This window comes from Aminobacter sp. LjRoot7, assembly GCF_964252895.1.
Classification (GTDB): domain Bacteria; phylum Pseudomonadota; class Alphaproteobacteria; order Rhizobiales; family Rhizobiaceae; genus Aminobacter; species Aminobacter aminovorans_B.
The window spans coordinates 341,153-395,220 of record NZ_CAXUPX020000002.1 but is presented as its reverse complement, the minus strand read 5'-3'; the positions used below and the strand labels follow the sequence as shown (position 1 = coordinate 395,220).

Genomic DNA, 54,068 nt, shown 5'->3' with positions numbered 1-54,068 from the left:
AAGGATTTCACCTTCCGCCGCGGGCATGGGCGCCGCTGCCACTGAGGTGGCAAACAGGCCAAGCGCGCAAACCGCTGACATGGCAGGCCGGAATATGGAGCGAAGCGTTTTCATAACAGGATTTCTAATACGCCAGTGCTGAACGTGGAATGAACAATGAATTCATGCAAACACCCGCACTTGCAAGTCTGCTAATTCTTGCCGATCCGCTCCTTTGCCGATACCCGACCGAAGATTGCAATCAGCCCCGAAAGCGCAGTGATTGCCTGCAGGAGAGTGTCGGTCAACGCCGAATTGTCGACGCCGTCGACGGGCACGCCAGCGAGCCCAGCCACCCCCATCAGCATGGTCACGACAGAGGCCCAGATCGTGCGCGAGAGATACCAGGGTTTCAGGTTCAACATGTTTATATCCCTTCGGGTGAAAAGCTTGCCTGAGTTCATGCAAGTGTAAGGCGGCGTGTCGCTGGCACACCCCATCCCGAGGCAACACTGAGCTGGCGCACGGTTATTCCGACTTCCGCCGGCGGCGAGCCGAAGTCGGCGGCGATGTCGGCTGCCGCGTAGGTCCAGGCCGGCACCGAAACTGTCGTTGACCGCACGATGGCGCCGCCGATTGCTGCCACATCGACGCGATATTCTTCGCGGTCCTCGCCAAGCGGAATGTCGCTCGATTGCCAATTGTCAGCGTCGAGACGTCCGCGCCGGATCCACGACAGCAAGAGATCGCCGCCCGCGGTGTGCTTGCCTCGGAGATGCACCGGACTGAGCGCCATCAGAGCTCGCTTGCCGCCAGTCTCCTGATGCGCCGAAAAGCTCGCGCTGGAGAAATCGCCGCCCAGCGGGCCGACACGCCAGTTGAGCAGGAGCCCTGCTTCACCAGCCGACAACCCGGCAGCAACGACGGCCGTGTCGAGCACGACCACATCGGCATCGGCGGTGGCACCGGCAGCGGTAGCGTCTCCTGTTCCGAACAGGCCGCGCAGCAGATTGCTGAGGCGCCAAATTCCAGGCGCCGTTTCCTCTGCCACCTCGAACTGCAATATCTCCCAGGTCCCGACTGCGGACCGCACCGCCACGAGATTTGCGCCATTGAGCAATTGCAGCCGGCTGACGCTTGCCAACTCGCCTTCGTACAGTTCGATGTTCACAACGGTTGCCCGGTCGAGCCTGCCTTCCACGCTTGGCAGGAGCGCTGCCCGGAGCCGCCCCATGTCAGCTCGACGGCCAACCGCCCCCCGCAACACAAAGCCCGTGTCCTCGGGCGAAGCAAACAGCGCCTGGCTTCGCCACGGCACGTGCCTCACGGCCACGCGGAACTGGTCCTGTGGCGACCCCGTGCCCATCATCGGCAGATCGAGGAACACCGCATGTGGCTGGCCGACAACGATCGAGGTCGCCGGTTCGGCACCGGGATTCGAAGACCGCCAAGGTGCGGGCGCCGCCCGCGCGATCTGCTTTGCCGCGACCTTGCGCACCAGGCCCTGTTCAATGCCGGTGACCAGGAATTCGGCGCTGCTGCCAGAAGCCGGCACCTTGATCAACGTTCCCGGCACGATGTGCGCACGCGGCTCGGCCAGGGCAAAACTCAGTTGCTCCCGCTCCTGCCAGGTTCGTCGCATCCAGTCTTCGGCCAGCGCGGTTGCCTGTCCGGCTTCGAGCATACCGGGGAAGGAAATCGTATGCTGCCGGCTGTTGTTGGCGGCAAACCGCGTGCTCCAGGCCGACGCCGACTGATAGTCATTGGCGGGATCGCCAAAGCTGACCAGCGCCTCGGCCGGCAAATCGTGATCGGGCAAACGAACGGTTTCAACGACAGTGCTTTCGCCGTCGAATGCCAGTTCGGTCAGTTCGACGGCCGCGCCTTGCGATGCCACCGCCTGCCGAAAGACAAGCCGATCCGGCTCCTGATGCGCCGAGAGGCCAAACAGATCCATCAGCGGCTCGAGCGCTGCCCTGGCCGAACTCGGATCGCCGACAACATATCCGCTCACCGTTCCTTCGACGCCGGCCACATCTGCCGCCGGCAAGCCGTGATCCTGAAGAATTTCGTTGATCAGATCGGATACCGAAGGCGCGTTCAGGCGTCCGTTCAGCCAATGGCCGCGATGCCAGCCCGCGCTGTCCGACCAGACCTTGGACTGCAGCGGAAAGGCCGGATAGGGCCGTGCATCCCAGGCCCAGACATAGCTGCGGGCGACGTCCACCATGCGCCCGCCATAGACCGGCGAGACCGGATTGCGCGCCTCCTGGAAGCCTGCGGCAGCGGGATCCCAGTGCAATGCATGGGCTTCGAGCAGCCGCCGCGGGGCAATGTCCGACCGGCCTCCGTTCGAAAAGTAAGGTGCCGCGTCCTCGACCGACTTGGCATCCGGAAACATGTTGGGCTGGTTCGGCCCCTTGTCGACCGCCGGGCATCCCAACTCCGTGAACCAGATCGGCTTGCTGCTGGGTACCCAAGCCGTCGGCGAAGCGGCCTCGACGCCGCCTGGCCTGTCGTAGTGCGGGTTGCTCCACCAGCCGACCAGATCCTTGTAGCGGAACACCCATGGTTTGCCGTGAGTGGCATCGGTGATCGGGGTTCGCGTCCGTGCAAGGCGAGCCGCAAAACCGGAATAATACCAGTCGAACCCCTCGCCGGCAGTGACGGAGGCGCGCAAGCCCATCAGATCATATGGCGTGTCAAATCCGTCCGGGTTTCCTCCGGCATAGTCCGCGTCGCGCCAGTCCGACAGCGGCATGTAGTTGTCGATGCCGATCGCATTGATCGCTGGATGCGCCCAAAGCGCGTCGAGGTGAAAATAGACATCGCCGCTGCCATCGCTCGGCTGATGGCCGAAATACTCGCTCCAGTCGGCGCCATAGGTGATGCGGCAGGCAGGCCCGAGCACGACCCGAACGTCGGCGGTCAGCGCGCAGAGCTTTTCAACGAACGGAAAGGCGTTCGCACCATCGCGCAGCGTGGTCAGTCCGCACAACTCGGTTCCGATCAGGAATGCATCGACCCCACCCGCAGCCGCCGCCAGATGCGCGTAATGCAGGATGAACCGCCGATAGCCCCAGTCACTGGAGCTGCCACCAAAATTGACGGTGTCGCCAGCCGCGGCAAATTGCGTCCGCAGCGCCGAACCGCAGAACGCGTCGATCTGGCTTCGCGCGGCCGCCGTCCGGTCGGTTGTGCCAGGCATCTGCGGAGCGGGCATGCAGGTGATACGTCCGCGCCAGGGGTAGCTTGGCTGGCGTGCGGCGCCATAGGGGTCAGGCAGGCTGTTGGCGGCCGGAATGTCCATCATGATGAAGGGATAGAGTGTCACCTTCAGGCCGCGCGCCTTGATCTCGGCGATCGCCTCCCGGACACTGCGATCGGACGGCGTGCCGCCATATGCCGGACCGTTGTCGTAGGTCGAAACGACCCCAGCACTCGAACGCGTCAAACCAGACACCTGCCAGGCCTTCGACAATCCAGCAGTCGAGGCGCCTGTCACCCCCGGTTTCACCAGGCATTGACCGGCGCGCAGATCGTTCCCGAACCAGGCGACGACGAGCGCCACGTTCTCGATGTTGGGGCAGATCATCTGCAACTCGTCGAGCGAAGCTGCGATGTCGGTGCCCGCGAAAAGAACGTGGCGGTTGATCGCCTCAGTCTCGCCGGGCCTTTTCTGGCGGCTGATCAGGCTGGTCGACAGCCCGTATTCCGTCGCACCGGGAATCAGGGAGACGGCACGGATGCGCTTGCGCAGGTCACCGATCGGGCGGATCACCTCGAACTGCATCTGCGGCATGCGGTGGCCATATGGACCAAGGTCGAGGTTCTCAACCACCGCATAGGCGACGCCGCGATAGGCCGGCGCATTGCCGCTGCCCTGCTTGGCCGCGATCAGCGGATCGGCAGCCTGGTTCTCGGTGCCGCGATGAACACGCAGCTCGATTGTCTCGCGATCGATCTCGCGCCCATCCGCCCAGACCCGCCTGATGCCGGCGATCTCGCCTTCGCAAAGCGCAAAGGCCGCGTTGCCGTAATAGGCGTACTCGGTCACCTTCGGACCCATCTTGCCCTGGCGGCGCGTCGAACGCGTTTCCTTGAAGCGCGTCGCCCAGATCAGTGTCCCACCGACACGGGCGGTGCCATAAATCCGCGGCAGGGGGGCACCTTCCTCGGCGGTGAAAGGTCGGGCACCAGTTAATCGTGGGCCGTCGATCCTCCTGGTGCCATTGATCAGCGCGCTATCGATGACGTAGCCGGCCAGTGCACCGGCAGCAGTACCAATGGCAGTGCCGATAGGTCCCAGCATGCCGCCGAGAAATGCCCCGGCAGCCTGCAGCAGGATGGTGGCCATCAATGGTCTCCGAGTTCAGCTCTGGTCAGGTCGGGTTTGGGAAAGCGAAGACCGCGGCAATGCGCCGACGCCACTGCGGCACCAGCCGTGTTAGCGTGACGCCGTGGTCCTGATAGGCGTGCACAAAACAATCCGGTTCGGTCAGGATCGCCGCGTGCTTTGCCGGCAAATGCGGCCGCCAGCGAAAGACAATGAGGTCACCGGCGGCAATGGCGGCAACCGGCTTCTCCGGCATGTGCTTGCGCAATCCGTCGAGCAGGCGTTCTTGCTCGGTGGCTTCGGCCCAGTCGGGCGCATACGGCCCTGGTCGATCCAGCTCACGTCCGTAGATCTCGCGCCAGACGCCGAGCAACAATCCAAGGCAATCGCAGCCGACACCCTTGCGGCTGCCCTGGTGGCGATAGGGTGTGCCGACCCATTCCAGCGCCTCCGCCACGACTGACGCCGCGATATCGTCACCCTTCATGGAACGACAGGCCGGCCATCGAAGACGCCGCCCTCCGTGACATAGGAATACCCCGCGTCGTTGCCGGGAAGATGCGGAAACCCTCTGAAATTCAACGGATTGGCGAACTTCGCCTTGCAGGTGGCAAACCGCTTGTCGCATCCTGCGCGGATGGAAAAAGTAGCGCCAGCTGCGATGGCTGGTCCCGCGCTCGACCCAACAATGATCGTTACCCCAGCACCATCTCGGCGGTGATCGACAATCCGCTCGACACGGCCGTTCCTTGCACCCGAGGTCCAGGTCAACGTGCCATGCGTGAACCAGCCCGGATCGAAGCTGCCCAGTCCCGATACCGACAGTATGTCTGGCGCGGCATGGGCGGTAACGCTTCCACTGCCCTGAAACTGCGGCTGGTTCAGCGCCACGCCACACCTGGCATCGCCGAGTTCGGCATCGCAGGCGCGATTGACGTAGCGCCCGCGCGGCTGGTCCAACGCATGGGTCGCGCTCTCAAGCTCGGCGACGAAACGCTGGTCGCTGCGCGTGATCTTGCCGATCGTCGCAGTTCGCAACAGCGAGAACTGGGCGGGTACCATCCAGTTGACCAGGAAGGTCTCGACCTTCGCATTGTCGTAGAGTCCCGCGGCGATATCTTCGTCGCGAATGCGCTCGGATGACAACGCGCCTTCGACATCGACCGTGTCGACCGCAAGACCAAGCGAACTGCGGGCCTCGCTGGCGGCAAGGCCGGTCTCTGGTTCAAACGTCGTGCCATCAAGGACAAGCGGACGATCGTGATCCGTAAAACCCGTCACCACGCCATCGGCTCGAGTCAGCCGCCAGCAATAGCACACGCTGGTCACGGACCGCCCGAGATGGTCCGCCAAGGCCGGAGGCATAGTCACAGCCGAACCTCCACCAGAGGGATCGATGGAATCTGGCCGGCCTTGAAGGCGGTGACGCGCAGCGAAAGCCGCTCGGCGTCGAAGCGCACTGGCACGTGGAACTCGAACCCCGCCGTCACCTGTGCGCCCATGGCAGGGATCGAACCGGCCGCGAAAACCACGTCGCCAGTCCCATCGTCAAATGAGAATGCCGGCGCTAGCCGCGCCACGCCTGCCACCGCGATCCGCAGGCTGGCAGCCACCGGCTTCACTATCAGTCGCTTGTAGGCGTCGGCTCCAGAGCCATACGTCTTGGTCAGGGAAAATCGCGCTTTGAGACCATCGCCCGCCCCCAACACCTGATCCAGCATGCCGGGAACTTCGCTCGGCCGGCATGACTTCATGTCGAATGGATCGCGGAACCTGAATGCGTGCAGCGAGCCTCGCCGCGCCTCGAAGAAAGCCAGGACATCGTGAAGATCGTCGAGCGACTTCACGCCGGTTCCGGCATCATAGTGATGACGTGACTGGGAGAAGCGCAGATTGCGCTTTTCCCGCCCCGACGTCAGCGACACGATTTCGTTGCGCCGCTCCGGCCCACCCGTTGCGCCGAAGGACACCGCGAGCGGAAAGACCTCGTCATGGAAACTGCTGAACTCCGTCACGCTGCCTCCTCAAAACGTTCGCGCGCCGCGCGAAACCGCGCGCGCCAGCATGCCGGTGATCTGGGCTTCGGATTTGCGGAACGACGATGCGTCCTGTGCTGTCACGTTGAACACGACGTTGACGGCCCCGCCGCCGCCAGGTGCCGCCACGCCGAGGCTGCCATCCGCCCCGCGCCGCAGCGGCAGGATCGCCTCCGCTCCCGCCTCGCCCATCAGGCCGAGTTGCTTGCCATTCGGAAAATAGGTCGGCGATGACACCACGCCGCCGGCGGCAAATGGCGTTACGCCCCCGGTTACGCCGCCATTCGCGAAGGGAAGGATGCCCTGGAGGCCCTGCAGAATGTTCTTGAACAACGACGAGCCCAGCGCCTGAAGCGGCTTGAGGCCGTGCCCCAGTGCCATACCGGCGATGTTCATGCCCAGGCTTCTCAGCACGTCTTCGAGTTCGCGGCCGCCTACCGTCGCCATCTTCAGCGCGCCCGTAAGATGAGCACCGAAACTGTCGGACAGCTTTTCCAGTGACTTCAACGTCGCCACGAACGAACTGGCATCCGCTCCGATCTTGATATCGATATTTTCAGCCAACTCGGTTCTCCATCCGATCCGGAAACCGCTTCATCAGTTCCATGAGTTGCGCCTTGCCAGGTGCTCCGGTTCTGGCCGTACCAAGCACGCTCATCGCGCGCTCCAATTCGCGCGGAGTCATCGCCCAGAATGCTTGTGGCGATAGCCGCAGCAGGCCGAACCCCGTGGCCATCACGCTGTCCCAGGGAAATTCGGCACCGGTGCCCGCTGCGGCGCCTAAGGGTTTCGCGTCTCTTCCGCCTTGGCGGCTGCGCCAAACGTCGTGGTCAACAGATCCGCGACGATGGCAGCGAAACCCGCGACGCCGCCGTCGGCACGCATGCCACCCACCTCGTTGTCGGAAAGCTCGTAGCCGGCACCGCGCAAACCGGCACCGATGACGCGGATCATGTCGGAAGCCGACAGGCGGCCGGAGGAAAAGCGCTCCACCAGCGCCGTCAGGTCGGTGGCGGCATAGCTCGCTTCCAGTTCCGCCAGGGCGCCCAGCGTCAGGCACAGCCGGTGGCTCTTGCCGTCCAGCTCGGCGGCGATCTCGCCGCGTCGTCTGTTTGCGGTCATGGCGTCACCGTAAAGCCAATGACGCCGGCGGATTCGAGCGCCACCTCGAAGGTCACTTCTCCGTCGTGGTTGCCGGTATACTCCAGCGCCGTGATCTGGAACGGCCCGTCGATGACGCCGAAATCGGGCACGGCGAGCTGCCACCTCAGAATCTCGCCGCCAAAGAAGCAGCTGCGGATTCTGGCATCGGATTGTTGGTCCTTGAAGATGCCGGAGCCGCTCACCGCGGCCCGCTGCACCCCGCTTCCGGCCAGAAGCTCGCGCCACCGCCCGGCCGACTCCGCATCGGTGATGTCGACCGTCTCGCTGTTGAAGGCAATGCGCTTCGAGCGCAGCCCCGCGACCGTGACAAAGCTGCCCAGACCGTTGCTGTCGATCTTGAGCAGAAGGTCCTTGCCCTTCTGTGCGACCATGGAGTGGTCTCCTGAATGTCCTGAGGAAATGTTGCCGACCGTCTGGGTCAGGCAGGCGTCGGCTCGGTCACCGCGCGGAAGCGCAGCAAACCGTGATGCAGCGAGAGCCTGTCGTCGAAACGTGCTTCGGAGAATTCAAGCCGCATGCTGACCAAGTGCTGCGTGCCCAGATTGAGCGTCGCATCGTCGAGCACGCCACGCACGATCTCCATGATTTCCAGCGCCTCGCGCTTGCCCTGGGATTTCGACCAGACATGAACTGAAAACAGGTGTTCGCAGCCGCTCTCGGTGTCGGTGCTCCAGTCATAGACGCTAGTCCGGCCAAAGGTCAGATACGGAAAGATGACGTTGGCCGGTGCCTGATCATGGATCTTCGGCCCGCCCAGGCGTGCCACAAGTGCCGAATTGCCGCGAAGTGCGGCAAACACCGCTTTCTGCAATTCAGCGGCCGGGGCGGTCATCATCTCGCTCCCTGATCCTGCGCGGGCTTGCCCGCCTCGGCGGTGCCTCAGCCGAAACACCAACGTCGCCACGGTAATCCTGTTCGATGTCCTCCGCCAGTTCATGCGCTTTCCAGCGCAGCGCCCGTTTCAGGCCGTCCAGCGTCAACCTCATCGTCAGATTCATGCGCCCTGCTCCCTTGCGCGACAAACGAGATAGCGCTGCGTTTCATCGGGATCGTGGACAGTGATAATGTCCAGGATCCGCTGGTTGCGGCGCAGGCGCATGCCGCTTTTCAGGCCCGTCCGCCACCGCATCGTGACGCGATGCGTTACCGTCTCCAGCGACTGGTCGGCGCCGAACACGCTTTGCACGGTGACAGGCTCGACCCGCGCAAACAGCGTTGCCAGCTCAACCCAGCTTTCCGTGTGGCCGCCAAGGTTGTCCGGCGTGGTCGTGCATTCTTCCAGCGCAAACTCGTGGCGCAGCGCGCCCGGGTCGACGAAACTCAACCGCATCAGAGCCTCCGCAAGCGGTAGCCGGCAAGCAGCCGATCGTAGCCGCCTGGATAAGACACCGGCTGGTCATCGGGGCCAAAGCTCGTGCGGAAATCATACCAATGCGCAACGAGCAGAAGCATCGCTCGTTTCAGCAGGTCAGGCACATCCGTGCCCGCCTCGCCAAAGCCGGTGCGAAAATCGATCTCGACGCCATTCATCACGCGGAGCCGCTCCGGCGCGCGATCGAAATGGATGCGTGCGGGGCGCGACAGCGTGTCCAGCTGATAGTCGGCCGGATTGACGATCGACGCTGCGCCTTCGCTGCCGAAAATCGTCACCGAAAGCACCTGCCTGACCGGATGCCGCATCAGCATGACAAAATTATCGGCCGGCCAGCGGTCGAGCACCAGCCGCCAGGTCTGGTCGATCAGCGCCATTCCGGTCGCGCGCTCGACGTCCTCTCGCGCAGCCCGGATCAGGCCGCTTATCAGCCCATCCTCGCTCGAATGCGTGACGCGCAGATGCGCCTTGGCATCGACAAGCGTCACCGGCTCCACCGTCGGCGCGACGGTTCTGATCAGGGTCATTCATCACCTGTGTTGGATGGAAGGGAGCGACCCCGGCGGGGAGGAACCGGGGCCGCAACGGCACTGGGCGGCCAGCGGGCGCAAAGCCCGTTCAGGCCGACTTACGCGGTGCCGTATTTGAGCAGCTTGATCGCGCTGAAATCCTGGACGCCGCCGCCGACGCGCTTGGTCGTGTAGAACAGCACATAGGGCTTGGCGGAGTACGGATCGCGCAGAACCCGCACGCCAGTACGATCGACGACGAGGTAGCCGCGACCAAAGTCGCCAAAGGCGATCGGGGTTGCGTTGGCCGCCGCATCGGGCATCTCCTCGGCCTCGACCAGAGGGAAGCCCATCAACAAGGCGCGCTGGCCAGGTGCCGAAGGCGGCTGCCACAGGTAGTTGCCGTCGGCGTCCTTGAGCTTGCGGATCGACGCCTGGGTCTTGCGGTTCATCACCCAGTTGGCGTTCTGCCGGTAGCCTGCCTTCAGCGTGTAGACGGTGTCGATCAGGATGTCCGACGGGCTCAAGGCCGGCAGGGCGCCAGACACACCGGTCACCACATAGCCGATGTCGCCCCAAGCCCAGCTCGCCTCGGCCACCTTGTTGTAGTCGAGGAAACCCTTGGGTTTGTTGACGCCGTTGCCGTTGACGAAGGCCGTGCCCTCCTGCTCGGCAAATGCCGTCTCCACCTCGGAGGCGATCCACTGGTCGAGGTCGACGATGCTGTCCTCGAGCAGCGAGGCCGTCGCCGCGGGCATGGCGTAAAGTTCCATCGTCGGAAACTGCAGCTCGGCCAGGGTCGGCGTGGCCGTCTGCGGGCGCGCCGCCGTTTCCGCCACCCAACCGACGGCCGGACCGGTGATGGTGAACGGCTTCTTCAGCACTGCCGCCGACACCTGTCTGACAGAGGCGATCGAACGCAGCGGCGACAAGGTCGACAGCCTGCGCCCGATTTCCGTTTCCGTCTCGGGCGGTACCAGATAGCCGCCGTCCTGGCCGGAGCCATATGACATCGCCTTGGTATCGAGCGAGCGCAGCTGACGATCGTCGCCGCTGCGCATATAGGCCTCGAAGGCGTCCTTGTGCTCGCTCGGCATCGAACGGCCGTCGCGCCCAAGTGCCGGCCGCAGCCGTTTCAGCGACAGGCTGTCGAGTGTCCGCTTCTGCTCGTCGAGGGCGCGCGAGATGCGGTCGACCTTGTCGGTCGTCACCACATCGGCGCCAAGCCTGCCTTCCAGCTGCGCCAGCCGCTCGTCATTGCTGTCCTTGAAGGCCTCGAAGGTGGTCATGAACTCGCCGAAGGCATCCTTCAGGTCGAGTGTATCGCCAGCCGCTCCCTTGATTTCGGGGGCGCGCGGCGTGTGGGTCTCGTTCATGCGCTGCTTCCTTTTTGCTTGATCATGCGCGTCGCCTCGCGGATGCGTTCCACAAGGCCGCTCTCGGATCCCCATGCGGCGTCCCGCTTGCGCACGAGGCTGGCGAAGCCCTCGGCGATGACCGCCCTGGCGTCGCTCCTGGTCAGCCCCGCATCCCGCGTGAGCCAGCCTTCGAATTGTCTCGTCGTCGGCAGCCGCCCACGCCCCTTCACCGTGTCGATGCGCGCTTCGGGCAGCATCGGAAAGGTGACGATCGAAATCTCCCAGAGGTCTGCCTCGAGGATGTGGCGTATGCCGCTCGCCTGCTCCTTGCGCGCCTTCACTGCGCGAAAGCCGATCGACAATCCGTCCAGCGCACCGCCGCGCAAGAGATTGTGCACGTCGCGGGCGCGACCAACGTCCTTGGCCAGCCGGCCGCGAACGAACAGGCCGCGCGCGTCTTCCTTGAGTTCCGTCCAGGTGCCGATCGGTTGATTGGGATCGTGCTGAAACAGCATGCGGATGCCGGCAGCACCGCGTGTCCGCAGCGACTTGGCAAAGGCGCCGCGTTCCACGATGTCCTTGCCGAGATCGACACGGCCGAAGAGGCTGGCATAGCCTGAGAAACTGCCGTCGCCGGCGACCTCGTCGAGCACCAGGTCGACGAACTTCTGCTCGCCTTGCCGCGCCGTTGCTTCATGAATCATGAGCGCCACTCCTCTTGCGTCTTTGATCGATCCAGCGCGCGAGGCGGTTGCCTTCGAAGAAGCGCTTGACGAAGCCAAGGGCCCACCAGGCGCACAGGCTTGCCGCGGCAGCCCCCATCATCGTCATCTCCGTCACGTTGATCAGTTCTTCGATGCCAAGCTCGGCTGCGATCTTCAGGCCGACCGTTCCGCCGAACACCAGCCCGCAGGCGACGCCGACGGCGAAGCGCACCGCGGCCTCGCGCCGGCCTTGCGGCAGGATGTAAGCGAGCGAGATCGCCGAACCGGCGATCGCGCCCGCGCTTTTGGCAAGCCACAGCCAGCCGGGATCGGGCAGGTAGGTCATCGTCATGAGGTTCCGTATTCGATCGTTCAGCCGCGTGGCGGATAGCCGACGGCCTCGCGCTTTTCGTCTTTGCTGAGGAAACTGGCCGCTTCGACCCGGGTCCAAAGCGCGTCGCGCTCGCCGGCAAGCCCTTCGACCTGGTCGGCGTCGTACCAGAGCCGCAAGCCTTCACCGAAAGCCGGCGCCAGCCAGGCGGAAAGCTCCTTCGCCGTCCGCGCCACCAGCGGCAGCACGGTCAAGCGATAGAAGGCGCGGTTCGCCTCCTGGTAATTGGCATATGTGTTGTCACCGGGAATGCCGAGCAGCATTGGCGGTACCCCGAAGGCCAATGCGATATCGCGGCTCGCCGAGTGCTTGGCCTCGATGAAGTCCATGTCCTTTGGCGTCAGACCCATGGCTTTCCAGTCGAGCCCGCCTTCGAGCAGCAGCGGCCGCCCGGCCCGGGTCGTCCCAGAGTAGCCCTCCTCCAGCTCCGCCTTCAGCCGGTCGAACTGCTCGTCGCTCAGATTGCCGCCATCCTTCGGAGCGTAGACCAGCGCCCCGGACGGCCGCGCCGAATTGTCCAGCAAGGCCTTGTTCCACCTTCCTGCTGCATTGTGCGTGTCGAGCGCGATCAGCGCCGCTTCGAGCGGCGGAAACCCGTAGTGGTCGTCGAGCGGATGAAACAGCGTCAGGTGCGCCGCGCCGCCATGTTCGCCCAGGCCAAGGCTGACACGCCGCCGCGCGCTGCCCTCTCGATGCTCCAACGCCACGGGCCAGCCGCTGGCATCTGCGGCCACGGCAACCCGGTCGGGTCGCAAGAGGTGCAACTCACGTGCTCCTCCGCCCGCCTCGACCAACTCAACATAGGCGTTTCCCGACAACAACAGGTGGCCATACAGCATCTCCATGAAACTGCCGCCGGCTTGCCTGTCGTTTGGCCGCTCGAGCAGCCCCAGCAAGGCGTGATCGTCCAGTTCGCTGGCGCCTTCGTAGAGCAGCCAGGGAATGGCCGACGCCGTCTCCGAGATCAGGCGCACCGAGCGATGCACGATCGGGTTGCGCATGAAACCTTCGCGCGCCAGCCCGGCATAGTCGCGCCGCGTCCAGCGCGCTTCGCCTTGTGCATGGAGTGCGACGAAGCCGGTCGGCACGCCACTCTTGCGTTCAGGCACGACGCTACGCTTCCCGGTCAGCCAGGACCAAGGCCAGTTCAAAGCCATATCGTTTCCTGTTCAGAGAAAATCGCGGATTCTGGGTTCGGTCGACCAGTCCGGCATCAGTTCGCCGATGGCCCAAACCAGCGCATCGACCCGGTCGGGGGAACGACCATTCGACAGCCCGTTCGGGCCAAAATCGCACATCTCATCTTCCAGCGCTGGAAAGCGTCCGGCATGCAGCACCCTGCCCTGCGCATAGAGTGCCGCAATAGGCTCGGCGCGCAGCCATTTCGACCGCTTGGCCCGAACCGCCTTCACCGGCACTGCCGGGTCGACAGTGCGGATCACCGCCGTCACCATCTCGCCGCCCTGGTTGGTCTCGGCGATGATGCAATCTGCTTCCAGGCGATGAAACAGCCTCACCGCCGTGCCTGCCCAGTCCTGCGGTTTCGCTGCCTGGACCGTGGCATCGGCCAGCACCACCGCCCTGCCCGCACTGTTCAGCCCGACAGCGACAATCCCACAAGCATCCGATGTCTTGCGCGAGCTCGCCGGCGGGTCGACCGCCACCACGATGCGGCGCAAGTCGCCCGCGTCTGCGACCAAGGCCGCCTCGAGCATACCGCGCGACCACAAGGCATCGTTGCGATCCTCGATCAGTTCGCCGTCCAGCTCCTGCCGCCCCAGCACGCTGCCGCCATAGCGGCTGTGGATCGCGCTCAGAAAGCCCGGCGCCAGGTTGGCGCTGTTTTCATCCGAACGCATGCGCGTCACCACAACCTCCGGATCGGCAAGCAGCCGCTTCAGCAGCGGCACGGGCCGCGGAGTCGTGGTGATGATCTGCCTCGGCCTGTCGCCAAGCCTGAGCCCGAATTGCAGCATGTCGAAACAGGCATCCGCATGTTTCCACTTCGCAAGTTCATCGCACCACGCCGCCTGAAACTGCGGTCCGCGCAGGCTGTCGGGATCTTCGGAGGAGAATATCTGCGCCACAGCACCACTGTCCCAGACCAGCCTCTTGCGGCTCGGCTCGAAACGCGGCCTGTCATGACGCGAAATCGTTGCGATCCCGGACGGCCCCTCGATCATCACCTCGCGGACATCGGCCAAGGTCTCGCCGACCAGGGCGATGGGTGAATGCTTATGGCTGGCAAAGGGAGAAAACCCACGCACCATGCTGTTGACCCATTCTGCCCCGAGCCGGGTCTTGCCGGCCCCGCGCCCACCGACCACCAGCCAAGTCGCGGGCTGAGGCCCAAGCGGGTATTGAGCGATGCGGGCGAAGTGAATCCACTCCCGCGCAGTAAGGTGCCGTTCACGCTCGGTCAGGTTCTCCTGCGCCCAGCACCCGAGCATAATCTCTAGCAAGCTCGATGATGCGTCGGTCGATCCTTGCAAGCACGTCCGCCATTTCTGCATCTCGGTTCGTCTGGCTCACTTTCGCGCGGTCGCCCCCTCGCATCAGTTCGCTGATCTTCTCGACGGTTCTTACGATCGAACCGACCATGTCGACCTGGCCCTTGTCGAAACCGCCCTCGTTTTCTAGGCGCAGCGTTTCGACCTGCCCGACCAGAGAATCGGCCAACCGCGCCAAACGGTCGTCGATGTCATCGCTAACAGGGGAAACCCACCCTTCCCGCAAGATGCGTCGTTCAATCGAGGAGACGGCATAGCCGCTCGCCGCCGACAAAAGCTCGATATCGACAGCGCCGCGTTCAAAAAGCGTGCGCACTGCCTGCCTTCGTTCGTTCGCTTTCGCGACCAACGAAACCTCCATATTCATGATTTCAGGGAGTTGCCTGTCCGTGCGGCACTGCCGGCTACACTTCTTTGACGATAGCCAGATACTATCGAAGCACCGTTACGCTGTCAAGAATATATTCCTACATCAGAGCAAAATTCTAATCGCCGAGATGTGTCCAACTTGCTCTTGTCGCGGCAGCGAAAATCGGGGACAAGTCGAGGCTGGGCCGAGGGACGCGTGCCCTGAATTCGCCAGCAAAAGTGTTTTCGTGTAAGCTGCAGTCACGTGCCGGGCTCGTCTCGAATGGAAAATCCCATCCCACCGCGCAAGAAAAGAGGCCGCATCTCGGCCGGTCTGCTGGCATTTGATGCCTGGCTCGACTCTTCGCTGTATGAACTCCGCTTCCGGGCACAGCAGTTCTGGGAAAATGCGACGATCTTCTTCCGCCGCTTCCGTGTCAAAGGCTGGCGCCGCGGCGTCATCGAGGTCCTGAGCGAATCCTTCACCATGGCTGCCGGCGGCTCGGTGGTGATGCTGGCGCTGGCGATGCCTGCCTTCCAGGAAACCACCGGCAACTGGCGCAACCAGGACGACTTCGCCGTCACCTTCCTCGACCGCTACGGCAACGAGATCGGCCAGCGCGGCATCATCCAGCGCGACTCGGTGCCGGTGGACGAGATGCCGGACCATGTCATCAAGGCCGTACTGGCGACCGAAGACCGGCGCTTCTTCGAACATTACGGCATCGATTTCCTTGGCCTGATCCGCGCCATGTCGGAAAACGTCCGTGCCAACTCCGTTGTCCAGGGCGGCTCGAGCCTGACACAGCAGTTGGCCAAGAACCTGTTCCTCACCAACGAGCGCACCGTCGAGCGCAAGGTCAAGGAAGCGTTCCTGTCGATCTGGCTTGAATCGAACCTGTCGAAGAAAGAGATCCTGCAGCTCTACCTCGACCGCGCCTATATGGGCGGCGGCACGTTCGGTATTGCGGCGGCGGCCGACTTCTATTTCGGCAAGCAGGTCAAGGACCTCAACCTCGCTGAAGCTGCGATGCTCGCCGGCCTGTTCAAGGCACCGACCAAATACGCCCCCCACATCAACCTTCCCGCCGCCCGCGCCCGCGCCAATGTTGTGCTCAGCAATCTGGTGCAGGCTGGGTTCATGACCGAGGGCCAGGTGCTGTCGGCCCGCCTGCATCCCGCCGACATCGTCGACCGAGGCGACCGCAAGAGCCCCGACTACTTCCTCGACTGGGCCTTCGATGAGGTCAAGAAGATCGCGGCGAAGTCCGGCATCCACTCGCTGGTCGCCCGCACCACCATCGACATGAACATCCAGAAGGCCGCCGAAGAGTCGGTCGAGTTCCATCTCCGCCAGTTCGGCAAGGAATATCACGTCACTGAAGGTGCGGTGGTCGTCATCGAGACCAACGGCGCCGTGCGCGCCATCGTCGGCGGCCGTGATTACGGCGCGAGCCAGTTCAACCGCGCCACCCGGGCGCAGCGCCAGACCGGCTCGTCGTTCAAGCCCTATGTTTATGCCACCGCCATGGAAAACGGCTTCACGCCGGAATCGGTCATCTCGGACGGGCCAATCAGCTGGGGTGCTTGGTCGCCGAAGAACTACACAAGAGGCTATTCCGGCCGCATGACGCTTTCGACCGCGCTGATCAAGTCGATCAACACCGTGCCGGTGCGCCTTGCCAAGGACCATCTGTCGATCCCGCCGATCAAGGCGATGGCCGAGGCGATGGGCGTTGAATCTCCTGTCAGCTCGCACAAGACGATGGTGCTCGGCACGTCAGGCCTGACCGTCATGGATCAGGCGACGGGCTACAGCGTACTGGCGCAGGATGGTATCGTCGGCACCCGTCACGGCATTACCCAGCTCGTCACCCATTCCGGCCAGCTCATCTACGATTACAGCAAGGATGCGCCACCGCCACACCGGGTGCTGTCCGAGCAGGCTGTCGCGTCGATGAACTCCATCATGGTGCAGATCCCAGAGGTCGGTACGGCGCGCAAGGCGGCCCTGCCCAACATCCGCTCCGCCGGCAAGACGGGAACCACCCAGTCTTACCGCGACGCCTGGTACATCGGCTACACCGGCAACTACACGGCGGCCGTCTGGCTCGGCAACGACGACTTCTCGACCACCAACAACATGACCGGCGGCTCGCTTCCAGCCATGGTCTGGCAGCGCTTCATGGCCTACGCCCACCAGAACATCGACCTCAAGCCGATCCCCGGCATCAAGGATCCCTATGTCGATCCAGCTGCCATCGCCAAGGCCGAGGAAGCCGCCAAGAACGGACCGCAGCAGGCCGTTGACACCTCGGATCGCCCTCCGGTCCTTTCCAGCACGACGACGCGCGCCCTGCGCGATATCGCCGACGTCTTCCACAAGGCGCCGGCAATCGTCGCGCCACCCGAGCCCGAGACGCTGTCGGCGCTGTGACACCGCAAAGATCGGGGCAAAGATCAGGCCAGCACGCGCTCACCCATCGGTTGCAGCTTCTCCCCGCTTGCCTTCATGCTGAATGGCAGGATATTCCTCCGCCAACTCCATCCTGCGGCGGCTCATGCTGAAACAATCGATCCTGATCGTTCTCGCTCTCGCCGTCGCTGTCGGTGGCGGTGCCGCCAGTGTCGGCATGGTGCTGAACTCGCAGGAGGGCATCGGCGCCGTGTCGGTCGGCCCGTGGACCGCTTTCCCCGATATCGGCACGCCGGAGGCCGATCCCTATTCCAAGGCGCGCGTCGCGCGCGACGGCGTGCTGGCGCTTGGCCGCGCCGAGGGCCTCAGCTTTGTCGCCGATCGCGACTCCGCCGGCGTCACGTTGAAGAGCGAGTGCAGCTACCGAATCGAAGGGTCGCTACCGGTCGCCAGGTTCTGGACGCTTTATGCGACCGACAGGGCGCACATAGCGCTCAAGTCAGGCATCCGCCGCGACGCGATGCTGCATTCACTTGAGGTGCTGCGACAGCCCGACAACTCGATCAGCGTTTCGGTCGGCACACGGCCAGAACCCGGCAACTGGCTCGCCGTCGGCGGCGTTGGCGCGATGAACCTGGTGCTGACCTTCTACGACACACCCATTGCCAGCAGCACCGGCCTGTCCGGCATCGAAATGCCGCGCATCGTCAGGGTCCAGTGCAATGCGTAGGCTTTTTCATGCCCTGGCAATAGGCCTGCTCGGCGCGGGCATCGCCCACATCGTCATACTGCTTCTGGTGCCGAGTTTTTCCGAGCGCGATGCCTGGTCGCGTCTCGCCATGGTCGCCGGGCCCAACAAGGTCGTCCGCCTCGACAAGGAGATCGGCGGCACGCCGGTGGTGAAGGCGCTCGATCCGTCCTTCTATGAAGCCGCCTGCCGCTTCGATCTCAATGAAGGTGTCGTGCGCATCGACAATGCCGGCAAGGTCCCCTACTGGTCGGCGTCGGTCTATGACCGCAGCGGACAGAACATCTACAGCTTCAACGACCGCACGGCGACCGACGGCAACCTCGATTTCGTCGTGCTCACGCCGGCGCAGATGATCGACCTGCGCAAGGAACTGCCGACTGAATTCGAAAAATCGATTTTTGTCGAAACGCCAATCGACGAAGGCATCGTCGTGGTCCGCGTCTTCGTTCCCGACGACAGCTGGAAGCCGACGGTCTCGCGCTTCCTCGACGGCATCAACTGCGACATCCAGTAAAGCCCGCATCAAATCAGGCGCAATGCGTCGCCTAGCAGGCAGTTCGGTCTGTCGCCGTCAGTGACGCGGCAGCGGATCGTTGCGGCGGGGTGCATCGTTTCGCAACTCGCCGGCACTCGAAGCCGGGCCCTTGGTTCGCTCGTAGCGCACGCCAGGAAAGATGATGATGGATGCCGAAGTTTCCGCTGTCCGGGGAGACCGGCGGATGGCCGCACGACGCGGCATGAAAGACACAACGCTGCCCATGGTTCGCGATTTCCCTCTCGGTTCGACCGGAGTAAGCACGCAACGCCTCCGCCTCGATAAGGCCAGCAGAGAGGTTAACAGTCCGTTACTGCCAAAGATTTGATTCAACTCTTGGCTTTCCAACTGCGTCTTTGGCACCTTCTTGATAGCCGATCGCCGTTAGAAGCGCGTGAAAGCAGCAGCATTGCCGATGCCATGGCCGCAACGAGCGCCAGTTTGCCGATGCTCGCTAGAAAATCCTCGTAACCAATTGGTAACAAACGCATTCCTTAACGCCACAGTTAACAGTGCGCTAACAAATCCTCGCTAAGTTTATGTTCACCTTAGGAAGCCATGGCGCGCCAGCGTCGATCCTTCCGGGGCAGTGTCGAGTTTTGTCAGGCGTACCCGTTCGTGTCAGCATCGGACTTCAGGCAAATTGCCATCGGACGCGAAACCGGGAAGCCGGAGCGGCTGTTCCGGGCTGCGGTTTCAGCTTTCTGCGCCCTGCCCCGGCCTTCGCGCCGCGAGATCGCGCAACTCGAAGACCTTACGCTCCCGTTGTTCGACAAGGTCTCGGTCGAAGCCCGCAGGTTCGTCGCTGCCGCACTTTCCGAAAGCGAATACGCGCCGTTCGGCCTGGTGCGCAAACTCTGCGACGAGCCCGTCGACATCGCAGCGCCGCTGCTCGTGCGTTCGCCGATCCTGTCCGATGTCACGCTCATCGCATTGATCGGCCGCCACGGCCTGCCGCATGCGCGTGCCATCGCCCGCCGCCCGAACCTTCACCAGACCATTGCCGACCTGATCCGGGTGCTTGAGCGCCCGCGCCTGGTTTATCCCGAAGGCGCCAAGCGGGCCGAGCCGGCAACAGCCGCATCCCCAGCGTCCGGAGCGGTCGTGGCACCCGACGTGTCCAATGGTCCCGTTCCCGGCCAGCTCGCCGAAAATGTCCGCCGCAAGCTGCGCGCGATGATGACGCCGGCCGCCCCCCGCCAAACCGTGGCTGACGAAGAGCGCGCGCCGGCCTACGACAGGCTCAAGGCGACAGCGCTGACGGGCAACGACACATTCTTCCAGACGGCACTGGCCGACGCGCTGGAAATCGATCTTCTTGCCGCCCGCTCGATCACCGAGAAGTCAGGCTATTCCTCGCTCATTGACGCGCTCAAGGCGCTCGACCTGGCGGAAGAGCAGGCATTCCTGCTTGCTGCCTCCATCCTGCCCGGTCAATTTGCCCATGCGGAATCGGTCAGGCTGTTCCTGGAGCGCTACCGCGCCCTGCATCGCGACGTGGCGCTTGATCGCGTTCGCGACTGGAAGGCTGCGTCCGTCGGTGCCCGCATCCGCAGCAATGCCGAACGGCTGCAGCCGAGGATCAGGTCCTCGACGCCAAAAGGCGACCAGCTCAAGGCGTCGTAATCGAAACGAGGTCGACGATCTCGGTCTTGCCGGGCTCGATCTCGACCACCCAGATGTCCGGATCGAAACGCCGCTCGCGTTCGAGCCGCTTGTCGATCGCCGTGCCGTCATCATCGCTTTCAAGCAGGCTGAACTGGCGTTCGCCCGGCCGCGCCATATCGTAGCTGGTCTGCGGCGCCGGCCCGTAGAGGTTCGAACGGCCGAAACGATCGCGGGTGAGGATGAAGACGGCCCCTGCTTCCAGTGCGCCACGGTTGAGGATCGCGCCAAAGCCGCCTTCGCCAAAGACACGACGCAGCAGGGCCGACACCCAAAAGTCAGTGGTTAGACGCATAGGACCGGCCCGATCGTAGTTTCGACGAGGCCTCTATAGCGGCTTGGCGTGCATGCGCACAATCCGGGCCGAAGCCGCCCGGCATCAGTTGGTCAAGCCGATCTCGCGCATCTTGACGTAGACGGCAGGGTCGGGTTCGCCGGTTTCCGGCAGGCCGAACAGAGCCTGGAACTCGCGGATTGCCGACTTGGTCCTGGCGCCGGGAACGCCGTCGATTTCGATGCCATCATTGCCAAAGGCTTTCAACCCGGCCTGGATCTTCATGATCCGCGCGCTGATGTTGGCGTCGGATGCAGGTTCGGCACGTGCTGGCGTTGGAGCAGGTGTCAACTTCGGCGCCGCTGCAGGCACCGCCTGTTCACGCGGCGTCGGCCGTGGCGCTATGCCTGCAGTGGTGTCGGCCGCACCCAGTTGCTCAAGCAACTGGGTGTCGATTTCACCAGTCGCTGCCATGCCGACCTTCTTCTGGTAGGCCTGTATGGCGCCGCGCGTTGCCGGCCCGTTCAGCCCGTCGACCGTGCCGTCGTAGAACGCGAGGTCCTTGAGAATGCCCTGCACCCGTTCGATGCGCGGATCGCCCAGTGGCCTGACGACCTCCGTGGCCTCATGCGGGCGTTCGATCTTGATCGTCGTCTCGGGCGCGTTTTGGTTCATGTCGGGAAACTCGACCGCCTCGCGGGTCGAGAAGAATGCGCCCTTATGCGCGTAGGGCTGATACCAAAGCGCATTCGCCGAGACATAAAACAGCGCTACCATAAACGCCGTCGATCCACCGACCAGCACCGGGTTGCGTGCAATCAGTCCGCCCAGTGCCAGGACGCCGTCCTGGAGCGGGCTACGTTCCTCAATGACCTGCCGTTTAGCTTGCTTTGCGGAGCGGGCCACTGCGCACCTCCTTGTTCCTGCCAGCAGGAAGCCGCATCAGCTCGCCCCTTGTGGGCTCGGGCCGGAAGCTAGGTCCCTCGATGGGCAGGCTGATGGTGACGGTCGTTCCTTCACCCGGCGCGCTCTCGATCGACATCGTGCCATCGTGCAGGGCAACCAGACCCTTGACCAACGATAGCCCGAGGCCGGTGCCTTCGAAGCGGCGGGTATAGTCGTTCTGGATCTGCGTAAAGGGCGTGCCCAAGCGCGACAGGTCGTCCTGGGCAATGCCGATGCCCGTATCAGACACCCAGAAGTGCAGGCGCGAACCGAGACGCTTGGCGCCGATCTCGACCCTGCCGCCATCCGGCGTGAACTTGACCGCGTTGGACACGAGGTTGATCAGCATCTGCTGCACGGTGCGCCGGTCGGCCTTGACCTCACCCGTGCCGGCGGCCACTTCGACCGCTAGGTCAAGCGACTTGGCCTGTGCCTGCAGTGCCAGCATCGAAGCGCACATGTCGACCGCATCGCGGAACTTGAACGGCTCCGGGGTAATCGCGTAGCAGCCCGATTCGATCTTGGTGACGTCGAGGATCGAATTCACCACGTCGAGCAGGTGCTGGCCGGAGTCGCGGACGATGCCGACATATTCCTTCTGGCGCGGCTCCTTGAAGCCACCGAACATCTCGTGCAGCAGCATGTCGGAAAAGCCGATGATCGCATTCAGCGGCGTCCGCAGCTCGTGGCTGACGGCGGCCAGGAAGTTGCTCTTGGCGAGCTCAGCGCTTTTCACCGCATCGGCTGCCGTGGCCAGTTGGTCGCGCAGATCGGCAACCGTGTCGTTGTTGCGGACGACCGCGACAAACGACTGGCCTTCGGCCTTCATCAGCTCGAGCACGAAAGGCTGGAAGTTGTCGCCAGCGTCACCTTCGTTCTGCCTCGGCAGGCGCAAACGCAGCTCGACCTCGCGCAACTGGGCGCCGTCGCGCATGTCTGCCAGGGCGCAGAGATAGCCAACACGATCCGCAACATGGATGCGGTCGAAAAGCGCCGTTCCCAGCAGGAGCTCCGGCTGCAGCCTGAGCATGGCCCGCGCCTGGTCAGACACGTCGGTCACGTCGCCATTGTGGGCAACGCGTAGCACGACTGCCTTGAGGAGCTTTTCCAGCATGTCGGCTGGCGCGTCTTGCTTTTCGACGCGACGATCCAGGAATGTGCTGGCACGCGCGGCAAAAGTGGCGAGCCAGGCAACCGGCAGAAGCCAATGCCATGCGGATACCGTTGCGCCCTCAGCGAAAGGCATGGAGCCAAGAAGACCTTGAGACAATAGGGCGACGACGGCTGCGATTGCGCCGAGCTTTGCCGCCTTGCGCGTCCGCCAGACCCACAGCGCCTCCAGCGGCAGTGCTGCGACCAGCAATGTCGCCGGCGACGTCAGTCCGCCCCCCGCGGCAACGATCGCTGCGATCGCGGCCGTTGCCACGACAAGCGACGTCCCACCGATCTGTTCGGTCTTGCCCGTGGCGGCAATCAGCAATGCGGCGAGCCAGCTCAGGCTGAAGGCAGCAAAGATGACGGCAAAGGTCGAGGCCGCGCCGAGATTGGCCGAGACCAGGAACACACCCGCGCCTGCAACCAGAAAGGGCGCAGCCAGCAGCAGGCCGACAAGGCGCCTCTGGCGCGCACGCTCGGTACCATCAGCCGACGGATGGACCAGCCGGTCGCAGCCGCCGGCCATCGCGCCGGAAAACTCACCGTATCTGGTCATGACAAAACTCAACGCTACGCACTCTTCCGTGGCTCGCTTTGCGGCTCTTCTGTAGTTGTCCCAAACTCGCACCGAGCCTTTAATGAAGGGATAAAGCTGGCCGACGGAAACCCGGCTACGCGGCGAATATCGGGATCATGGCGCCGACATTCGAGAACAGTTATCGCCATGGTAAACAGGGGGTTATTTGCCGACTTGGCGCTTCCGAATCTGTCTCGAGCCCGCCCTGATGCTGTTTTGCAATTTAAATCAAATGCTTACGGAGCCCGTGAGACATTACCTGCGCGACAACGTCCGCAAGCTGGGCCAGTCCGTTAAACTTTGGTGAAAAGCCTGCGCAAAATACCACTGTTTGCAGCAATCGCTCCTTTGTTCCTTCATGTCATTGTTGGCTCAACAAGATGTGGGCCCACAAAAACAAGAAGGCCCGCCAGACCATAAGAGGCACACAATGGGCTTTCTCATCAGGACCGCATTCTGGTTCTCGCTCGTCCTTCTCCTGCTGCCGCTCGGCACCGGACCCAATGGCGAGAACAGCGTGAGCCCGTTGCAGGCAATCTTCGCCGCACGCGAAGCCGTCGGCGACCTCGCTGGCATCTGCGAGCGCAAGCCGGATGTTTGCGAAACGGGCAAGGCTGCGATGCAGACCATCGGCGTCAGGGCCCGCGAAAGCGCCCGCATCGCCTATCAGGCACTCGACCAGCAGTTCGGCCAGCCCGATACGGCAACGCAGACCGGCAGCGTGCCGGAGGCCGATGTCGTGTCGACCGTGCCCGAAGCTGCCGCAGTGCCAACCCCAAGGCCCGTGGCTCCGGCCAGCTGATTTCCGATCCAGGCGTTCCCGCGGCAGCATCTAGGCGCGCCGGGTAGCCAATCCCTTTTGGTTCAGCGCATCAGGTCAGCCGCATGACGGCACCCTGTGCGCCAGGCCCCACCGCAGGTCGCCCGCCTCTGGCACCTGCGGTGCTTTCTTTTTTCGTGACGGGCAGCGGTGCTGCGACTATATCCAACTCATCATGAGCGCCTCGATCGACACCATCCGCGACGATTTCTCATTCCTGGAGGAGTGGGAGGACCGCTATCGCTATGTCATCGAACTCGGTGAAGCGCTTCCATCCTTTCCGGAAAGCGCCCAGATCGACACCAACAAAGTGCAAGGCTGCGTCAGCCAGGTCTGGCTTGTGACCCATCTTAACGACGGCACTGACCCGGTCATCCGCTTCGAAGGCTATTCCGACGCCCATATCGTGCGCGGCCTCGTTGCCATCATGCTTGCGCTGTTCTCGGGCCTCCGTGCGAGCGAGATCAAGGCGATCGACGCCGAGGCGACCCTGAAGGAGCTCGGCCTCAACGAGCATCTGTCGCCCCAGCGCGCAAACGGGCTGCGTTCAATGGTCAAACGCATCAAGCGCGACGCCGAAGCAGCGCTCCACCAGGTCGCCTGAGCCTTACGATCAGCCCAACCTGGGGCGGTAATCCTCCGCTCCCCAATGCAGCACCTTGCGGTCTCGGCGAATGCCAGCGCCTGGATTGTAGTGGCGTGCCAGCACGCCCAGTGCCGACTTGAGCATGACCTTTGCCGACCGCACCGGCCAGCCGCGCTCGGCCTCGACCAGTTCGAGCCCCTTGAGGAAGCAGCAGACGTCGATCAGCACGCCCGACAACTCCGGCCCGACCGCGTCGATCGCCATGTCGACACGCTGCCTTGCGGCGAGCGCTGCATCGGTAAGGTCAACCAGCCCGCCGTCAGCGCCGCGTTTGCCCGACGACACGCTCGCCACCCAGTTTGCCCCCATGCGCGGCATGATCTGGCCACGCGTGTAGTCGGAGCGCAGCCGTTCGCCGGCGACGAACTCGCCATGGCTCAGAAACGGATCCCCAGCCTTGGTCTTGCGGCGCACGAGCTGGCTGAGCGGTGATTCCGCCAGATTGATCAGCGCGGCCTGTTGCCCCGAGGCCGTATCCACGATGACGGTGTCCAGCTCGCGGTGCTGGCCCTGGAATGGATCAACCGCACTCGCCTCACGCCGCGCAGCCGCCTGCCCTTCCGGCGACAGCCGCACCGTCCGCGAGTTTCGGCTGATAAGGCCATCACTGGCAAGCGCCACCAGAGTGCCCACATCGACGCCAATCCGCTCGCCCTTGTCATTCTCGAGCAACAACTTGCCGCCGCCGGCCGCCGGCTCACACCCGGCAGGTCCCTTGGCGAGCAGCCTGAGCACCCGCTTTCGCAGCTTTTCGTCGAACAGGTCGTTGCTCATCTTCTCAGCGCTCCAGCCTGTCGCGAAACGCCGCGATCGCCACACGCTCGGCAAGGGCGACGATTCGGTCGAACTCGGCATCGTCCCGCAGGTCTTCAACCGTGTGGCAGGCATAAAGCACCGTCGTGCGGTCGCGCCCGAAACCGCGGCCGACGTCGCTCATCGAAAAGCGAAAAACAACATGGGCGACATACATGGCGATCTGCCTGAGGCGGCTGATGTCGTTGCTGGTCCGTCCCAGCCGGCGAAGTTCTTTGCTCGGCACGCCAAAAAGTGCGGCCATCAAATCGATCATCGCGTCGCAGCGCTCGACGACCTCGTCGCGGCGCATTTCGGCAAGCAGTTCAAGTGACGAACGTTCATCCTTGGCAGCAGCTTCGCGCGCCTCGTTCTGCCGTTTCACCAGTATTGCCGACGTGGATCCCACCAAACTCGTTCCTTTTCAAAAATAGGAATAAGTTCTTATATCCATGGTGCGATAGGGTGTGAACAAAAAATGAACACGCCAGCATCGACGGTAAATTCAACACGCTGAAATCATTCGGACTTTTATTTTTCAGTGCGGAAATCTCGGCTCAGTTTATCCCCGCCCCGAAAACCTTCCGCATCATTGCCCGATCAGAGTCACAGCAGGCAGGATCGCGATGCGGGATTTTTCAGGGGAAATTGCAGCGTTCAGACAAGACAGGCTGAGCGAGCTCACCGACGCCAGGCAAAGGGCAGCCCTGCAGCTCTGCTGCGGGATCGAACTTTCAAGTGCATTATCGGCAGAGCCGGCATCTACATTGGCCCTGCTCAAGCGGCTCGAGCGGGCAATCGAACGCGAGCGGCTCCGAGGCGTCAATCGCCACTGGAGCTATGATCTCAATCGCCACATCGCGCTCAAGCAGGTACGCGACCGGCTGAAGGGCGTCTTTCCAAACCAGCCGGCACGGTTATCCCTGCGGCCGCGCCGTATCAGATCAAAACGCAATGCGGCGCCCGTAGGCGCCGCAAGCTGAAACTCTTTCGAAGGGCGTTTTACTTGCCCTTGCGCTTGCGGCCCAGGCCCATCTTCTTGGCGAGCTGCGAGCGCGCAGCCGCGTAGTTGGGCGCCACCATGGGATAGCTGGCGTCAAGGCCCCACTTCTCGCGATACTGGTCGGGGGTCATGTTGTAGTGCGTCATCAGGTGACGCTTCAACGATTTGAACTTCTTACCGTCTTCAAGGCAGATGATGTAGTCATCGTGCACCGAACGCTTGGGATTGACGGCCGGCTTCTGCTTGTCGGCTGGCGGCGTCTCGGTGACATTGCCAACGCGGCCGAGGGCTGCGTGGACATCTGCGATCAGGCCCGGAAGTTCTCCCACCGGAACTGGATTGTTGCTGACATAGGCAGCCACCACATCGGCGGTCAACTCGATCAGCGTGTCATTGTTGGTTGCAGGCGTTTCGGAAGTATCCATATGCTTAGGCCCCAATGTGACTGGATGTTTTTTTGCCCGATATTCCGATCGGGATGCGGTGCGTTCTTGTATCGCAGATTGCCTCTGCGACTCGCACTCCATCACTTTAATGAGCCCGTCCACAGAACAAGTCAATTCACTATTCTTTGTGAACTACAACAACAATGATTTCATCACTTCTCTAACAAATGAACCTTTTTGATACGCTGAGGCCTTCAAATGAGATCATTTTTGACAACGCTGAAAGTTGTCCCAAAAGGTCATTATCAACCTTCAGTGCCAATCGCGCCGTTCTTCTTTGCCACGGCGGCCGTTTCAGCCAAATCGTCGCTCACAGCGCCCTCCCACATACGATAACCGGCCGAATAAGCCGCCTTGGCAAGCAAGTGAGCCGAGATCGGCGCGGTCAACAGGAAGAACACCACGCCAGCCAGCGCCCGCAATGCGGTTGCTGGTTCGCCGATGTGCACAGCAAGAGCAATCAGCATCAGGCAAGATCCCACCGTACCGGCCTTCGATGCTGCGTGCATACGCGTATAAAGATCAGGAAGTCGCAACAACCCGACAGATGCGACAAGCGCAAACAACGCGCCCACAATGATGAGAGCTCCGGCCAGATAATCGGCTGCTCCGTCAATCATGGCCTATCCTCTTCGGCTTCTTCCTTCTTGGCATCGACGCCGCCGCTCATCACGAAGCGCGCGAAAGCAACAGTTGCCAGGAACCCGACAAGACCAAGCGCGATGGCGATATCGACATACAATGTGAAGCCCGAACGTACTCCGAGCACGGCAATAAAGCCGATAGCAACGGCAACAAGCATGTCGAGCGCCAGGATCCGGTCCGGCAAGGACGGTCCCTTCACGACGCGGACCACGACGAGCAGAAACGAGATGGTGAGAACGCCAAGCGCAAAGATCGCGCTGATGTTGAGGAAAGCAGCTCCAGACATCATCTGAATGCCTCCAGTATTCTGCGCTCGAACCCCTGGCTGATCTCGCGCCGCGCCTGATCGGGATCGGAACAGTCCATTCCATGTACAAACAGCGTGCGCCGGTCATCGGAAACGTCGACCGACAAGGTGCCAGGCGTCAGCGTGATCAGATTGGCGAGCAAGGTGATCTCGAAATCCCGGTCGACCTTCAAAGGATAGGCAAAGATGCCGGGCTTGACGTCCATGCGCGGTGACAGAACGAGCCTGGCAACCCTGAACGCCGACAGGAACAGTTCCTTGATGAACAAGGCGATGAGCAGAAGCAACGCCACGGGGCGAATGACTGCCTTGGTGGTCTGCAGCTGATCGCGCACAAGAAACAGGACGACCCAGCCGACCGCAAATCCAAAGGCCAGATTAGGGATCGAGTAGCTTCCGGAGACAGCTACCCAGATAAGGGCCAGTATCAATTCGTTGCGGAACGGGATCATGATCCACTCCCCGCCGGAAAGACTGCATGTACATAGGCCGATGCGTCGAGCAATCCGCTGGCTGCGGCCGTCGAGATGCGAATGAAGGGCTCTGGCAGGACACCCATCGCAAGCATCGCCAGCACAAGAACCGCTAGGGCACAGCAACCCGACACCGACATCGCGCCAGCGGCTGCTGTCTTGTCACCAGATGCCTCGACGCGCCAGAACGCCAGGATGAACACACGGCCAAGCGCGATGGTCGCCAGGAAGCCGCTCAGCAGGATCGCGGCCGCAATCTGCCATGCACCAATGTCGAGCGAGGCCCGCACCAGCATCACCTTCGGCCAAAGTCCCGAGCCGGGAGGCAGACCGGCGACCGCCAGCGAGATGATGAAGGCAAGCGCGGCAAGCAAAGGACTTGCACCATAAAGCCCAGACAGGCTGTGCAGCGAAAAACTGCCGCCGCGCTGGCGCATCAGCCCGCCGAGCAGATAGAGCGCCGACAAAGCCAGCATCGAATGCAGCGCATAGAAGATGGCGCCCGAGAGCCCGGCATCGCTGCCGAGCGCGATGCCGGCGAGCATGATGCCGACACCTGAAATGACGAGGAAGCCGGCGATCCTGCGGATGTCGGATTGTGCCAGCGCGCCGAGCGCGCCGATCAGCATGGTCGCTACCGCCACCCAGCCAATGAGACCAGCCAGCACCAGCCGTTCGGCGGCGAAGATCATCACCAGCGTTCGCAACAATGCGTAGATGCCAACCTTGGTCAGCAACCCGCCAAACAGCGCGCCGGTGATGACGGGCGGCGTGTGGTACGACGCAGGCAGCCAGAAATTGAGCGGAAAGGCAGCTGCCTTCATGCCGAAGGCGAGCAGATAGAGCGTGGCCAGCGTCATCAGCGGCGCGGCCTTGCCAATCTGCCGTACCTGCGTGGCGAGGTCGGCCATGTTAAGCGTGCCGAACGTGCCATAGAGATAGCCAGTCGCGATCAGGAACAGCGTCGTGCCGACGAGATTGAGGATCGCGTATTTGGTGGCGCCGTCGATCTGCGCCTTGTCGGAGCCGAGGATCAGCAAGCCGAAGGACGAGATCAGGAAGACCTCGAACCAGACATAGAGGTTGAACATGTCGCCGGTCAGGAAGGCGCCGCTGACGCCGGCCATCATCAGCAGCAGGAACGGATAGAAGCCGTAGCGCCTGCCATTCGCATCGATGTCGCGCAGCGAATAGGCGCAGCAAACGAGCGCTACGACCGAAGCCGTCAGCGAGAAAGCAGCGCCCAGCACGTCAGCGGCAAACGAGATGCCGAATGGCGGCAGCCAGCTTCCCATCGTCATCGACATCGGACCTGTGGCCAGCACGCGCTGCAGCAACAGGGCATTGGCGCCAATCATGGCCGCGAGCACCGCCAGCGCCAGCACGGCATGCCAGCGAATGCTGTGCCGGATCATCAAAAGCACCGCACCCGCAATGAGCGGCAGCACGACCGGAACAATGACCAGCCAGTCGACGGCGGCAATCGGTCCGGCAACCATCGCTGCAGCCTTGTCGACGATCACACCTTGCACGGCCATGGTTTCAGTACCCCATCGGCGGCAAGCCGTCGTCTACGGGCTCGGCGACACGCATGCTGTCGGTGTCGTCGGTGCCGATCTCCTGGTAGGCGCGATAGGCCAGCACCAGCAGGAAGCAGAAGAAGCAGAACGAGATGACGATTGCCGTCAGGATCAGCGCCTGCGGCAATGGATTGGCCACAGCCCCTGCCGGCACGTCGAGGCCTTCGGCGATGATCGGCGGCACCTCTCGGATGATGCGGCCATTGGTGAAGATCAGAAGGTTGACCGCATTGCCGAACAGCACCACGCCGAGCAGGATACGGATGATGTGCCGCGACAGCATGAGGTAGATGCCGGCGGCAAAGAACAGGCCAACGAGGATTGCGAACACGGCTTCCATCAATCGTGCTCCCTGTCCTCAAGCGCCAGCGCGATCGAGGTGAACGAACCCACCACGACCAGGTAGACGCCGATGTCGAAGACGATCACCGTCGACAGGTCGACGACGATCCCGAAGACCTCCGGCGAGCTCCACAGGCCAGTCAGGAACGGCACGCCGAACAGAAGCGACGGCAAGCCGGCAACGGCGGCCGCGAACAGCCCGAAGCCGGCAATCGCCATGGGATGGAAGTAGAGTGCCCGGCGCACGGCAGGCACGCCGAAGGCGATGCCGTGAATGGCGAAGGCGGATGCCGCGATCAACCCGCCGGTGAAACCTCCACCCGGCTCATTGTGGCCGCGCAACAGCACGAAGACCGAAAACATCAGCATCAGGCCGGTGAGGTAAGGTGCGGCGGTGCGGAAGATCAGCGTCTGCATGCTACGCCTCCTCCTTGACCGGGGTATGAACTTCCGCCTTCTTCGAGCGGATGCGTATCAGCGCCAGGATGGCCAGGCCGGTGACCATCACCACGGCAATTTCGCCCAGCGTATCGAGGCCGCGGAAATCGACGATGATGACGTTCACCACGTTGCGGCCATGGGCGATGGTCTTGGCGTAGGTGTTGAAGAACTGCGACAGCCGGTCATCGAAGGGCAATTGCGTCACCTTGAGCAGAAGCAGCGCGAAGGCCACGCCACAGGCAGCCGCAATCGCCATGTCCACCAGCTTCTGCGCATGCGGACGGCGGTCGGTCGGCACGAGCCTAAGCCGCGTCATGACAAGGGCCAGAATCACCACCGACAGCGTCTCGACCATGAACTGGGTGAAGGACAGGTCCGGCGCACCAAACAGCATGTAGAGCAAGGCAACGGCAAAGCCCTGGATGCCAAGCGAAACGATGGCAGTCAGCCGGCTGCGCGCCAGAACCACGGCAGCGATGCCGATCACGGCAATCGCCAGCACACCCCATTCGTAGAAGCGTAAATCAGGCACACTCGGCATCAATGGCAACTCGTCAAACAGCACCATCGGCAGCAGAAGCGACGCTGCCACCGCGATGAAGGTGACGGTCATATAGATGTCTAGGCGGCCGTTATGGATGACGCGCGTCAGGCCGGTCGCGAGCCGCAGCAAACCACGCAGCACCTGGTCGAATCCCTGATCCGGGCCCCAGCCGATTGCTTTGAGGACGGCTGCCATCGCGCCGCGCAAGCTGTCCAACCTGACATAGGCGGCGATACCCAGCACAACCGTCAGGCCGGAAAGCAACAGCGGCACGCCAATGTGAAGGATCGTCGAAATGGTGACATCGACCGGGCTTCCAGCGATGGCGCTGGCGGTGGGCGAAGAGAAGAACTGGTGCGTGACCGGCGAGACAAGTGCCGCGGCAAGTCCTGCAACTCCGAGCAAGAGCGGTCCCAGCCACAGCGACATCGAGCCTTCATGCGCTGACTTCGGCGTCTTGGCGGCTGCGCCCACGAAAGGCCGAAGCGCAACCGCAAAGCCAATGGCGAACATCAGCGCGTTGCCGCAGACGGCCACGATGAGCAGTGCGGCTTGCCAACCCTGGGGCGGGCCGAGCGCCACGTAAATCTCTTCCTTGGCCAGAAAGCCGAAGAACAACGGCAACCCGCCCATCGACAACGCGGCGAGCATCGCCGCCACGAACGTGATCGGCATGGCTTTGCGCAGGCCGCGCAAGCCTGTGGTGTCGCGCGTGCCCGTCTCATGGTCGATCAGGCCTGCAACCATGAACAGCGCGCCCTTGAACATCGAATGCGCGATCAGATAGAGCGCTGCGGCCTGGATCGCCGTATCGGAACCGACGCCGGTCAGCATGATCAGAAGCCCGAGCGAGGCGACGGTGGTGTAGGCGAGCATCAGCTTGAGATCGGTCTGCCTGACGGCGAGCAGTGTGCCTACGGCAAGCGTCGCGCCGCCGAACAAGGGCAGGATCGTCTCCCACGCCGCAGTGTCGCCCATGACTGGATTGAGGCGCATCAGGAGGTAGACGCCGGCCTTCACCATGGTCGCCGAATGCAGGTAGGCCGAGACAGGCGTCGGCGCTTCCATGGCGTTCGGCAGCCAGAAATGAAACGGAAACTGCGCCGATTTGGTGAAAGCCCCCCCCAGGACCAGCACGAGAGCAGCGAGATAAAGCGGACTGTTGCGCAGAGCATCTCCGGAGCCAAGCAGCGACGACAGTTCGTTCACACCGGTCGCCTGCGCGATCACCAGCAGACCCGCCAGCAGCGAAAGCCCGCCAACGCCGGTCACCAGCAGCGCCTGCAATGCCGCGCGCCGCGAGGCTTCGCGTGAATGGTCGAAGCCGATCAGCAAGAAAGACGTTATCGACGTCAGTTCCCAGTAGACGAACAGCATCAGGAACGAATCCGAGGCCACCAGTCCCAGCATTGCGCCCATGAACAGCAGGATGAATGAGAAAAACCGCCCCTGATGCGGGTGCCCCTTGAGATAGCCGCCGGCATAGATGACGATCAGCGTGCCGATCCCGGAGATCAACAAGGCAAAGGTCAACGACAGGCCATCGAGAAACCAGGAGAAGCGGAGACCAAGGCTCGGCGCCCAGTCAAACCCGTCCGAAATCGGACTGCTTTTGCTGATTGCATCGAGCATGCCGGCAAAATGCAGGAAAACGACCAGAGGAATGGCGGCAAGCAGCCAGCCGGCATTGTGTTTCATCACGCGAACGAGCGCGGGTGCAAGCAACGCTCCCGCAAACGGCAGCATGAGTATCAGGAAGGTCAGCGGACGGGCCCTCGTTGTGTCTCACGTTGTTGCCTAGAGGGCATAGACGCCGGGCAGCCGGGGGGCAAGCCTAATCGGACCTTGTCAACCACAACCGCGTTCCGCCCCTGCGGAAGCTGCGGCAATATCGCCCCGAGAAGCGTCAGTACGGGGTAATGTAGCGACCGTAAACCCAACCAGCGACGTAGTTCCCGTTCTGTGCAGGATCATGCCAGACTTGGCACCAGCTGTAGCGCACAAGACGTTCCTGCTTCCACTCGGGCAGACGACTTATGTCGCGCAGGTCTACCCCACCGGTGCACCGGCCAGTCATCTGCAGGACCTTGCCGTTCGGATAGGCCGCCTGCTTCTGCGAACCGTTCGACGGGAACTTGCGGATGTTGAGCGTGTCGCCCCACGGTACCTTGGAGACCTCCCAGGCCGAGAACGCGGCAGCGTGAGATTCAGCCGCGAACATGGCGACTGTCGAGGTGATTGCGATGGCGGCGGCGGTCTTCATGAACATCGTGGTCTTCTCCTTCGGCATGGCCGGTCACATATACGTTGCCGCAACACTGCAATTCCGCCCTTGAACCCGCACTGATCGGCGTGTTCATTCGGCATTCAAGATTCATCCCATGCGAGACCTGATGACCCGACCTGCCATTTTCACCGACCTCCCCGCGCCTTCGACCGAGCGCCGCCCTGTCTCCGACACGCGCCACGGCATCACGCGCGTCGACGAATACGCCTGGCTGCGCGCCGACAACTGGCAGGAGGTGTTCCGCGACCCAAGCGTGCTCGATCCTGATATCCGCAGCCATCTCGAGTCCGAAAACGCCTACCAGGCGGAGCTGATGGCCGACACCGCCGATCTCAGGAAAGCGCTGTTTGCGGAAATGAAGGGCCGGATCAAGGAAGACGATTCCTCAGTGCCGATGAAGGATGGCCCCTTCGCCTATGGCTCGTCGTTCAAGAAGGGTGGCGAGCAGCCACGCTACTTCCGCGTTCCGAGCGAGGGTGGTGCGGAAGAGATCATCCTCGACGGCGACAAGGAAGCCGACGGCCACGCCTATTTCCGCCTCGGCGGCATCGACCACTCGTCGGACCACAAGCGTCTGATCTGGGGCTTCGACGACAAGGGTTCAGAGTTCTACACGTTGCGCGTTCGCGACATCGCCAGCGGCGAGGAACTTGGCGACCTCGTCGGCGACACTGGCGGTTCGGGCACTTGGGACGCAGCCAACACCGGCTTCTTCTACACCCGCCTCGATCCCAACCACCGGCCGTCGAAGGTGTTCTACCATGCGCTCGGCAGCGAAGCGGTCGCAGACCGGCTTATCTACGAGGAAACCGATCCCGGCTTCTTCATGAATGTTGGCGGCACGCGCTCCAACGAATGGATCATGATCTCGATCAGCGACCATGAGACATCGGAGTACCGCCTGTTCCCGGCGACCGACCCGCTGGCAGCCCCCAAACTCGTGGCTGCGCGCGAGATCGGCCTGCAATACGACCTCGAAGAAGGCGGCGACATCTTCTTCGTGCTGACCAATGCCGATGGCGCCAAGGACTTCAAGATCATGACGGCGCCGATCAGCGACCCGGTGCGGACCAACTGGAAGGAGCTGGTCGCCCATGAGCCCGGCCGCCTCATCTTGTCAGTGATCGGCTTCAAGGACTTCATGATCCGCCTCGAGCGCAAGGAAGGCCTGCCCCGCATCGTCGTCCATGAGCGCGCGACCGGTGCCGAGCACCTCATCTCCTTCCCCGAAGAAGCGTTCTCGCTCGGGCTGTCGGGTTCCTACGAATACGACACCGACACCATGCGCTTTTCATATTCGTCGATGACCACCCCGTCGCAGCTGTTCGACTACAACATGCGGACGCGCGAACGGACCCTGCTCAAGACGCAGGAAGTGCCATCCGGCCACAACATCGAGGACTATGTGACGCGCCGCCTTATGGCTCCAGCGTCTGACGGCGAACTGGTGCCGATCTCGCTGATCCATCACCGCGACACCCCGCTCGACGGAACGGCACCGTGCCTGCTCTATGGCTACGGCTCCTACGGCATGACCATTCCGGCCTCGTTCAACACCAACTGCCTGTCGCTGGTCGACCGCGGCTTCGTCTACGCCATCGCCCATATCCGCGGCGGCAAGGACAAGGGCTACGCCTGGTACGATGACGGCAAGCGCGCGACCAAGATCAATACCTTCACCGACTTCATCGCCTCAGCCCACCACCTCGTCGCCGAGCGCTACACCTCGCACGATCGCATCGTCGCGCAAGGCGGCTCAGCGGGCGGCATGCTGATGGGTGCTGTGGCCAACATGGCGCCCGAGGCCTTTGCCGGCATCATCGCCGAGGTACCTTTCGTCGACGTGCTGACCACCATGCTCGACGACACCTTGCCGCTGACGCCGCCGGAATGGCCCGAATGGGGCAATCCGATCGCTTCGGAAGCGGATTACAAGACCATCGCCGCCTACTCGCCCTACGACAATGTCGCGGCCGTCGACTATCCGCCGATCCTGGCGGTGGCCGGCCTGACCGACCCGCGCGTCACCTATTGGGAGCCAGCCAAATGGGCGGCGCGGCTGCGCGAGCGCAAGTCGGGCAACAGTCCGGTGCTGTTCAAGATCAACATGGATTCGGGCCATGCCGGCGCCTCCGGCCGCTTCTCGCGGCTCGAGGAAGTCGCCTTCAATTACGCTTTCGCGTTGAAGGTGGCCGGGCGAGCCTAGCATCGAGCCGAGAGACCGGCGGCCTGTGGCCGCCGGTGTGCTCAACCCGCCGGCTTCGGCTGCTGCGCTGGGAATCCGTTGGGATGTGGCGGGATCGCCTTCAGGTAAGCGGCGATCGCCTCCCGGTCGGCGGCGGTCAGCCTCGCCATGTTCTTCTGGACTTCGACCATGGTGCCGCCCACCGAATCGAACTCCGGCGTAAAGCCGGTTTCGAGGTAGCCGGCGATATCGCCTTCGGACCAGCCGCTGATGTCTTTGCCTTCAGGCGTGATGTTGGGCACGACGCCGTCGCCTTCCGCGGCTCTGGCGCCGGCCAGCCACTGCCCCTTCTCGGTCCCGCCGGCAAGACTGCGCGGCGTGTGGCATTCACCGCAATGGCCGGCACCTTCGACCAGATCCCGTCCGTGCAGGACATTATCAGGGGTGCCTTCGGCAAATGCGACGACCGGCTCATTGCTGAGATAGAGCTGCTTCCACAGCCCCAGCCCGCGCCGGATGTTGAAGGGGAAGCCAAGGTCGTGGTCGGGCGCCCTGCCCTCTACGGCCGGAAGCGTCTTCAGGAAGGCATAGAGATCGGCGACGTCTGTCGGCTTCATGCGGGCGTAGGAGGCATAGGGAAATGCCGGGTAGAGGTGCTGCCCTTCTCGTGAAACACCCTTCAGCATCGCATTGGCGAAGTCTTCGAGCGACCATGCGCCGATGCCGTCATTGGGATCAGAGGAAATGTTCGGCGCGACGAAGGTGCCGAACTGCGTCTTGAGTTCGACGCCGCCGACAAGCTGCAGCCGCGCGTCGCCTTCGGATTTTGGTTTGGCGTGGCACGAGGCGCAGCCGCCGGCGTCAAATATCCGCTGGCCGCGGCTGGCGTCACCGGTTCCCAATGCCGCCAACGTGTCAGGCGCCAGTCTCTCGGGCACCGTCAGCCACCAGAAAATTGCGGCCCCGGCGCCACCAAGCGCCAGAGCCGCGACTGCGAGTTTCCTGAAGACAGCCATCCCTAGGGGGTCAGCCCTTCTTCACACGGAAGGCCTCATGGCAGGTGCCGCAGGTCTGGCCAATCGTGCCGACCTGCGTCTTCAATGCATCGACATCCGCAGCCGGGCTTGCGACCGCAGCGGCGGTTACCGCCTTGAACTTGTCGACTTGAGCCTGGAACCCGGCCAGGTCTTCCCAGATCTTGGGCGAAGCGGTGGTGTCGCCCTGGTCGCTGCCGGCGGGGAACGATGCTGCCACATCGATCTTCTGGACGTTGTCATTGAGCGCGGTCAGTGCCGCGACGACAGCCGCAGCATCGAACGGCGCTTCGCCCTTCACCATCTTCACAAGTGTGCCGACTTGCTTCGCATTCTCCTTCACCACCGCCTGGCGATCAGCAATCACATCGGCGAATGCTGCGGTGGTAGCGAGCGCGAGCGCTGCGACGGCAAACACAATCTTTTTCATCAGGTCCTCTCTCGGTTGCAACAGCTGCCTAGGGCCAACGGCGAAACTGGCCGAATTCGTCCGGAAATTCTCTTCACGCTTGCGTGACTGTTAGCGTTTTTCAAACATTGCCACCCAAATGCAAAAAACCCCGGACATGCCGGGGTTTTTCGTATCGCATCTTAGGAACCGAGCTGGGGCTCAAGCCTTTTCGTACAGCTCGAGCACGTAGTCCCAGTTGATCAGGCTGTCGACGAATGCCTCGAGATACTTCGGACGGGCATTGCGATAGTCGATGTAGTAGGAGTGCTCCCAGACGTCGACGCCCAGGATCGGGGTCGCGCCGTGAACCAGCGGGTTCTCGCCGTTCGGGGTCTTGGAAATGGCGAGCTTGCCATCCTTGACCGACAGCCAGGCCCAGCCAGAGCCGAACTGCGTCGTGCCGGCAGCGATCAGATCCGCCTTGAACTTGTCGTAGCCACCGAGGTCAGCATCGACGGCCTTCTGCAGTGCGCCCGGCAGCTTGTTGCCGCCGCCGCCCTTCTTCATCCACTTCCAGAAGTGGACGTGATTGTAGTGCTGGGCTGCGTTGTTGAAGAGGCCGGCATTCTTGCCGAACGACTGCTTCACCACCTCTTCCAGCGACAGCTTGTCCATGCCCGCTTCAGCAGCCAGCTTGTTGCCGTTGTCGACATAGGCCTTGTGATGCTTGTCGTGATGGTACTCAAGCGTCTCCTTCGACATGAAGGGCTGCAGCGCCTCGTAGTCGTAGGGCAATTCGGGCAATTCAAAAGCCATGGATCATACTCCCTTGCTGGCAATTTCGCGGCATGACTATGCCGTCTACAGATAGGTCGTCATCATCTTGGAAACAGATGAGAGGCACTGTTTTTTCTTCGCTGCACTCAGGCCTTGCCGGCAGAGTGAGCCCACTCCCAATATAGCTCGCGCGACTTTTTTGCTACCGGTCCGGGCTGGAGATTTCGATCTTCGATGCGCGTCACCGGAACGACCTTCGAGTGGTTCCCCGTCGAGAAAATCTCGTCGGCTTCGAGGAATTCGCGCACCGAAAGCGTCTTCTCGACGACAGTGTGACCGCTCTCGGCAAGCAACGACATTGTGCGGCTGCGGGTAATTCCGGAAAGGAAAGTTCCGTTTGGCGCTGGCGTGAAAACCTGGCCGTTCTTGACCAGGAAGATGTTGGACGATCCGGTCTCGGCGACATTGCCCAGCATGTCGAGCACAAGCGCGTTGTCGAAACCACGCATCTTGGCGTCGAGGATTGCACGGCCGTTGTTTGGATAGAGACAGCCCGCCTTGGCGTTGGTCGGCATAGTTTCCATGCTCGGACGGCGGAATGGCGACAGGCCGATCGAAAATCCCGTCGGCGGCAGCATGGGTGATTCGTAGAGACAGAGGCAGAACCGTGTCGAGGCGGGGTCGGCTGGAACCCCCATGTAACCGCCATGCTCGGCCCAGTACATCGGCCTGATGTAGACCGCCGTCTTGCCGTTGAACTTCTTGAGCCCATCCCAGGTCAGCCCGACGATCTGCTCGGGGCTCATCGACGGCTTCAGGCCGAGCGCAATCGCCGAGGAGTTGACCCGCCGCGAATGGGCTTCAAGATCGGGCGCCACGCCCTCGAACCAGCGGCCACCGTCGAACACGCTGGAACCAAGCCACATGGCATGGCTGCGTGGGCCGATGAGCGCGACATTGCCCTCATGCCAATCGCCATCGACATAGGTCCAGGTCGTGGATTGTGCAGCCGCAGCGAGCGTCATGGTCTTTTCCCGTCGCATCTTGTTGGTGGCGGGCATCGAAAAGGCTTTGGCAGGCCTCGTCAACCAGCAGCGTGCCGAAATGTTGGAGCCAGCCGATAGTTGTGCTTGCGCTCGCCGCCAAGCCGTTGGAAAACCACAGGCATGCGCCACGCCGCCTACATATTCGACGCCTATGGCACGCTGTTCGACGTGCACGCCGCCGTTCGCCGCCACGCCGCCGACATCGGCCCCGACGGCCAGCTGCTGTCGGAGATCTGGCGGGCCAAGCAGCTCGAATATTCCTGGGTCCGCACCCTGATGGGCGCCTATCTCGACTTCTGGCAGCTTACCGAACAGGCGCTCGACTTCGCCTTCCGCAAGGTGCCCTCTGTCGATCCGGCGATGCGCAGCAAGCTGCTCGATGCTTACTGGCGGCTCGATTGCTACCCGGAAGTCCCCGCAGTCTTGCGGAATCTGAAAGACAATGGTGCAAGGCTTGCGATCCTCTCCAACGGTTCGCCTGCCATGCTTGAAGCCGCCGTGCGTTCGGCCGGGCTCGACCTCATTCTGGATGAAGTGTTCTCCGTCGACAGCGTCCGCCGCTTCAAGACGGACCAGTCGGTGTATGATCTGGTGGCCAGCAGCTGGCGCCTCTATCCCGAAGCGATCTCGTTCCAATCGTCCAATCGATGGGACATAGCGGGGGCCGCCAAGTTCGGCTGCCGCACCGTCTGGATCAATCGCTCCGACCAGCCGGACGAGTATCGCGACTTCCCGCCCTCCCTGATCCTGCCGTCGCTGGAAGGTTTAGTTACAATTGGTTAGCTAACCATAGGTCAGGCATGTTGCCATAACGCAACAGTGATTGGCGCGTCACATCGTTGCCATGCTTTGTCCACCCTAAGGTCGGATTTTGACCCGCCTATCTCCGTGAGCGTTAAGGGGACGCCGACCGTTTCCCTTGAATTCACCATTTCTTTCGAACTGGAATCCTAGATCGCAGCCATGCCCATATCAAATGAATCATCCCGCCCCCTGTCGAGGCGCGGCTTTCTCAACTTGGCGGCCGCGGGTGCCGCCACGGCAGCGCTTTCGGCCTGCTCGACCGTCAGCGGAGGCGGCCAGTTCGTGGAAGCGCCGCAAATCGTCCCGCCGACGCCAACCATCGACCCGGCCTTCGGCGACTACGTTAACATGTATGGCCCCGTCAGCGATGAAGGCTATGAAGTTCCCGGCATCCCGATCAAGAAGGTGAAGCCCCAGTTCCTTCGCCAGGTCGTCGCCGATCCGACTGGCGAACGTCACGGTACGCTCGTCGTCGACACCTCGACGCACTTCCTCTACCTGGTCCGCGAGAACGGCGAAGCGATCCGCTATGGCGTCGGCCTGGGCCGCGCCGGCTTTGCCTGGTCGGGACGTGCCGTCATCCAGTGGAAGCGCAAGTGGCCGAAGTGGACGCCGCCGGACGACATGATCGGCCGCGACCCGAAGCTCGAGAAGTACAGCGTCCGCAACGGCGGCATGGCGCCTGGCCTGAACAATCCGCTCGGTGCGCGTGCGCTCTACATCTTCCAGAACAACGAAGACACGCTCTATCGCGTCCACGGTTCGCCAGAATGGTGGACGATCGGCAAGTCGGTGTCGTCAGGCTGCGTGCGCCTGATGAACCAGGACATCATGGATCTTTACGATCGCGTGCCGTCCAAGACGCCGATCCTGGTCACTAACGGCCTCGGCATGGCCTGACCTCAGGCTAGTTCATCAACAAAAAACGGCGCGTCATCGACGCGCCGTTTTTGCTTTTTGGCCTTTGAGAAACGGGGTCAGAAGCCCTTCTTCAGGCTGCCGAGAATTCCGCGCACCAGGGCACGGCCGACCGACGAGCCAACAGAGCGCACGACCGACTTCAGCGCAGCCTCGGTCACCGTCTGGCGGTTCGATGTCCGCGGCCTCGGTGCGTTGCCGGTATTACGGCCGCCGGAAGCCGGTGCGTCGTTGCCGAAGCCCGGAATCGTCCAGCCGCTGCCGCCGCCGGTGTTCGCCTGCTGTGCTTCCTCCTGGGCCTTTTGCGCCTCGAGCGCCTTCTTCTGCAGCATTTCAAAGGCCGATTCGCGGTCGATCGTCTGATCGTACTGACCGGCGACCGGGCTCTCGTTGATCAGCTTCTGGCGCTCCTGCGGCGTGATCGGCCCAAGCCGCGATGCCGGCGGCCGGATCAGCGTCCGCTGCACCATAGACGGCACGCCCTTCGCTTCGAGCGTCGACACCAGCGCCTCGCCGGTACCGAGCTGGGTGATCGCTGTGGCGCAGTTGAAGTCAGGGTTCGGACGGAAGGTATCGGCAGCGGTCTTCACCGCCTTCTGCTCGCGCGGCGTGTAGGCACGCAGCGCATGCTGGACGCGGTTGCCGAGCTGGGCCAGCACGGTTTCGGGAACGTCGAGCGGATTCTGCGTGACGAAATAGACACCGACGCCCTTCGAACGGATCAGGCGCACGACCTGTTCGACGCGGTCGACGACAATCTTCGGCGCCTCGTCGAACAACAGGTGCGCTTCGTCGAAGAAGAACACCAGCTTCGGCTTGTCGGGATCGCCGACCTCGGGCAGCACCTCGAACAGCTCCGACAGCAGCCAGAGCAGGAAGGTCGCGTAGAGCCGCGGGTTCATCATCAGCTTGTCGGCGGCAAGCACGTTGATCGCACCGCGGCCATCGCGCGTCGTGCGCATGATGTCGGCGATCTTCAGCGCCGGCTCGCCGAAGAAATGGTTGCCGCCCTGCTGCTCAAGCACCAGCAGCGAACGCTGGATCGCGCCAACCGAAGGCTTGGTGATATTGCCGTAGCGGGTACCGATTTCGTCTGCCCGATCGGCGATGTTGGCCAGCAGCGACTGCAGATCCTTCATGTCGAGCAGCAGCAGGCCTTCCTCGTCGGCGATGCGGAAGGCGATGTTGAGCACACCTTCCTGCGCTTCCGTCAGGTTCATCAGCCGCGACAAAAGCAATGGGCCCATTTCGGAGATGGTCGCGCGAATGGGGTGCCCCTGTTCGCCGAACAGGTCCCAGAAGATGACAGGGAATTCCTGGAACTCATATGGATCAAGCTTGATCGCCTCGGCGCGGGCGGTGAGAAAATCCTTGGCCTCGCCCATCATCGAGATGCCCGACAGGTCGCCCTTGATGTCAGCGCAGAACACCGGAACGCCGGCATTCGAAAAGCCTTCGGCCAGTATCTGTAGCGTCACCGTCTTGCCGGTGCCGGTCGCGCCAGTAACGAGACCGTGGCGATTACCGTATTTCAACAGCAACTCTTCGGGTCGTTGATAGCTATCGTCCGGCTTGCGGCTGGCACCAATGAAAATGCTGTCGTCCTGCGCCATGGGCGTTGTCTCCGGCAATGCTATTTTCCGACCGCAGCTGCGGCCACCTGCAAGGTATAGTGGCCGTCCACGCGAGCCACAATGGCTTGGTTCCAGCGAGCACATATGTTATACGCAAGTTATAACATGGAGGCATTGCCATGAATGTGACGGTGCGCAAGATCGGAAACTCGGAAGGCGTGATCCTGCCTAAGGAATTGCTCGAACGGCACAATCTCAAGGCCGGAGACACGCTTGAGATTGTCGAATCCAAGGACGGCCTTACCCTTAAGCCCACTGACGACGTATTCGAGCGGCAGATGGAAGCGGCCAGCAAGTTCATGGACAAATACAAGGTGGCGCTTCAGAAACTCGCCGAATGAGCCCGCAATTTCTGAACCGGCGCGTCGTCGAGGCCATGCATGCAGAACAGCTCCGGCGGCATGGTGGCGCGCAAGGGCTTCGCGATGAAAATGCGCTGGAGTCGGCGCTTGGCCGTGCTGAAAACAAGGCTGCCTATGGCAATCCTACGATCATCGACTTGGCCGCCGCCTACCTGTTCGGGATCGCACGCAATCATCCCTTCGTCGATGGCAACAAGCGGACGGCAATCGTGGCGGCAGGTACGTTTCTGGCCGTCAATGGCTATGAGCTGACAGCCGACGACGGCGCGCTCTATTTGTTCGTTATGGGTGTAGCAGCCGGTGAAATCGACGAAGCCGGCGCGACCGCCTTCTTCCGCGACCACACGGTTCCGGTCGAAACCTAGCTGCCCAGCTCGACGATTTCCCATTCATGGCCGTTGACCGAGGCGAGGTCGCCTACGGACTTGCCGAACAGCGCGACCGCCATCGGCGAGGCATGCGAGATGCGGCCCTTGGCGGCGTCAGCCTCGTCTTCGCCAACGATCTGCCAGACGTTGCGCTTGCCATTGTCATCCTCGATGACAACCTTCATGCCAAAGCGGACGACCGTGCTGTCGGGTTCGGGAATGGAAACCTCGGCTGTCTCGCGGCGGGACTGCCAATAGCGCAGGTCGCGCGACACGGTCGCAATGCGCTCGCGGTCGGCGTCGGCCTCGGCCTTGGCCAGATCCTCGCGCAGGCCGGCGAGTTGGGCTTCGATATGGACCAACCCTTGCTCGGTGACCAGGTTTCGCGACGCGCTGACCGGCCGCTCGCCGATGTCAGCGATTACGTTTTCGCTATCGTCTTCGCGGGTAAAAGCTCTGCTCATCAACCGAACCTAGGTGTTCGCTGCATGGATAACAAGCCAGCCAGGCTGACCCGCTCATTGCGCCCTCAGCCGAATGCAGCGGTGGGCCGAAGCGACGCAACTTCGATGCCGTTCCAGTTCTTGAGCACAGGATTGGCAGCCTTTTTCATGCGACCCGACAGCACTTCATCACTTACCAAAAGCCTAGCGAGGACAGCCGCGATCATGACCTCGGCCGCCCTGCCCGCGCCGTCGTCGCATTTCAACGCGATTCCGAGCCCGAGTTCGGGCACGGCCGCGCAAAATACGCCCTCGGCGCCAACCTTGACGAAGATCCGTCCGGGTGCAGTCTGCATCAACTCCGTATCGGCCCTGTCGGTTCCAGCGACCAGAAAAGGTTCGGCCATGCAGGCCGACATCAATCGGCGCGCCGCCCCTGCCCGTTCGGTGCCGAGCCCATTGCCGGTGACCATGCGCGCAAAGCCCAAAGCAAGGTTTTGCAACGGCACGGCAAAAGTCGGGATCGAACAGCCGTCGATGCCGCGGTTGGCCTCGTTGTGCCGAGCCCCTGTAACCGCCTCCATCGTCTCCCGAACCATCTCCTGGAAACGATGCTCGGGCCTGACATAGCCCTGATGCGCGATGCCTAGATGGCGGCAGGTGCAGACGAAGGCGGAATGCTTGCCCGAGCAATTGTTGTGCAAAGCGCTTGGCGACGCGCCGCTGCGTGCGAGCGCGATCGTGGCAGCGTGGTTGGAGGGCCAGTGCGCCCCACATTCGAGCGCATCAGCCTCGAGGCCCGCCCTGGCGAGCATGGCGTTGGCGAGCTCGGCGTGCGCGACCTCGCCGGAATGCGAAGAGCAGGCCAGCGCCAGTTCACGATCGCCGAAGCCATACGCATCGGCCGTACCGCTTTCGACGAAAGGCAGCGCCTGGATCGCCTTGACCGCCGAGCGCGGGAAGACCTGTTGTTGCGTGTCGCCTGTGGCCCAGACCTGCTTGCCATCGCCGTCGACGACGACCACCGCACCGCGATGCACGCTTTCAACGAGGTCGCCGCGCAGCACCTCGACAAGAACCGGATTTGCCATTTTCAACGAGCCTTCATGCGCTTGCAGATGATTTTCCTGGGCATGCCGCCTGCCACGCTAGCAGTGCAGCATCATGCCCTGTCACCCGATAGCGCGGCGGCGAGGAATCCGCCATCCACCGCAAGTGTATGACCGTTGACATAACTCGCTTCCGGGGAGAGCAGGAACGCGACAGCGGCGGCTATCTCTTCGGGCTCGGCATAACGCCCCTGCGGCATCAGGCGTGGCGCAATCCCGCCGCCATTGCCATCTGCATCGATCTCTGTCGGCCCGGCGGCAACGGCATTGACACGAACGCCGCGATTGCCGACCTCAAGTGCCAGCACCTCGGCCATCAACTTCAGCCCGGCCTGCGAGGCAGCGACGGCAAGCCTGCCGCGATGCGCGCGCAGGCCAGCGACCGAGCCGACATTGACGATGGACAAGGAAGCCCCCATCCGCTCGAGCGCGGCATGGGCTGCGATGAACGGCCCGACCAGATTGATGTCGAGCGCTTCGCGCAACATCTCAGCGCTGGTATCCTCGGCACTTGCATAGCGGTCGAAGCCGGCCACCGCGACGAGTCCGCCGACGAGGCCGAGGCTGTCCACCACCTGGTCGAAAGCCTCGGCGACATTGTCCTCGTCGGTCGGATCGGCCTCGATGAAGACGACTTCGTCATTGTCGATGGCGTCCGCGGCAGCGGCAAGTGCCGCCGCATCGCCATCTATCATTGCCACCGGCCATCCATCAGCAACCAGGCGCTCGGCCACAGCAAGGCCGATGCCTGACGCACCGCCGATGACGACGGCCGAATGCCTCATCTGATGCGATCCAGGATCGACACGTAGTTGGCGACCGCGGCACCGCCCATGTTGAAGATGCCGCCGAGCTTGGCGTCCTTGACCTGGATGCCCCCAGCTTCGCCGGTCAGCTGCATCGCGGTCAGCACATGCATCGACACACCGGTAGCGCCGATGGGATGCCCCTTCGACTTGAGACCGCCTGAGGGATTCACCGGCAGGCGGCCATCCTTGGCAGTGATGCCCTCCATCGCGATACGGGCGCCTTCGCCGCGTGGCGCAAGCCCCATGGCCTCGTATTCGATCAGTTCGGCAATGGTGAAGCAGTCATGGGTCTCGACGAAGGACAGATCGTCGAGCGAAACGCCTGCCGACTTCAGCGCCTTGTTCCAGGCCACTTCGCAGCCTTCGAACTGCAGGATGTCGCGCTTCGACATCGGCAGGAAGTCCTGAACATGCTCGTTGGCGCGGAAAGCAACGGCGCGGCCCATTCGCAAAGCGGTGGTGCTGTCGGTCAGGACGAGTGCGGCAGCCCCATCCGAAACCAGCGAGCAGTCGGTGCGCTTCAGCGGTCCGGCGACGAACGGGTTCTTCTCGCTCTCCTGGCGGCAGAAGTCGAAGCCGAAATCCTTGCGCATCTGGGCATAGGGATTGTCGACGCCATTCTTGTGGTTCTTGGCGGCAATCATCGCCAAGGCGTCCGATTGGTCGCCATAACGCTGGAAATAGGCCTGGGCGATCTTGCCGAACACACCGGCGAAGCCTGCCGGGGTGTCGCCGTCCTCGGGCAGATAGGATGCCTTGAGCAGGTTCTTGCCGATTTCAGGCCCGGGCGTCGTCGTCATCTGCTCGGCGCCAACCACGAGCACGATTCGCGACCCGGTATTCACGGCGCGGATGCCCTGCCGCACCGCAGCCGAACCGGTGGCGCAGGCATTTTCGACACGTGTCGCCGGCTTGAAGCGCAGGCGGTCGTCGGCCTGCAGCACGAGGCTTGCGGTGAAATCCTGGGCGGAGAAGCCGGCATTGAAATGGCCGAGCACGATTTCGTCAACGTCGTCCGGCCCGATGCCGGCATGCTCGAGCGCGTCGCTCGCAACCTTGGTGATCAGGCTTTCCAGCGTTTCGCCTTCGAGTTTGCCGAAGCGCGAATGCGCCCAGCCCACGATGCATGCGGTCATCACTGCCTCCAATCGCAGGGCGCATGTTGCGCCATTTCAGGGGTGAATCCAACGTCCCTATTAAGTTCAATATTGAACAAATCTTGGACAGTTTCAATGTCGTTCAACGTCGGAAATGGGGTATTACGCGGCGGAGTTTTTATTGATTGATGAGTCAATTAAAAATAGTCTGAGCCTCGGAGGTTGGTACGATGCCCAAGGTCGGAATGGAGCCGCTACGCCGCAAGGCGCTGATCGACGCGACGATCTCTGCGATCGGCGAGCGCGGCACCCTCGACGTGACCATGTCAGAGATCGCGGGCCGTGCCGGCGTGTCGTCCGCGCTTGCCCACCACTATTTCGGCGCCAAGGACGAACTGCTCGCTGCCACCATGCGGTACCTTTTGTCCGAACTGCTGATCGATACGACCACGGCACTCCGCCATGCGGAGACAGCCCGCGCCCGTGTCTCGGCCGTCATCTCGGTCAACTTCTCCGACAAGCAGTTCCGATCGGAGACGATCGCCGCCTGGCTCGCCTTCTATGTCGAGGCGCAGAAGTCGCCGGCACTGCGTCGCCTGCTGCGCGTCTACGCCCATCGGCTGCATTCGAACCTGATGAGCGGCCTGACCCGCCTGCTGCCGCGCCCTGACGCCGAGCGCGTCGCCGAAGCGACAGCCGCGTTGATCGACGGGCTCTACATTCGCCGGGCGTTACGGGAGGGCATCCCCAATGCTGGCTCGGCCATCGCGCTGGTCGAGGATTACCTCGAGACCAAGCTTTCGCAGGCGAGCAAAGCATGACGACCACGCAGCCCAACATCCTCATCGTCATGGTCGACCAGTTGGCCGGGACGTTCTTTCCGGACGGTCCAGCCGACTTCCTGCACGCTCCGCATCTCAAGGCGCTGGCCGCACGCTCGGCCCGCTTCAAGAACAACTACACGGCGTCACCGCTCTGCGCGCCGGGCCGCGCTGCCTTCATGTCCGGGCAGCTGCCATCGCGCACAGGGGTCTATGACAACGCTGCCGAGTTCACCTCGTCGGTCCCAACCTTCGCGCATCACCTGCGGGCTGCCGGCTATCACACCGTATTGTCGGGCAAGATGCACTTCGTCGGGCCCGACCAGATGCATGGTTTCGAGGAGCGGCTGACGACTGACATCTATCCGGCCGATTTCGGCTGGACTCCCGACTATCGCAAGCCGGGCGAACGCATCGACTGGTGGTACCACAATCTCGGCTCGGTCACCGGCGCGGGTACAGCCGAGATCAGCAACCAGATGGAGTATGACGACGAGGTCGCCTTCCTGGCTGCCCAGAAGCTCTACGAGTTCGCCCGCGTCTCCGATCAGGACGCCCGCCGGCCCTGGTGCCTCACCGTCTCCTTCACCCACCCGCACGACCCCTATGTCGCGCGGCGGCAGTATTGGGACCTCTACGAGGACTGCCCTGCCCTTGACCCCGAAGTCGGCTTCATCCCGGCCGAACAGCAGGACCCGCATTCGCAGCGCCTGTATCTCGCCAGCGACTATGCCAGCTTCGACATCACGCCCGAGCAGGTGCGCCGCTCGCGCCGCGGCTACTTCGCCAACATCTCCTACATTGACGACAAGGTCGGCGAACTGCTGTCGGTGCTCGAGCGCACGCGCATGCTCGACGACACGGTCGTCCTGTTCTGTTCAGACCACGGCGACATGCTCGGCGAGCGTGGCCTGTGGTTCAAGATGTGCTTCTACGAAGGCTCGGCGCGCGTGCCCCTGATGGTCGCCGGCAAGAACCTGCCGGCGGGCCTGGTCGAGGCGCCGACCTCCAACCTCGACGTGCTGCCGACGCTGTGCGACCTCGCTGGCATCGACCTCTCTGATATCGCGCCTTGGACCGACGGGCAGTCGCTGCTGCCATTGGTGCGCGGTGAACAGCGCACCGCTCCGGTGCTCATGGAATACGCCGCCGAAGGCTCCTATGCGCCGCTTGTCGCCATCCGCGACGGCCGCCTTAAGTTCGTCCACTGCGAGATCGACCCGCCGCAACTGTTTGATCTGGAATCGGATCCCCGGGAGCTCCGCAACCTTGCCGCAGACCCCGCTCACGCGGACCTGGTCGCCAGCTTCATGGCGAAGCTCCGCGCCCGCTGGGACATGGCCGGCTTCGACGCCGCCGTGCGCGAGAGCCAGGCCCGCCGCTGGGTGATCTATCCTGCGCTGCGCAATGGCGCCTACTACCCGTGGGATTTCCAGCCGCTGCAGAAGGCGTCGGAACGCTACATGCGCAATCACATGGACCTCAACGTGCTCGAAGAGAGCAAACGTTTCCCGAGGGGTGAATGATGAGCACCGAAGTTCCAGGTCTCGAGCGGCTGCGCCAGGCCTATGCCGAGACATCGCAGGCGACCCAGCTCACGCCGCTGCTCGAATCCGCCGTCCTCGCCCGCGAGACCGGTGCAGCGCGTGTCTTCGTCAAGGCGGAGTCGCTGCAATGGTCCGGCTCGTTCAAGGCCCGTGGCGCCTACTGGCGGCTGAAGCAGCTTTCACCGGATCAAGCCAAACGTGGCGTGGTCGCGTTCTCCTCCGGCAATTTCGCCCAAGGCCTTGCCGCGGCCGGCCAGTCGCTCGGCATTCCCGTCACCATCGTCATGCCCATCGACGCGCCCGCCGCTAAGCGCGAGGCGACCAAGGGCTATGGCGCGCGTGTGGTCCTGACCGACCATGGCGACCGCGCCCGCGAAGAGGTAGCCGCCGCCAAGGCGCGCGAGATTTCCGAAACCGAAGGGCTGGTCCTGCTCCACCCGTTCGACGATCCCGAGATCGTCGCCGGCCAGGCCGGCGCCGGCCTCGAAGCACTCGACCAGCTGGCGGCCAAGGGCGTTACGGCCGACATCGTGCTCTGCCCGGTTGGTGGTGGCGGGCTCATCGGCGGCGTGTCGCTGGCTTTCCACCACATCTCACCATCGACGCAGATCTTTGCCGTCGAACCTGAAGGCTTCAACGGCCTGGGCGCATCACTCGCCAATGGCGCTCTCTCGGCCGTGCCGTTGGCGGAGAAATCGATCTGTGACGGCCTGATGGCGCGCCGGCCGGGCGAAGCGCCCTTTGCGGCCATCACGACCACCAATGTTCGCGCGCTGACCGTCGACGACGCATCCGTCCGCCGCGCGATGACCACGGCCTTCGAGCGGCTGAAGCTCGTGCTCGAGCCGTCGGGCGCCTCGTCGCTCGCGGCACTTCTGGGAGGAAAGGTCGACGTAGCCGGGAAGACCGTGCTCGTCGTCGCAACCGGCGGCAACGTCTCGCTCGCCGATTTTTTGGTTCATGTGAACAATGCTTGAAGCAGATTTCGTAATCGTCGGCTCCGGCTCCGCCGGCTCGGCCATGGCCTACCGCCTGTCGGAAGACGGCAAGCACTCCGTCATCGTCATTGAGTATGGCGGTACCGACTTCGGCCCGCTGATCCAGATGCCGTCGGCGCTGTCCATCCCGCTCAATATGAGCCGCTACGACTGGGGTTATTCCAGCGAGCCGGAACCGCATCTCGGCGGCCGCGTACTCGCCACCCCGCGCGGCAAAGTGCTCGGCGGCTCGTCCTCGATCAACGGCATGGTCTATGTCCGCGGTCATGCGCACGACTTCGACCATTGGGCCGAACAGGGTGCCACCGGCTGGGGCTATGCCGACGTGCTGCCCTACTTCAAGCGCATGGAACATTCGAACGGCGGCGAGGACGGCTGGCGCGGCACCTCGGGTCCGCTCAACGTGCAGCGTGGCCCGCGCAAGAACCCGCTCTACCAGGCCTTCGTCGATGCCGGCCGGCAGGCCGGTTTCGAGCTGACCGAAGACTATAACGGGTCCAAGCAGGAAGGCTTTGGCGCCATGGAGCAGACCATCCATGGCGGGCGCCGCTGGTCGGTCGCCAATGCCTATCTCAGGCCGGCGCTGAAACGCGGAAATGTTCGCGTCGTCAATGGCTTCGCCCGGCGCGTGGTGATCGAGAATCAACGTGCCGTCGGCGTCGAGATCGAAGCTCGCAAGAAGATTCAGGTCGTTAAGGCACGACGTGAGGTGATCGTCGCTGCCTCCTCGATCAATTCGCCGAAACTGTTGATGCTGTCGGGCATCGGCCCGGCCGAGCATCTGAAGAAGCACGGCATATCTGTGGTCGCCGACAGGCGCGGCGTCGGCCAGAACCTCCAGGACCACATGGAGCTCTATATCCAGCAGGAATCGACCCAGCCGATCACCCTGCACTCAGTCTTCAACCCGTTCTCCAAGGCGTTGATCGGCGCCGAGTGGCTGCTGTTCAAAACTGGTCTCGGCGCGACCAACCACTTCGAGGCCGCAGCCTTCGTGCGCTCAAAATCAGGCGTCGACTACCCCGACATCCAGTTCCACTTCCTGCCGGCAGCCGTTCGCTACGACGGCAAGGCGGCGGCGAAGTCGCACGGTTTCCAGGCCCATGTCGGCCCTATGCGGTCGAAGTCGCGCGGCGCGATCACCCTTCGCTCCAGCGATCCGTGGGACAAGCCGGAGATCCGCTTCAACTACATGTCGCATCCCGACGACTGGGAAGACTTTCGCCACTGCATCCGCCTCACTCGCGAGATCTTCGGTCAGTCCGCCTTCGATCCATTCCGCGGCAGTGAGATTTCGCCCGGCAGCCACGTGCAGTCCAACGAGCAGCTCGACGCCTTCATCCGCGAGCATTCCGAAAGTGCCTACCATCCCTGTGGCACGTGCCGCATGGGCCGGGCCGACGACCCGACCAGCGTTGTCGATCCGGAGTGCCGGGTGATTGGCGTCGACGGCCTGCGCGTCGCCGACTCCTCGATCTTCCCGCGCGTCACCAATGGCAACCTCAACGGCCCGTCGATCATGACTGGTGAAAAGGCGTCCGACCACATATTGGGGCGGACACCGCTCGCGCCGTCGAACCAGGAGCCGTGGATCAATCCGCGCTGGCAGGTCTCGGACAGATAGAGCATCATCCGGCCAAACTCGCCCGGACATCAAAAATACAACTGGAGCAAACGCATGCGCGCCCAGCCCAAAGCCTCGCACTATGTCAACGGCCGCTACATCGACGACGAGCGCGGTGCCCCGATCCCGGTTATCTATCCGGCAACAGGCGAGACCATCGCCGAGCTGCGGTCGGCGACGCCCAACATCGTCGAGCTGGCCGTCGAAGCGGCGCGCGAGGCGCAGCCGGTGTGGGGTCGCCTGAAGCCGGTCGAACGCGGCCGCATACTGCGCCGTGCTGCCGACATACTACGCGCCCGCAACGAGGAACTGTCGCGTATCGAGACGCTCGACACCGGCAAGGCGATCCAGGAGACGTTGGTCGCCGACGCAGCCTCTGCCGCCGACTGTCTTGAATACTTCGCCGGTGCGGTCGCTGCCTTCAACGGCGACTATGTCGATCTCGGCGGCCCCTTCGCCTACACCAAGCGCGAGGCACTCGGCGTCTGCGTCGGCATCGGAGCCTGGAACTATCCGATCCAGATCGCCGGCTGGAAGTCGGCCCCCGCACTCGCCATGGGCAACGCCATGGTGTTCAAGCCGTCCGAGAACACGCCCCTGTCGGCTCTTGCGCTGGCCGAGATCTACACCGAAGCCGGCCTGCCCGACGGATTGTTCAACGTCGTCCAGGGTTATGGCGATGTTGGCGCCGCACTCGCCGCGCATCCCGTGATCGACAAGATTTCGCTCACCGGCTCGGTGCCGACGGGCAAGAAGGTGCTGTCGCTCGCCGGCTCGCACATGAAGCACGCGACGATGGAACTCGGCGGCAAGTCGCCGATCATCGTCTTCGACGACGCCGATCTCGAAAACGCCGTTGGCGGCGCGATGCTCGGCAATTTCTACTCCACCGGCCAGGTCTGCTCCAACGGCACCCGCGTCTTCGTCCAGAAGGGGCTGCATGACCGCTTCGTCGAGCGGCTGGTCGAACGCACCAAGTCGATCCGCATCGGCGACCCGCTCGACCCTGAAACGCAGATGGGCCCGCTGGTCAGCAAGGCCCAGCACGACAAGGTCCTGGATTACATCGCCGTCGGCCAGCGCGAAGGCGCCGAACTGCGCTGCGGTGGCGGCACGCCGTCGCTGCAGGGTTTCGAGGGTGGCAACTTCGTCGAGCCGACCGTGTTCACCGGTGTCACCGACAACATGCGCATCGCCCGCGAGGAAATCTTCGGCCCCGTCATGAGCGTACTGTCCTTCCACAGCGAAGAAGAAGTAATCGCCCGCGCCAACGACACCGAGTTCGGCCTCGCCGCCGGCGTGTTCACCAAGGACATTGCGCGTGGTCATCGCGTCATCGGTGAGCTCAAGGCCGGCACCTGCTGGATCAACGCCTACAATCTGACGCCGGTCGAAATCCCCTTCGGCGGCGCCAAGCAGTCGGGCATCGGCCGCGAAAACTCGCTCGCCGCCCTTTCGCACTACTCGCAGCTCAAGACGATCTATGTCGAGACCGGCGACGTCGCGAGCCCGTACTGAGCGGCATCGTCTGGAAAGCAAAAGCCGGCCAATTGGCCGGCTTTTTTGTTGGTTCGAAGTTAGTGCGCGACGTCCTCTGTCTTGTCGAGATACTGCGTCAGTGCCGTCACCAGATGGTAGAAGATGCTAGCCGGCACTTCCTTGGCCAGCGAGCGGCCGCGCTCGTCGATCTGGTCGATCCACAGTCCTTGCGGCGCGGGGTCGATGTGCCAGCGGAACAGGCGTCCGACACGTGCCTCGATCTCGGGCTTGAGATCGGGGCCGCCGGTACCGTCGAGCGCGACAGCCGCCTTGATCGCTTCGGTCTGCGGCCAGCTGCGCGAGATGTTGTCGAGCGGCAGGCCCTGCCGCGACACCGCGCCATAAGCCAGCCCCGTTGCGCGGTTGAGACCGTTGGCGACCGCCGAGGCATAGAGCTTGCGGCCGAAGGCAACGAGGTCCTTCTGGCCGCTCTTGTCGGCGAAATCGACCAGCAGCGAGGCCCATTCAAAATGATGGCCGGGCTCGGTCCACTGGCCCTTTTCGCCTGGCGCGGGATGCCAGTCGCGGTCGAAGAACTCGCCCAGCGTCCAGCTGTCGACCTCGAAGAAGTGGCTGCGGAACAGGTCGATGATGCGCGCGGCCCGCCTGAGATAAGCGCGATCGCCCGTCACCGCATGCCAGGCGAGGAACGCCTCCAGCAGATGCATGTGCGGGTTGGATCGCCGCACGCCCTCGCCGTCGGGGCTCTCCATGAAGCCCGTCATGCGCTCATCCTCGAGGTGCTTGTCGAGGAAGGCGAATGTTTCGGTGGCAAGGCCCAGCGCCTCGGCGTTGCCCGAGCGATGGGCATGGGCCAGCGCCAAAAGCACGCAGGCATGGTCGTAAGCGTCTTCGATCGGGTCTAGCACGCTGCCATCAGGGTTGAGCGTCCGCACCCAGCCGCCGCGTTCGGTACGGCCCTTGTCCGCCATGAAGCGTATGCCGTGGTCGATAAGCTGATCGGCCCTGCCGCCCCAGCCGCGCTGCTTGGCGACCGCGAAGGCGTAAACCTGCCGCGCCATGGTGCGCATGCGTTTGGGCTTGGCCAAAGGCCGCGCGTCGAAGCCGAGCGCCTCGTAGAAGCCGCCAAACTGCTCATCGACGCCGACAGTTGACCACAACGGCAGCGTCTCTTCCATCAGCCAATGCTGCACCCGTCGGCGCCAGGCGCCGTTGGCGATCACACGACCATGCGCCGGCGTGAATTTGGT

General features: G+C 63.0%; 60 protein-coding genes and 1 pseudogene (2 of these 61 running past the window's edge). 17 read left to right on the top strand and 44 right to left on the bottom strand.

The features are described from left to right. The 20 genes and pseudogenes from ACSQ3E_RS07590 to ACSQ3E_RS07495 form a co-directional block, all read right to left on the bottom strand. Positions 1-114 carry the 5' end (the start) of a hypothetical protein gene (locus ACSQ3E_RS07590; protein WP_436122215.1) on the bottom strand. Its footprint begins 180 nt before the window's first position, so 114 of the gene's 294 nt are visible here — the first part of the coding sequence; the start codon lies at positions 112-114; its stop codon lies off the left edge, out of view. Positions 115-191: 77 nt separating this feature from the next. Next, the gene (locus ACSQ3E_RS07585) at positions 192-404 is read right to left on the bottom strand and encodes a hypothetical protein (protein ID WP_436122214.1); all 213 of its coding nucleotides are present in this window, start codon (positions 402-404) and stop codon (positions 192-194) included. A gap of 35 nt (positions 405-439) precedes the next feature. After that, positions 440-4,336, bottom strand: a complete 3,897-nt coding sequence (locus ACSQ3E_RS07580; RefSeq protein ID WP_436122213.1) for a baseplate multidomain protein megatron — start codon at positions 4,334-4,336, stop codon at positions 440-442. A 25-nt stretch (positions 4,337-4,361) separates the two neighbouring features. Next, on the bottom strand, positions 4,362-4,802 hold the full coding sequence (locus ACSQ3E_RS07575; protein WP_436122212.1) for an NlpC/P60 family protein: 441 nt from the start codon (positions 4,800-4,802) through the stop codon (positions 4,362-4,364). Further along, positions 4,799-5,680 carry a DUF2163 domain-containing protein gene (locus ACSQ3E_RS07570; RefSeq protein WP_436122490.1) on the bottom strand — a complete coding sequence of 294 codons (882 nt, stop codon included), beginning with the start codon at positions 5,678-5,680 and terminating at the stop codon, positions 4,799-4,801. Before ACSQ3E_RS07570 ends, ACSQ3E_RS07575 begins: the two co-directional genes overlap by 4 nt. 2 nt (positions 5,681-5,682) lie before the next feature. Beyond that, on the bottom strand, positions 5,683-6,330 hold the full coding sequence (locus ACSQ3E_RS07565; protein ID WP_436122211.1) for a phage distal tail protein, Rcc01695 family: 648 nt from the start codon (positions 6,328-6,330) through the stop codon (positions 5,683-5,685). 9 nt (positions 6,331-6,339) lie between these two features. Further along, complete coding sequence (locus ACSQ3E_RS07560) at positions 6,340-6,915, bottom strand: phage tail tape measure protein (protein WP_409014624.1); 576 nt, start codon at positions 6,913-6,915, stop codon at positions 6,340-6,342. Next, positions 6,908-7,093: pseudogene (locus ACSQ3E_RS07555) on the bottom strand (phage tail assembly chaperone); the annotation flags it as partial. The gene ACSQ3E_RS07560 and the pseudogene ACSQ3E_RS07555, both read right to left, overlap by 8 nt. Positions 7,094-7,131: 38 nt before the next feature. Further along, on the bottom strand, positions 7,132-7,473 hold the full coding sequence (locus ACSQ3E_RS07550) for a gene transfer agent family protein (RefSeq protein ID WP_436122210.1): 342 nt from the start codon (positions 7,471-7,473) through the stop codon (positions 7,132-7,134). After that, positions 7,470-7,886 (bottom strand): phage major tail protein, TP901-1 family, encoded by a 417-nt coding sequence (locus ACSQ3E_RS07545; RefSeq protein ID WP_310323308.1) that lies wholly within the window; start codon positions 7,884-7,886, stop codon positions 7,470-7,472. The genes ACSQ3E_RS07550 and ACSQ3E_RS07545 overlap by 4 nt, the downstream gene beginning before the upstream one ends. Before the next feature lie 47 nt (positions 7,887-7,933). Then, entirely contained in the window at positions 7,934-8,347 is a 414-nt protein-coding gene (locus ACSQ3E_RS07540; protein ID WP_436122209.1) for a DUF3168 domain-containing protein, read from the bottom strand. After that, positions 8,328-8,513, bottom strand: a complete 186-nt coding sequence (locus ACSQ3E_RS07535; protein WP_310323306.1) for a hypothetical protein — start codon at positions 8,511-8,513, stop codon at positions 8,328-8,330. The genes ACSQ3E_RS07540 and ACSQ3E_RS07535 overlap by 20 nt, the downstream gene beginning before the upstream one ends. Beyond that, on the bottom strand, positions 8,510-8,845 hold the full coding sequence (locus ACSQ3E_RS07530) for a phage head closure protein (RefSeq protein WP_436122208.1): 336 nt from the start codon (positions 8,843-8,845) through the stop codon (positions 8,510-8,512). The genes ACSQ3E_RS07535 and ACSQ3E_RS07530 overlap by 4 nt, the downstream gene beginning before the upstream one ends. After that, entirely contained in the window at positions 8,845-9,414 is a 570-nt protein-coding gene (locus tag ACSQ3E_RS07525; RefSeq protein WP_436122207.1) for a head-tail connector protein, read from the bottom strand. Before ACSQ3E_RS07525 ends, ACSQ3E_RS07530 begins: the two co-directional genes overlap by 1 nt. Positions 9,415-9,515: 101 nt before the next feature. Then, complete coding sequence (locus ACSQ3E_RS07520) at positions 9,516-10,772, bottom strand: phage major capsid protein (RefSeq protein ID WP_436122206.1); 1,257 nt, start codon at positions 10,770-10,772, stop codon at positions 9,516-9,518. Continuing rightward, complete coding sequence (locus tag ACSQ3E_RS07515) at positions 10,769-11,458, bottom strand: HK97 family phage prohead protease (RefSeq protein ID WP_436122205.1); 690 nt, start codon at positions 11,456-11,458, stop codon at positions 10,769-10,771. The genes ACSQ3E_RS07520 and ACSQ3E_RS07515 overlap by 4 nt, the downstream gene beginning before the upstream one ends. Next, on the bottom strand, positions 11,448-11,804 hold the full coding sequence (locus tag ACSQ3E_RS07510) for a DUF6107 family protein (protein ID WP_409014631.1): 357 nt from the start codon (positions 11,802-11,804) through the stop codon (positions 11,448-11,450). Before ACSQ3E_RS07510 ends, ACSQ3E_RS07515 begins: the two co-directional genes overlap by 11 nt. A gap of 26 nt (positions 11,805-11,830) precedes the next feature. Further along, on the bottom strand, positions 11,831-13,006 hold the full coding sequence (locus tag ACSQ3E_RS07505) for a phage portal protein (protein ID WP_436122204.1): 1,176 nt from the start codon (positions 13,004-13,006) through the stop codon (positions 11,831-11,833). A gap of 12 nt (positions 13,007-13,018) precedes the next feature. After that, complete coding sequence (locus ACSQ3E_RS07500; protein ID WP_436122489.1) at positions 13,019-14,299, bottom strand: DNA-packaging protein; 1,281 nt, start codon at positions 14,297-14,299, stop codon at positions 13,019-13,021. Next, positions 14,259-14,726, bottom strand: coding sequence for a hypothetical protein (locus ACSQ3E_RS07495; protein ID WP_436122203.1), 468 nt, complete (start codon positions 14,724-14,726; stop codon positions 14,259-14,261). Before ACSQ3E_RS07495 ends, ACSQ3E_RS07500 begins: the two co-directional genes overlap by 41 nt. 264 nt (positions 14,727-14,990) lie before the next feature. On the opposite strand from ACSQ3E_RS07495, the gene ACSQ3E_RS07490 reads away from it, so the two are divergent. From ACSQ3E_RS07490 to ACSQ3E_RS07475, 4 genes are all read left to right on the top strand, one after another. Continuing rightward, the gene (locus tag ACSQ3E_RS07490; RefSeq protein WP_310323294.1) at positions 14,991-17,144 is read left to right on the top strand and encodes a transglycosylase domain-containing protein; all 2,154 of its coding nucleotides are present in this window, start codon (positions 14,991-14,993) and stop codon (positions 17,142-17,144) included. Between the two features lie 124 nt (positions 17,145-17,268). After that, complete coding sequence (locus tag ACSQ3E_RS07485; protein ID WP_436122202.1) at positions 17,269-17,853, top strand: DUF1214 domain-containing protein; 585 nt, start codon at positions 17,269-17,271, stop codon at positions 17,851-17,853. Beyond that, on the top strand, positions 17,846-18,388 hold the full coding sequence (locus tag ACSQ3E_RS07480; protein WP_310323290.1) for a DUF1254 domain-containing protein: 543 nt from the start codon (positions 17,846-17,848) through the stop codon (positions 18,386-18,388). The genes ACSQ3E_RS07485 and ACSQ3E_RS07480 overlap by 8 nt, the downstream gene beginning before the upstream one ends. 639 nt (positions 18,389-19,027) lie before the next feature. After that, positions 19,028-20,035 carry a DUF2336 domain-containing protein gene (locus ACSQ3E_RS07475; RefSeq protein WP_436122201.1) on the top strand — a complete coding sequence of 336 codons (1,008 nt, stop codon included), beginning with the start codon at positions 19,028-19,030 and terminating at the stop codon, positions 20,033-20,035. On the opposite strand, the gene ACSQ3E_RS07470 is transcribed toward ACSQ3E_RS07475, so the two are convergent. The 3 genes from ACSQ3E_RS07470 to ACSQ3E_RS07460 form a co-directional block, all read right to left on the bottom strand. Then, entirely contained in the window at positions 20,022-20,369 is a 348-nt protein-coding gene (locus ACSQ3E_RS07470) for a DUF1491 family protein (RefSeq protein WP_310323288.1), read from the bottom strand. The genes ACSQ3E_RS07475 and ACSQ3E_RS07470 overlap by 14 nt on opposite strands. Before the next feature lie 84 nt (positions 20,370-20,453). Then, positions 20,454-21,254, bottom strand: a complete 801-nt coding sequence (locus ACSQ3E_RS07465; RefSeq protein ID WP_436122200.1) for a peptidoglycan-binding domain-containing protein — start codon at positions 21,252-21,254, stop codon at positions 20,454-20,456. Beyond that, positions 21,229-23,004 (bottom strand): ATP-binding protein, encoded by a 1,776-nt coding sequence (locus tag ACSQ3E_RS07460; protein WP_436122199.1) that lies wholly within the window; start codon positions 23,002-23,004, stop codon positions 21,229-21,231. Before ACSQ3E_RS07460 ends, ACSQ3E_RS07465 begins: the two co-directional genes overlap by 26 nt. Positions 23,005-23,455: 451 nt before the next feature. Between ACSQ3E_RS07460 and ACSQ3E_RS07455 the strand changes: the two genes are divergently transcribed. Together ACSQ3E_RS07455 and ACSQ3E_RS07450 are read left to right on the top strand one after the other, a co-directional pair. Continuing rightward, positions 23,456-23,827, top strand: coding sequence for a DUF5330 domain-containing protein (locus tag ACSQ3E_RS07455; RefSeq protein ID WP_436122198.1), 372 nt, complete (start codon positions 23,456-23,458; stop codon positions 23,825-23,827). A 193-nt stretch (positions 23,828-24,020) separates the two neighbouring features. Beyond that, on the top strand, positions 24,021-24,449 hold the full coding sequence (locus tag ACSQ3E_RS07450; RefSeq protein WP_436122197.1) for a SufE family protein: 429 nt from the start codon (positions 24,021-24,023) through the stop codon (positions 24,447-24,449). Positions 24,450-24,458: 9 nt separating this feature from the next. Here ACSQ3E_RS07450 and ACSQ3E_RS07445 read toward each other — a convergent pair whose 3' ends face one another. Both ACSQ3E_RS07445 and ACSQ3E_RS07440 read right to left on the bottom strand, forming a co-directional pair. After that, complete coding sequence (locus tag ACSQ3E_RS07445) at positions 24,459-25,265, bottom strand: DUF6456 domain-containing protein (protein WP_436122196.1); 807 nt, start codon at positions 25,263-25,265, stop codon at positions 24,459-24,461. A gap of 4 nt (positions 25,266-25,269) precedes the next feature. Further along, the gene (locus ACSQ3E_RS07440) at positions 25,270-25,668 is read right to left on the bottom strand and encodes a helix-turn-helix domain-containing protein (RefSeq protein ID WP_436122195.1); all 399 of its coding nucleotides are present in this window, start codon (positions 25,666-25,668) and stop codon (positions 25,270-25,272) included. Between the two features lie 241 nt (positions 25,669-25,909). On the opposite strand from ACSQ3E_RS07440, the gene ACSQ3E_RS07435 reads away from it, so the two are divergent. Further along, on the top strand, positions 25,910-26,266 hold the full coding sequence (locus ACSQ3E_RS07435) for a cytoplasmic protein (RefSeq protein ID WP_436122194.1): 357 nt from the start codon (positions 25,910-25,912) through the stop codon (positions 26,264-26,266). 19 nt (positions 26,267-26,285) lie between these two features. On the opposite strand, the gene ACSQ3E_RS07430 is transcribed toward ACSQ3E_RS07435, so the two are convergent. The 9 genes from ACSQ3E_RS07430 to ACSQ3E_RS07390 all read right to left on the bottom strand — a co-directional run bounded on the left by ACSQ3E_RS07430 (position 26,286) and on the right by ACSQ3E_RS07390 (position 33,333). Then, complete coding sequence (locus ACSQ3E_RS07430) at positions 26,286-26,711, bottom strand: MucR family transcriptional regulator (protein ID WP_310323275.1); 426 nt, start codon at positions 26,709-26,711, stop codon at positions 26,286-26,288. Positions 26,712-26,977: 266 nt separating this feature from the next. Then, entirely contained in the window at positions 26,978-27,352 is a 375-nt protein-coding gene (mnhG, locus tag ACSQ3E_RS07425) for a monovalent cation/H(+) antiporter subunit G (RefSeq protein WP_310323273.1), read from the bottom strand. Continuing rightward, entirely contained in the window at positions 27,349-27,663 is a 315-nt protein-coding gene (locus ACSQ3E_RS07420) for a cation:proton antiporter (RefSeq protein ID WP_436122193.1), read from the bottom strand. The genes mnhG and ACSQ3E_RS07420 overlap by 4 nt, the downstream gene beginning before the upstream one ends. Then, positions 27,663-28,136, bottom strand: a complete 474-nt coding sequence (locus ACSQ3E_RS07415; RefSeq protein ID WP_310323269.1) for a Na+/H+ antiporter subunit E — start codon at positions 28,134-28,136, stop codon at positions 27,663-27,665. The genes ACSQ3E_RS07420 and ACSQ3E_RS07415 overlap by 1 nt, the downstream gene beginning before the upstream one ends. Further along, a complete protein-coding gene (locus ACSQ3E_RS07410; protein WP_436122192.1) occupies positions 28,133-29,695 on the bottom strand; it encodes a Na+/H+ antiporter subunit D in 1,563 nt (520 codons plus the stop codon). Before ACSQ3E_RS07410 ends, ACSQ3E_RS07415 begins: the two co-directional genes overlap by 4 nt. 4 nt (positions 29,696-29,699) lie before the next feature. Next, on the bottom strand, positions 29,700-30,077 hold the full coding sequence (locus ACSQ3E_RS07405) for a Na+/H+ antiporter subunit C (protein ID WP_067964363.1): 378 nt from the start codon (positions 30,075-30,077) through the stop codon (positions 29,700-29,702). Then, entirely contained in the window at positions 30,077-30,496 is a 420-nt protein-coding gene (locus tag ACSQ3E_RS07400) for a Na+/H+ antiporter subunit B (protein ID WP_436122191.1), read from the bottom strand. Before ACSQ3E_RS07400 ends, ACSQ3E_RS07405 begins: the two co-directional genes overlap by 1 nt. A 1-nt stretch (position 30,497) precedes the next feature. Then, on the bottom strand, positions 30,498-32,816 hold the full coding sequence (locus ACSQ3E_RS07395) for a putative monovalent cation/H+ antiporter subunit A (RefSeq protein ID WP_436122488.1): 2,319 nt from the start codon (positions 32,814-32,816) through the stop codon (positions 30,498-30,500). Positions 32,817-32,970: 154 nt separating this feature from the next. Next, complete coding sequence (locus ACSQ3E_RS07390) at positions 32,971-33,333, bottom strand: SH3 domain-containing protein (protein ID WP_310323264.1); 363 nt, start codon at positions 33,331-33,333, stop codon at positions 32,971-32,973. A gap of 124 nt (positions 33,334-33,457) precedes the next feature. Between ACSQ3E_RS07390 and ACSQ3E_RS07385 the strand changes: the two genes are divergently transcribed. Next, complete coding sequence (locus ACSQ3E_RS07385) at positions 33,458-35,557, top strand: S9 family peptidase (RefSeq protein ID WP_436122190.1); 2,100 nt, start codon at positions 33,458-33,460, stop codon at positions 35,555-35,557. A gap of 41 nt (positions 35,558-35,598) precedes the next feature. Here ACSQ3E_RS07385 and ACSQ3E_RS07380 read toward each other — a convergent pair whose 3' ends face one another. The 4 genes from ACSQ3E_RS07380 to ACSQ3E_RS07365 form a co-directional block, all read right to left on the bottom strand. After that, positions 35,599-36,552: a c-type cytochrome gene (locus tag ACSQ3E_RS07380; protein WP_436122189.1), complete on the bottom strand. Its 954-nt coding sequence runs from the start codon at positions 36,550-36,552 to the stop codon at positions 35,599-35,601. Between the two features lie 10 nt (positions 36,553-36,562). Then, the gene (locus tag ACSQ3E_RS07375; RefSeq protein ID WP_436122188.1) at positions 36,563-37,000 is read right to left on the bottom strand and encodes a c-type cytochrome; all 438 of its coding nucleotides are present in this window, start codon (positions 36,998-37,000) and stop codon (positions 36,563-36,565) included. A gap of 180 nt (positions 37,001-37,180) precedes the next feature. Then, the gene (locus tag ACSQ3E_RS07370; protein ID WP_184769324.1) at positions 37,181-37,777 is read right to left on the bottom strand and encodes a superoxide dismutase; all 597 of its coding nucleotides are present in this window, start codon (positions 37,775-37,777) and stop codon (positions 37,181-37,183) included. Positions 37,778-37,884: 107 nt separating this feature from the next. Continuing rightward, positions 37,885-38,763 carry a branched-chain amino acid aminotransferase gene (locus tag ACSQ3E_RS07365; RefSeq protein WP_436122187.1) on the bottom strand — a complete coding sequence of 293 codons (879 nt, stop codon included), beginning with the start codon at positions 38,761-38,763 and terminating at the stop codon, positions 37,885-37,887. A 141-nt stretch (positions 38,764-38,904) separates the two neighbouring features. Between ACSQ3E_RS07365 and ACSQ3E_RS07360 the strand changes: the two genes are divergently transcribed. After that, positions 38,905-39,567, top strand: coding sequence for a haloacid dehalogenase type II (locus ACSQ3E_RS07360; RefSeq protein ID WP_436122186.1), 663 nt, complete (start codon positions 38,905-38,907; stop codon positions 39,565-39,567). A gap of 180 nt (positions 39,568-39,747) precedes the next feature. Further along, positions 39,748-40,488, top strand: a complete 741-nt coding sequence (locus ACSQ3E_RS07355) for a L,D-transpeptidase (RefSeq protein ID WP_436122185.1) — start codon at positions 39,748-39,750, stop codon at positions 40,486-40,488. Positions 40,489-40,565: 77 nt separating this feature from the next. Here ACSQ3E_RS07355 and ACSQ3E_RS07350 read toward each other — a convergent pair whose 3' ends face one another. After that, positions 40,566-42,119, bottom strand: coding sequence for a helicase HerA-like C-terminal domain-containing protein (locus ACSQ3E_RS07350; RefSeq protein ID WP_310323253.1), 1,554 nt, complete (start codon positions 42,117-42,119; stop codon positions 40,566-40,568). A 140-nt stretch (positions 42,120-42,259) separates the two neighbouring features. Here ACSQ3E_RS07350 and ACSQ3E_RS07345 point away from each other — a divergent pair, with 140 nt between their 5' ends. Beyond that, on the top strand, positions 42,260-42,481 hold the full coding sequence (locus ACSQ3E_RS07345) for an AbrB/MazE/SpoVT family DNA-binding domain-containing protein (RefSeq protein ID WP_436122184.1): 222 nt from the start codon (positions 42,260-42,262) through the stop codon (positions 42,479-42,481). Continuing rightward, positions 42,478-42,867, top strand: coding sequence for a type II toxin-antitoxin system death-on-curing family toxin (locus ACSQ3E_RS07340; protein WP_436122183.1), 390 nt, complete (start codon positions 42,478-42,480; stop codon positions 42,865-42,867). Before ACSQ3E_RS07345 ends, ACSQ3E_RS07340 begins: the two co-directional genes overlap by 4 nt. Here the strand turns inward: ACSQ3E_RS07340 and ACSQ3E_RS07335 are convergent. The 4 genes from ACSQ3E_RS07335 to ACSQ3E_RS07320 form a co-directional block, all read right to left on the bottom strand. Further along, positions 42,864-43,334: a GreA/GreB family elongation factor gene (locus ACSQ3E_RS07335; RefSeq protein WP_310323247.1), complete on the bottom strand. Its 471-nt coding sequence runs from the start codon at positions 43,332-43,334 to the stop codon at positions 42,864-42,866. The two genes, ACSQ3E_RS07340 and ACSQ3E_RS07335, sit on opposite strands and share 4 nt — an antisense overlap. A 65-nt stretch (positions 43,335-43,399) precedes the next feature. Then, entirely contained in the window at positions 43,400-44,404 is a 1,005-nt protein-coding gene (locus tag ACSQ3E_RS07330) for an asparaginase (RefSeq protein WP_436122182.1), read from the bottom strand. A gap of 71 nt (positions 44,405-44,475) precedes the next feature. After that, positions 44,476-45,207, bottom strand: a complete 732-nt coding sequence (locus ACSQ3E_RS07325) for an SDR family NAD(P)-dependent oxidoreductase (RefSeq protein WP_310323244.1) — start codon at positions 45,205-45,207, stop codon at positions 44,476-44,478. Next, positions 45,204-46,367, bottom strand: coding sequence for an acetyl-CoA acetyltransferase (locus ACSQ3E_RS07320; RefSeq protein ID WP_436122181.1), 1,164 nt, complete (start codon positions 46,365-46,367; stop codon positions 45,204-45,206). Before ACSQ3E_RS07320 ends, ACSQ3E_RS07325 begins: the two co-directional genes overlap by 4 nt. 191 nt (positions 46,368-46,558) lie before the next feature. Here ACSQ3E_RS07320 and betI point away from each other — a divergent pair, with 191 nt between their 5' ends. Genes betI through betB form a run of 5 tightly spaced genes read left to right on the top strand, consistent with a single transcriptional unit; the run spans position 46,559 to position 52,836 of the window. Next, complete coding sequence (gene betI, locus ACSQ3E_RS07315; protein WP_310323239.1) at positions 46,559-47,149, top strand: transcriptional regulator BetI; 591 nt, start codon at positions 46,559-46,561, stop codon at positions 47,147-47,149. Next, a complete protein-coding gene (betC, locus tag ACSQ3E_RS07310; protein WP_436122180.1) occupies positions 47,146-48,675 on the top strand; it encodes a choline-sulfatase in 1,530 nt (509 codons plus the stop codon). Before betI ends, betC begins: the two co-directional genes overlap by 4 nt. Next, positions 48,675-49,673, top strand: a complete 999-nt coding sequence (locus ACSQ3E_RS07305) for a threonine/serine dehydratase (protein ID WP_436122179.1) — start codon at positions 48,675-48,677, stop codon at positions 49,671-49,673. Before betC ends, ACSQ3E_RS07305 begins: the two co-directional genes overlap by 1 nt. Then, entirely contained in the window at positions 49,666-51,318 is a 1,653-nt protein-coding gene (gene betA, locus ACSQ3E_RS07300) for a choline dehydrogenase (protein WP_436122178.1), read from the top strand. Before ACSQ3E_RS07305 ends, betA begins: the two co-directional genes overlap by 8 nt. A gap of 54 nt (positions 51,319-51,372) precedes the next feature. Next, on the top strand, positions 51,373-52,836 hold the full coding sequence (gene betB / locus ACSQ3E_RS07295) for a betaine-aldehyde dehydrogenase (RefSeq protein ID WP_436122177.1): 1,464 nt from the start codon (positions 51,373-51,375) through the stop codon (positions 52,834-52,836). A gap of 59 nt (positions 52,837-52,895) precedes the next feature. Here the strand turns inward: betB and ACSQ3E_RS07290 are convergent, their stop codons facing one another. Continuing rightward, positions 52,896-54,068 carry the 3' portion of a mannose-1-phosphate guanylyltransferase/mannose-6-phosphate isomerase gene (locus ACSQ3E_RS07290; protein WP_436122176.1) on the bottom strand. The gene runs 1,068 nt beyond the window's last position, so 1,173 of the gene's 2,241 nt are visible here — the last part of the coding sequence; its start codon lies off the right edge, out of view; it ends in the stop codon at positions 52,896-52,898.

Excerpts from the sequence above, each read along its gene's own strand:
- ACSQ3E_RS07420 (WP_436122193.1), bottom strand. The coding sequence starts at position 27,663 with ATGTCTGGAGCTGCTTTCCTCAACATCAGCGCGATCTTTGCGCTTGGC.
- betC (WP_436122180.1), top strand. The coding sequence starts at position 47,146 with ATGACGACCACGCAGCCCAACATCCTCATCGTCATGGTCGACCAGTTG.
- ACSQ3E_RS07435 (WP_436122194.1), top strand. The coding sequence starts at position 25,910 with ATGCGGGATTTTTCAGGGGAAATTGCAGCGTTCAGACAAGACAGGCTG.
- ACSQ3E_RS07390 (WP_310323264.1), bottom strand. The coding sequence starts at position 33,333 with ATGTTCATGAAGACCGCCGCCGCCATCGCAATCACCTCGACAGTCGCC.
- ACSQ3E_RS07365 (WP_436122187.1), bottom strand. The coding sequence starts at position 38,763 with ATGACGCTCGCTGCGGCTGCACAATCCACGACCTGGACCTATGTCGAT.
- ACSQ3E_RS07430 (WP_310323275.1), bottom strand. The coding sequence starts at position 26,711 with ATGGATACTTCCGAAACGCCTGCAACCAACAATGACACGCTGATCGAG.
- ACSQ3E_RS07360 (WP_436122186.1), top strand. The coding sequence starts at position 38,905 with ATGCGCCACGCCGCCTACATATTCGACGCCTATGGCACGCTGTTCGAC.
- ACSQ3E_RS07515 (WP_436122205.1), bottom strand. The coding sequence starts at position 11,458 with ATGATTCATGAAGCAACGGCGCGGCAAGGCGAGCAGAAGTTCGTCGAC.
- ACSQ3E_RS07580 (WP_436122213.1), bottom strand. The coding sequence starts at position 4,336 with ATGGCCACCATCCTGCTGCAGGCTGCCGGGGCATTTCTCGGCGGCATG.
- ACSQ3E_RS07570 (WP_436122490.1), bottom strand. The coding sequence starts at position 5,680 with ATGCCTCCGGCCTTGGCGGACCATCTCGGGCGGTCCGTGACCAGCGTG.
- ACSQ3E_RS07535 (WP_310323306.1), bottom strand. The coding sequence starts at position 8,513 with ATGAATCTGACGATGAGGTTGACGCTGGACGGCCTGAAACGGGCGCTG.
- ACSQ3E_RS07485 (WP_436122202.1), top strand. The coding sequence starts at position 17,269 with ATGCTGAAACAATCGATCCTGATCGTTCTCGCTCTCGCCGTCGCTGTC.
- ACSQ3E_RS07540 (WP_436122209.1), bottom strand. The coding sequence starts at position 8,347 with ATGACCGCCCCGGCCGCTGAATTGCAGAAAGCGGTGTTTGCCGCACTT.
- ACSQ3E_RS07335 (WP_310323247.1), bottom strand. The coding sequence starts at position 43,334 with ATGAGCAGAGCTTTTACCCGCGAAGACGATAGCGAAAACGTAATCGCT.
- ACSQ3E_RS07340 (WP_436122183.1), top strand. The coding sequence starts at position 42,478 with ATGAGCCCGCAATTTCTGAACCGGCGCGTCGTCGAGGCCATGCATGCA.
- ACSQ3E_RS07505 (WP_436122204.1), bottom strand. The coding sequence starts at position 13,006 with ATGGCTTTGAACTGGCCTTGGTCCTGGCTGACCGGGAAGCGTAGCGTC.
- ACSQ3E_RS07575 (WP_436122212.1), bottom strand. The coding sequence starts at position 4,802 with ATGAAGGGTGACGATATCGCGGCGTCAGTCGTGGCGGAGGCGCTGGAA.
- ACSQ3E_RS07405 (WP_067964363.1), bottom strand. The coding sequence starts at position 30,077 with ATGGAAGCCGTGTTCGCAATCCTCGTTGGCCTGTTCTTTGCCGCCGGC.
- ACSQ3E_RS07525 (WP_436122207.1), bottom strand. The coding sequence starts at position 9,414 with ATGACCCTGATCAGAACCGTCGCGCCGACGGTGGAGCCGGTGACGCTT.
- ACSQ3E_RS07330 (WP_436122182.1), bottom strand. The coding sequence starts at position 44,404 with ATGGCAAATCCGGTTCTTGTCGAGGTGCTGCGCGGCGACCTCGTTGAA.
- ACSQ3E_RS07320 (WP_436122181.1), bottom strand. The coding sequence starts at position 46,367 with ATGACCGCATGCATCGTGGGCTGGGCGCATTCGCGCTTCGGCAAACTC.
- betI (WP_310323239.1), top strand. The coding sequence starts at position 46,559 with ATGCCCAAGGTCGGAATGGAGCCGCTACGCCGCAAGGCGCTGATCGAC.
- ACSQ3E_RS07400 (WP_436122191.1), bottom strand. The coding sequence starts at position 30,496 with ATGCAGACGCTGATCTTCCGCACCGCCGCACCTTACCTCACCGGCCTG.
- ACSQ3E_RS07520 (WP_436122206.1), bottom strand. The coding sequence starts at position 10,772 with ATGAACGAGACCCACACGCCGCGCGCCCCCGAAATCAAGGGAGCGGCT.
- betA (WP_436122178.1), top strand. The coding sequence starts at position 49,666 with ATGCTTGAAGCAGATTTCGTAATCGTCGGCTCCGGCTCCGCCGGCTCG.
- ACSQ3E_RS07530 (WP_436122208.1), bottom strand. The coding sequence starts at position 8,845 with ATGCGGTTGAGTTTCGTCGACCCGGGCGCGCTGCGCCACGAGTTTGCG.
- ACSQ3E_RS07370 (WP_184769324.1), bottom strand. The coding sequence starts at position 37,777 with ATGGCTTTTGAATTGCCCGAATTGCCCTACGACTACGAGGCGCTGCAG.
- ACSQ3E_RS07470 (WP_310323288.1), bottom strand. The coding sequence starts at position 20,369 with ATGCGTCTAACCACTGACTTTTGGGTGTCGGCCCTGCTGCGTCGTGTC.
- ACSQ3E_RS07545 (WP_310323308.1), bottom strand. The coding sequence starts at position 7,886 with ATGGTCGCACAGAAGGGCAAGGACCTTCTGCTCAAGATCGACAGCAAC.
- betB (WP_436122177.1), top strand. The coding sequence starts at position 51,373 with ATGCGCGCCCAGCCCAAAGCCTCGCACTATGTCAACGGCCGCTACATC.
- ACSQ3E_RS07480 (WP_310323290.1), top strand. The coding sequence starts at position 17,846 with ATGCGTAGGCTTTTTCATGCCCTGGCAATAGGCCTGCTCGGCGCGGGC.
- ACSQ3E_RS07450 (WP_436122197.1), top strand. The coding sequence starts at position 24,021 with ATGAGCGCCTCGATCGACACCATCCGCGACGATTTCTCATTCCTGGAG.
- ACSQ3E_RS07490 (WP_310323294.1), top strand. The coding sequence starts at position 14,991 with ATGGAAAATCCCATCCCACCGCGCAAGAAAAGAGGCCGCATCTCGGCC.
- ACSQ3E_RS07500 (WP_436122489.1), bottom strand. The coding sequence starts at position 14,299 with ATGCTCGGGTGCTGGGCGCAGGAGAACCTGACCGAGCGTGAACGGCAC.
- mnhG (WP_310323273.1), bottom strand. The coding sequence starts at position 27,352 with ATGATTGACGGAGCAGCCGATTATCTGGCCGGAGCTCTCATCATTGTG.
- ACSQ3E_RS07305 (WP_436122179.1), top strand. The coding sequence starts at position 48,675 with ATGAGCACCGAAGTTCCAGGTCTCGAGCGGCTGCGCCAGGCCTATGCC.
- ACSQ3E_RS07345 (WP_436122184.1), top strand. The coding sequence starts at position 42,260 with ATGAATGTGACGGTGCGCAAGATCGGAAACTCGGAAGGCGTGATCCTG.
- ACSQ3E_RS07385 (WP_436122190.1), top strand. The coding sequence starts at position 33,458 with ATGACCCGACCTGCCATTTTCACCGACCTCCCCGCGCCTTCGACCGAG.
- ACSQ3E_RS07550 (WP_436122210.1), bottom strand. The coding sequence starts at position 7,473 with ATGACCGCAAACAGACGACGCGGCGAGATCGCCGCCGAGCTGGACGGC.
- ACSQ3E_RS07375 (WP_436122188.1), bottom strand. The coding sequence starts at position 37,000 with ATGAAAAAGATTGTGTTTGCCGTCGCAGCGCTCGCGCTCGCTACCACC.
- ACSQ3E_RS07495 (WP_436122203.1), bottom strand. The coding sequence starts at position 14,726 with ATGAATATGGAGGTTTCGTTGGTCGCGAAAGCGAACGAACGAAGGCAG.
- ACSQ3E_RS07510 (WP_409014631.1), bottom strand. The coding sequence starts at position 11,804 with ATGACCTACCTGCCCGATCCCGGCTGGCTGTGGCTTGCCAAAAGCGCG.
- ACSQ3E_RS07455 (WP_436122198.1), top strand. The coding sequence starts at position 23,456 with ATGGGCTTTCTCATCAGGACCGCATTCTGGTTCTCGCTCGTCCTTCTC.
- ACSQ3E_RS07585 (WP_436122214.1), bottom strand. The coding sequence starts at position 404 with ATGTTGAACCTGAAACCCTGGTATCTCTCGCGCACGATCTGGGCCTCT.
- ACSQ3E_RS07410 (WP_436122192.1), bottom strand. The coding sequence starts at position 29,695 with ATGGCCGTGCAAGGTGTGATCGTCGACAAGGCTGCAGCGATGGTTGCC.
- ACSQ3E_RS07325 (WP_310323244.1), bottom strand. The coding sequence starts at position 45,207 with ATGAGGCATTCGGCCGTCGTCATCGGCGGTGCGTCAGGCATCGGCCTT.
- ACSQ3E_RS07445 (WP_436122196.1), bottom strand. The coding sequence starts at position 25,265 with ATGAGCAACGACCTGTTCGACGAAAAGCTGCGAAAGCGGGTGCTCAGG.
- ACSQ3E_RS07355 (WP_436122185.1), top strand. The coding sequence starts at position 39,748 with ATGCCCATATCAAATGAATCATCCCGCCCCCTGTCGAGGCGCGGCTTT.
- ACSQ3E_RS07415 (WP_310323269.1), bottom strand. The coding sequence starts at position 28,136 with ATGATCCCGTTCCGCAACGAATTGATACTGGCCCTTATCTGGGTAGCT.
- ACSQ3E_RS07350 (WP_310323253.1), bottom strand. The coding sequence starts at position 42,119 with ATGGCGCAGGACGACAGCATTTTCATTGGTGCCAGCCGCAAGCCGGAC.
- ACSQ3E_RS07380 (WP_436122189.1), bottom strand. The coding sequence starts at position 36,552 with ATGGCTGTCTTCAGGAAACTCGCAGTCGCGGCTCTGGCGCTTGGTGGC.
- ACSQ3E_RS07460 (WP_436122199.1), bottom strand. The coding sequence starts at position 23,004 with ATGACCAGATACGGTGAGTTTTCCGGCGCGATGGCCGGCGGCTGCGAC.